General features: G+C 55.7%; 54 protein-coding genes and 1 pseudogene (1 of these 55 only partly in view). 23 read left to right on the top strand and 32 right to left on the bottom strand.

Going from position 1 to position 57,171, the window contains the following annotated elements:
• The 5 genes in view from phnL to phnP are tightly spaced (at most 9 nt apart) and all read left to right on the top strand, a layout consistent with a single transcriptional unit that may run on beyond the window.
• Positions 1–248: the 3' portion of a phosphonate C-P lyase system protein PhnL gene (phnL, locus tag JTA15_RS19320; RefSeq protein ID WP_020882817.1), read on the top strand. It extends 433 nt beyond the left edge of the window; only the last 248 of its 681 coding nucleotides appear in the window; the start codon falls outside the window, past its left edge; the stop codon is at positions 246–248.
• Positions 245–1,381 carry an alpha-D-ribose 1-methylphosphonate 5-triphosphate diphosphatase gene (phnM, locus tag JTA15_RS19315; protein WP_219372607.1) on the top strand — a complete coding sequence of 379 codons (1,137 nt, stop codon included), beginning with the start codon at positions 245–247 and terminating at the stop codon, positions 1,379–1,381. The genes phnL and phnM overlap by 4 nt, the downstream gene beginning before the upstream one ends.
• The gene (gene phnN / locus JTA15_RS19310; protein ID WP_040018699.1) at positions 1,378–1,929 is read left to right on the top strand and encodes a ribose 1,5-bisphosphokinase; all 552 of its coding nucleotides are present in this window, start codon (positions 1,378–1,380) and stop codon (positions 1,927–1,929) included. Before phnM ends, phnN begins: the two co-directional genes overlap by 4 nt.
• A complete protein-coding gene (gene phnO / locus JTA15_RS19305; RefSeq protein WP_219372606.1) occupies positions 1,922–2,356 on the top strand; it encodes an aminoalkylphosphonate N-acetyltransferase in 435 nt (144 codons plus the stop codon). The genes phnN and phnO overlap by 8 nt, the downstream gene beginning before the upstream one ends.
• 9 nt (positions 2,357–2,365) lie before the next feature.
• Positions 2,366–3,124, top strand: coding sequence for a phosphonate metabolism protein PhnP (gene phnP, locus JTA15_RS19300; protein WP_040018698.1), 759 nt, complete (start codon positions 2,366–2,368; stop codon positions 3,122–3,124).
• 54 nt (positions 3,125–3,178) lie between these two features.
• Here phnP and yjdP read toward each other — a convergent pair whose 3' ends face one another.
• Positions 3,179–3,502 carry a DDRRRQL repeat protein YjdP gene (gene yjdP, locus JTA15_RS19295; protein WP_014168254.1) on the bottom strand — a complete coding sequence of 108 codons (324 nt, stop codon included), beginning with the start codon at positions 3,500–3,502 and terminating at the stop codon, positions 3,179–3,181.
• A 69-nt stretch (positions 3,503–3,571) separates the two neighbouring features.
• Entirely contained in the window at positions 3,572–5,854 is a 2,283-nt protein-coding gene (locus JTA15_RS19290; protein ID WP_104440753.1) for an ATP-binding protein, read from the bottom strand.
• A gap of 181 nt (positions 5,855–6,035) precedes the next feature.
• On the opposite strand from JTA15_RS19290, the gene JTA15_RS19285 reads away from it, so the two are divergent.
• The 6 genes from JTA15_RS19285 (at position 6,036) to JTA15_RS19260 (ending at position 12,166) form a co-directional block, all read left to right on the top strand.
• Positions 6,036–7,556: a sugar ABC transporter ATP-binding protein gene (locus JTA15_RS19285; RefSeq protein WP_020882824.1), complete on the top strand. Its 1,521-nt coding sequence runs from the start codon at positions 6,036–6,038 to the stop codon at positions 7,554–7,556.
• On the top strand, positions 7,553–8,548 hold the full coding sequence (locus JTA15_RS19280; protein WP_219372605.1) for a ribose ABC transporter permease: 996 nt from the start codon (positions 7,553–7,555) through the stop codon (positions 8,546–8,548). The genes JTA15_RS19285 and JTA15_RS19280 overlap by 4 nt, the downstream gene beginning before the upstream one ends.
• Before the next feature lie 30 nt (positions 8,549–8,578).
• Entirely contained in the window at positions 8,579–9,520 is a 942-nt protein-coding gene (locus JTA15_RS19275; protein ID WP_014168243.1) for an ABC transporter substrate-binding protein, read from the top strand.
• Positions 9,521–9,604: 84 nt separating this feature from the next.
• Complete coding sequence (locus JTA15_RS19270; protein WP_219372604.1) at positions 9,605–10,291, top strand: D-lyxose/D-mannose family sugar isomerase; 687 nt, start codon at positions 9,605–9,607, stop codon at positions 10,289–10,291.
• A gap of 10 nt (positions 10,292–10,301) precedes the next feature.
• A complete protein-coding gene (locus JTA15_RS19265) occupies positions 10,302–11,162 on the top strand; it encodes a ketose 1,6-bisphosphate aldolase (protein ID WP_025206378.1) in 861 nt (286 codons plus the stop codon).
• Positions 11,159–12,166, top strand: coding sequence for a carbohydrate kinase family protein (locus JTA15_RS19260; protein ID WP_086462941.1), 1,008 nt, complete (start codon positions 11,159–11,161; stop codon positions 12,164–12,166). The genes JTA15_RS19265 and JTA15_RS19260 overlap by 4 nt, the downstream gene beginning before the upstream one ends.
• On the opposite strand, the gene JTA15_RS19255 is transcribed toward JTA15_RS19260, so the two are convergent.
• Positions 12,163–12,894, bottom strand: a complete 732-nt coding sequence (locus JTA15_RS19255) for a response regulator (RefSeq protein WP_014168239.1) — start codon at positions 12,892–12,894, stop codon at positions 12,163–12,165. The two genes, JTA15_RS19260 and JTA15_RS19255, sit on opposite strands and share 4 nt — an antisense overlap.
• Before the next feature lie 255 nt (positions 12,895–13,149).
• Between JTA15_RS19255 and fdhF the strand changes: the two genes are divergently transcribed.
• A complete protein-coding gene (gene fdhF / locus JTA15_RS19250) occupies positions 13,150–15,297 on the top strand; it encodes a formate dehydrogenase subunit alpha (protein WP_078774721.1) in 2,148 nt (715 codons plus the stop codon).
• A gap of 324 nt (positions 15,298–15,621) precedes the next feature.
• Positions 15,622–16,296 carry a tetratricopeptide repeat protein gene (locus JTA15_RS19245; RefSeq protein ID WP_014168236.1) on the top strand — a complete coding sequence of 225 codons (675 nt, stop codon included), beginning with the start codon at positions 15,622–15,624 and terminating at the stop codon, positions 16,294–16,296.
• A 73-nt stretch (positions 16,297–16,369) separates the two neighbouring features.
• Here the strand turns inward: JTA15_RS19245 and gltP are convergent, their stop codons facing one another.
• Positions 16,370–17,683: a glutamate/aspartate:proton symporter GltP gene (gltP, locus tag JTA15_RS19240; protein ID WP_013095082.1), complete on the bottom strand. Its 1,314-nt coding sequence runs from the start codon at positions 17,681–17,683 to the stop codon at positions 16,370–16,372.
• Positions 17,684–18,106: 423 nt separating this feature from the next.
• Here gltP and acs point away from each other — a divergent pair, with 423 nt between their 5' ends.
• The 3 genes from acs to actP all read left to right on the top strand — a co-directional run bounded on the left by acs (position 18,107) and on the right by actP (position 22,096).
• Positions 18,107–20,065, top strand: a complete 1,959-nt coding sequence (acs, locus tag JTA15_RS19235) for an acetate--CoA ligase (RefSeq protein ID WP_020882831.1) — start codon at positions 18,107–18,109, stop codon at positions 20,063–20,065.
• Between the two features lie 70 nt (positions 20,066–20,135).
• On the top strand, positions 20,136–20,450 hold the full coding sequence (locus JTA15_RS19230) for a DUF485 domain-containing protein (protein WP_014168233.1): 315 nt from the start codon (positions 20,136–20,138) through the stop codon (positions 20,448–20,450).
• On the top strand, positions 20,447–22,096 hold the full coding sequence (gene actP, locus JTA15_RS19225; RefSeq protein ID WP_047954924.1) for a cation/acetate symporter ActP: 1,650 nt from the start codon (positions 20,447–20,449) through the stop codon (positions 22,094–22,096). Before JTA15_RS19230 ends, actP begins: the two co-directional genes overlap by 4 nt.
• A 32-nt stretch (positions 22,097–22,128) precedes the next feature.
• Here actP and JTA15_RS19220 read toward each other — a convergent pair whose 3' ends face one another.
• Positions 22,129–22,818: an LrgB family protein gene (locus tag JTA15_RS19220; protein WP_023310063.1), complete on the bottom strand. Its 690-nt coding sequence runs from the start codon at positions 22,816–22,818 to the stop codon at positions 22,129–22,131.
• Positions 22,811–23,221: a CidA/LrgA family protein gene (locus tag JTA15_RS19215; RefSeq protein ID WP_020882833.1), complete on the bottom strand. Its 411-nt coding sequence runs from the start codon at positions 23,219–23,221 to the stop codon at positions 22,811–22,813. The genes JTA15_RS19220 and JTA15_RS19215 overlap by 8 nt, the downstream gene beginning before the upstream one ends.
• Before the next feature lie 102 nt (positions 23,222–23,323).
• Here JTA15_RS19215 and JTA15_RS19210 point away from each other — a divergent pair, with 102 nt between their 5' ends.
• Positions 23,324–24,205 carry a LysR family transcriptional regulator gene (locus tag JTA15_RS19210; RefSeq protein WP_025206385.1) on the top strand — a complete coding sequence of 294 codons (882 nt, stop codon included), beginning with the start codon at positions 23,324–23,326 and terminating at the stop codon, positions 24,203–24,205.
• A 48-nt stretch (positions 24,206–24,253) separates the two neighbouring features.
• Here JTA15_RS19210 and JTA15_RS19205 read toward each other — a convergent pair whose 3' ends face one another.
• The 4 genes from JTA15_RS19205 to soxR form a co-directional block, all read right to left on the bottom strand.
• Positions 24,254–25,900, bottom strand: a complete 1,647-nt coding sequence (locus tag JTA15_RS19205; RefSeq protein WP_014168228.1) for a Na+/H+ antiporter — start codon at positions 25,898–25,900, stop codon at positions 24,254–24,256.
• Positions 25,901–26,052: 152 nt separating this feature from the next.
• Positions 26,053–27,402, bottom strand: a complete 1,350-nt coding sequence (gene ghxP / locus JTA15_RS19200) for a guanine/hypoxanthine transporter GhxP (RefSeq protein ID WP_041162379.1) — start codon at positions 27,400–27,402, stop codon at positions 26,053–26,055.
• A 296-nt stretch (positions 27,403–27,698) separates the two neighbouring features.
• Positions 27,699–28,370: a glutathione S-transferase family protein gene (locus JTA15_RS19195; protein ID WP_063157163.1), complete on the bottom strand. Its 672-nt coding sequence runs from the start codon at positions 28,368–28,370 to the stop codon at positions 27,699–27,701.
• Positions 28,371–28,671: 301 nt separating this feature from the next.
• Complete coding sequence (soxR, locus tag JTA15_RS19190; protein WP_014168225.1) at positions 28,672–29,130, bottom strand: redox-sensitive transcriptional activator SoxR; 459 nt, start codon at positions 29,128–29,130, stop codon at positions 28,672–28,674.
• Between the two features lie 98 nt (positions 29,131–29,228).
• Between soxR and soxS the strand changes: the two genes are divergently transcribed.
• On the top strand, positions 29,229–29,555 hold the full coding sequence (gene soxS / locus JTA15_RS19185) for a superoxide response transcriptional regulator SoxS (RefSeq protein ID WP_013095071.1): 327 nt from the start codon (positions 29,229–29,231) through the stop codon (positions 29,553–29,555).
• 6 nt (positions 29,556–29,561) lie between these two features.
• On the opposite strand, the gene JTA15_RS19180 is transcribed toward soxS, so the two are convergent.
• Positions 29,562–31,127, bottom strand: a complete 1,566-nt coding sequence (locus JTA15_RS19180; RefSeq protein ID WP_219373271.1) for an EAL domain-containing protein — start codon at positions 31,125–31,127, stop codon at positions 29,562–29,564.
• A gap of 339 nt (positions 31,128–31,466) precedes the next feature.
• A complete protein-coding gene (locus tag JTA15_RS19175) occupies positions 31,467–32,867 on the bottom strand; it encodes a sensor domain-containing diguanylate cyclase (RefSeq protein ID WP_219372603.1) in 1,401 nt (466 codons plus the stop codon).
• Between the two features lie 489 nt (positions 32,868–33,356).
• On the opposite strand from JTA15_RS19175, the gene JTA15_RS19170 reads away from it, so the two are divergent.
• A complete protein-coding gene (locus JTA15_RS19170) occupies positions 33,357–33,638 on the top strand; it encodes a YjcB family protein (protein ID WP_020882839.1) in 282 nt (93 codons plus the stop codon).
• 63 nt (positions 33,639–33,701) lie between these two features.
• On the opposite strand, the gene ssb1 is transcribed toward JTA15_RS19170, so the two are convergent.
• Positions 33,702–34,229 carry a single-stranded DNA-binding protein SSB1 gene (gene ssb1, locus JTA15_RS19165; protein ID WP_020882840.1) on the bottom strand — a complete coding sequence of 176 codons (528 nt, stop codon included), beginning with the start codon at positions 34,227–34,229 and terminating at the stop codon, positions 33,702–33,704.
• A gap of 251 nt (positions 34,230–34,480) precedes the next feature.
• Here ssb1 and uvrA point away from each other — a divergent pair, with 251 nt between their 5' ends.
• Positions 34,481–37,303, top strand: coding sequence for an excinuclease ABC subunit UvrA (gene uvrA, locus JTA15_RS19160; RefSeq protein ID WP_014168220.1), 2,823 nt, complete (start codon positions 34,481–34,483; stop codon positions 37,301–37,303).
• A gap of 3 nt (positions 37,304–37,306) precedes the next feature.
• Here the strand turns inward: uvrA and JTA15_RS19155 are convergent, their stop codons facing one another.
• From JTA15_RS19155 to dnaB, 8 genes are all read right to left on the bottom strand, one after another.
• Positions 37,307–37,660, bottom strand: a complete 354-nt coding sequence (locus JTA15_RS19155) for an MmcQ/YjbR family DNA-binding protein (RefSeq protein WP_014168219.1) — start codon at positions 37,658–37,660, stop codon at positions 37,307–37,309.
• Between the two features lie 2 nt (positions 37,661–37,662).
• Positions 37,663–38,079, bottom strand: coding sequence for a secondary thiamine-phosphate synthase enzyme YjbQ (locus tag JTA15_RS19150; protein ID WP_014168218.1), 417 nt, complete (start codon positions 38,077–38,079; stop codon positions 37,663–37,665).
• Positions 38,080–38,192: 113 nt separating this feature from the next.
• On the bottom strand, positions 38,193–38,906 hold the full coding sequence (gene aphA / locus JTA15_RS19145) for an acid phosphatase AphA (protein WP_014168217.1): 714 nt from the start codon (positions 38,904–38,906) through the stop codon (positions 38,193–38,195).
• A 253-nt stretch (positions 38,907–39,159) separates the two neighbouring features.
• Entirely contained in the window at positions 39,160–40,353 is a 1,194-nt protein-coding gene (gene tyrB / locus JTA15_RS19140) for an aromatic amino acid transaminase (protein ID WP_086533133.1), read from the bottom strand.
• Positions 40,354–40,428: 75 nt separating this feature from the next.
• Positions 40,429–41,439 carry an AAA family ATPase gene (locus JTA15_RS19135; RefSeq protein ID WP_025206390.1) on the bottom strand — a complete coding sequence of 337 codons (1,011 nt, stop codon included), beginning with the start codon at positions 41,437–41,439 and terminating at the stop codon, positions 40,429–40,431.
• A complete protein-coding gene (pnuC, locus tag JTA15_RS19130; RefSeq protein ID WP_059306182.1) occupies positions 41,436–41,993 on the bottom strand; it encodes a nicotinamide riboside transporter PnuC in 558 nt (185 codons plus the stop codon). The genes JTA15_RS19135 and pnuC overlap by 4 nt, the downstream gene beginning before the upstream one ends.
• Positions 41,994–42,015: 22 nt before the next feature.
• Positions 42,016–43,095 carry an alanine racemase gene (gene alr / locus JTA15_RS19125; protein ID WP_014168212.1) on the bottom strand — a complete coding sequence of 360 codons (1,080 nt, stop codon included), beginning with the start codon at positions 43,093–43,095 and terminating at the stop codon, positions 42,016–42,018.
• 16 nt (positions 43,096–43,111) lie between these two features.
• Positions 43,112–44,524, bottom strand: a complete 1,413-nt coding sequence (dnaB, locus tag JTA15_RS19120; protein WP_008503375.1) for a replicative DNA helicase — start codon at positions 44,522–44,524, stop codon at positions 43,112–43,114.
• A gap of 66 nt (positions 44,525–44,590) precedes the next feature.
• Between dnaB and JTA15_RS19115 the strand changes: the two genes are divergently transcribed.
• The gene (locus JTA15_RS19115) at positions 44,591–45,574 is read left to right on the top strand and encodes a quinone oxidoreductase (protein WP_014168211.1); all 984 of its coding nucleotides are present in this window, start codon (positions 44,591–44,593) and stop codon (positions 45,572–45,574) included.
• 185 nt (positions 45,575–45,759) lie between these two features.
• On the opposite strand, the gene pspG is transcribed toward JTA15_RS19115, so the two are convergent.
• The 4 genes from pspG to JTA15_RS19095 all read right to left on the bottom strand — a co-directional run bounded on the left by pspG (position 45,760) and on the right by JTA15_RS19095 (position 49,186).
• Entirely contained in the window at positions 45,760–46,002 is a 243-nt protein-coding gene (gene pspG, locus JTA15_RS19110) for an envelope stress response protein PspG (RefSeq protein ID WP_020882842.1), read from the bottom strand.
• A 136-nt stretch (positions 46,003–46,138) separates the two neighbouring features.
• Entirely contained in the window at positions 46,139–47,134 is a 996-nt protein-coding gene (gene dusA / locus JTA15_RS19105; RefSeq protein ID WP_219372602.1) for a tRNA dihydrouridine(20/20a) synthase DusA, read from the bottom strand.
• A gap of 82 nt (positions 47,135–47,216) precedes the next feature.
• Positions 47,217–48,476: a conjugal transfer protein TraF gene (gene traF / locus JTA15_RS19100; RefSeq protein WP_153853120.1), complete on the bottom strand. Its 1,260-nt coding sequence runs from the start codon at positions 48,474–48,476 to the stop codon at positions 47,217–47,219.
• A 221-nt stretch (positions 48,477–48,697) separates the two neighbouring features.
• Entirely contained in the window at positions 48,698–49,186 is a 489-nt protein-coding gene (locus JTA15_RS19095; RefSeq protein WP_193163534.1) for a cupin domain-containing protein, read from the bottom strand.
• 115 nt (positions 49,187–49,301) lie between these two features.
• On the opposite strand from JTA15_RS19095, the gene zur reads away from it, so the two are divergent.
• Positions 49,302–49,814 (top strand): zinc uptake transcriptional repressor Zur, encoded by a 513-nt coding sequence (gene zur, locus JTA15_RS19090; protein ID WP_014168206.1) that lies wholly within the window; start codon positions 49,302–49,304, stop codon positions 49,812–49,814.
• A 48-nt stretch (positions 49,815–49,862) separates the two neighbouring features.
• On the opposite strand, the gene JTA15_RS19085 is transcribed toward zur, so the two are convergent.
• The 4 genes from JTA15_RS19085 to JTA15_RS19070 all read right to left on the bottom strand — a co-directional run bounded on the left by JTA15_RS19085 (position 49,863) and on the right by JTA15_RS19070 (position 52,678).
• Positions 49,863–50,072 carry a CsbD family protein gene (locus JTA15_RS19085; RefSeq protein ID WP_014168205.1) on the bottom strand — a complete coding sequence of 70 codons (210 nt, stop codon included), beginning with the start codon at positions 50,070–50,072 and terminating at the stop codon, positions 49,863–49,865.
• Between the two features lie 119 nt (positions 50,073–50,191).
• Positions 50,192–51,529: an MATE family efflux transporter DinF gene (gene dinF, locus JTA15_RS19080; protein WP_014168204.1), complete on the bottom strand. Its 1,338-nt coding sequence runs from the start codon at positions 51,527–51,529 to the stop codon at positions 50,192–50,194.
• A gap of 63 nt (positions 51,530–51,592) precedes the next feature.
• Positions 51,593–52,201, bottom strand: a complete 609-nt coding sequence (gene lexA / locus JTA15_RS19075) for a transcriptional repressor LexA (RefSeq protein ID WP_014168203.1) — start codon at positions 52,199–52,201, stop codon at positions 51,593–51,595.
• 108 nt (positions 52,202–52,309) lie between these two features.
• Positions 52,310–52,678, bottom strand: coding sequence for a diacylglycerol kinase (locus tag JTA15_RS19070; protein ID WP_219372601.1), 369 nt, complete (start codon positions 52,676–52,678; stop codon positions 52,310–52,312).
• A gap of 154 nt (positions 52,679–52,832) precedes the next feature.
• Here JTA15_RS19070 and plsB point away from each other — a divergent pair, with 154 nt between their 5' ends.
• Entirely contained in the window at positions 52,833–55,253 is a 2,421-nt protein-coding gene (gene plsB, locus JTA15_RS19065; RefSeq protein WP_020882845.1) for a glycerol-3-phosphate 1-O-acyltransferase PlsB, read from the top strand.
• 64 nt (positions 55,254–55,317) lie between these two features.
• Here plsB and ubiA read toward each other — a convergent pair whose 3' ends face one another.
• The 3 genes and pseudogenes from ubiA to JTA15_RS19050 all read right to left on the bottom strand — a co-directional run.
• Positions 55,318–56,187: a 4-hydroxybenzoate octaprenyltransferase gene (ubiA, locus tag JTA15_RS19060; protein WP_014168200.1), complete on the bottom strand. Its 870-nt coding sequence runs from the start codon at positions 56,185–56,187 to the stop codon at positions 55,318–55,320.
• A gap of 12 nt (positions 56,188–56,199) precedes the next feature.
• Positions 56,200–56,697, bottom strand: a complete 498-nt coding sequence (ubiC, locus tag JTA15_RS19055; RefSeq protein WP_014168199.1) for a chorismate lyase — start codon at positions 56,695–56,697, stop codon at positions 56,200–56,202.
• A gap of 180 nt (positions 56,698–56,877) precedes the next feature.
• A pseudogene (locus JTA15_RS19050) lies at positions 56,878–57,171 on the bottom strand (maltose operon protein MalM); the annotation flags it as partial.

The raw sequence follows: 57,171 nt of genomic DNA, 5'->3' as shown, positions 1-57,171 counted from the left end.
TTGCCCCATCGACCTTTTCCGGTGGCGAGCAGCAGCGGGTGAATATCGCCCGCGGGTTTATCGTCGACTACCCGATTTTACTGCTTGATGAACCCACTGCCTCGCTCGACAGCAAGAACAGCGCGGCGGTGGTTGAACTGATCGAACAGGCCAAAGCACGCGGCGCGGCGATCGTGGGGATCTTCCACGACGACACCGTTCGCTCCCGCGTCGCAGACAGGCTGCATCCGATGGGGACGCTCGCATGATCGTGAATAACGTAAAGCTGGTGCTGGAAAATGAAGTCGTTGATGGCTCGATTGAGATCCAGGCCGGAGAGATCCGCGCCTTTGCGGAAACCCAGAGCCGCGCCCCGGAAGCGATGGACGGTGAAGAGGGCTGGCTGCTGCCGGGCCTTATCGAACTGCACACCGATAATCTGGATAAATTCTTTACCCCGCGTCCGAAAGTCGACTGGCCAGCTCATTCCGCAATGAGCAGCCATGACGCGCTGATGGTCGCCAGCGGCATCACCACCGTGCTGGACGCCGTAGCGATTGGCGACGTGCGCGACGGCGGCGACCGTCTGGAAAACCTCGAGAAGATGATCAACGCCGTGGAAGAGACGCAAAAACGCGGCCTTAACCGCGCCGAGCATCGTTTGCACCTGCGGTGTGAACTCCCGCATCACACCACTCTGCCGCTGTTTGAAAAGCTGGTGGACCGCGAACCGGTCTCACTGGTCTCATTGATGGACCACTCGCCGGGGCAGCGTCAGTTCGCCAGAATAGAGAAATACCGCGAGTACTATCAGGGAAAATACGCGCTGACCAACGAGGAAATGGCGCGTTATGAAGAGGAACAGCGACAGCTTGCGGCGCAGTGGTCTCAACCAAACCGGCTCTCCATTGCCGCCATGTGTCGGGATCGCAACATTGCCTTAGCCAGCCATGATGATGCGACGCATGAACATGTGCGCGAATCACACCAGCTTGGCAGCGTAATCGCTGAATTTCCCACCACGTTTGAAGCAGCAGAAGCCTCCCGCACCCATGGCATGAACGTCCTGATGGGGGCGCCGAATATCGTTCGCGGCGGCTCACACTCCGGCAACGTGGCGGCAAGCGCGCTCGCGTCGCTAGGTCTGCTGGATATCCTCTCGTCCGACTACTACCCCGCCAGCCTGCTTGACGCCGCCTTCCGGGTCGCGGCTGACGAAAACAATCGCTTTACGCTGCCGCAGGCGATTCGTCTGGTAACGAAAAACCCGGCAACGGCACTTAATCTTCACGATCGTGGAGAGATAGCTGAAGGTAAACGGGCGGATCTGGTGCTGGTTCACCGTAAGGGCGAGCACATCCATATCGACCACGTCTGGCGTCAGGGAAAACGGGTGTTCTGATGGGAAGACTAATCTGGCTAATGGGGCCGTCAGGCTCTGGTAAGGACAGCCTGCTGTCCGCGTTACGGCAGCGGGAACATCCCCAGCTTCTGGTTGCGCACCGCTATATCACCCGTGCGGCGAATGCCGGGAGTGAGAACCATATCGCCCTGAGCGAGCCGGAATTTTTCACGCGCGCCGGGCAAAATCTGCTGGCGCTCAGCTGGCATGCCAACGGTTATTACTACGGGATAGGCATCGAGACAGACCTGTGGCTGCACGCCGGGTTCGACGTGCTGGTCAACGGCTCACGCGCACACCTTCAACAAGCGCGCGCCCGCTATGAAGCAGCGCTGTTGCCGGTCTGTCTGCAGGTCTCGCCTGATGTGCTGCGCAGCCGGTTGCAGAGCCGGGGTCGCGAAAACGCCAAAGAGATCGAGCAGCGGCTTGAACGTGCGGCGCGCTATACCCCATCGAACTGTCATATCCTCAATAACGACGGAAGTTTGCTACAGTCAGTCGATAACTTTTTAACGCTTATCCGTCAGAAGGAGAAACAGCATGCCTGACTGCCAGCTTCGCCCCGCCACTGCCGACGATGCGCAGATTGTTTACGCGCTGATTTGCGAACTCAAGCAGAGTGAGTTTGATCATCAGGCGTTCCACGCCGGGTATCTTGCCAATCTGCAGGACCACAATATGCGTTACCAACTGGCTGAATTAAACGGCCAGGTGGTGGGCATGATTGGCCCGCATATGCAGTTTCACCTGCACCACGCCAGATGGATTGGCGAGATCCAGGAGCTGGTGGTCATGCCGCAGGCTCGCGGTCTCAGGGTGGGCAGCCAGCTGTTGGCCTGGGCGGAGAACGTGGCGCGGCAGGCGGGCGCTGAACTGACAGAGCTATCCACCAGCGTGAAGCGCCTGGACGCTCACCGTTTTTATGCGCGTGAAGGGTATACGCAGAGCCATTTTCGTTTCACCAAACTGTTGTAGAGGCGCACGATGAGTCTGACGATTACGTTAACGGGAACCGGTAGCGCTCAGCTGGTGCCGGTGTTTGGCTGCGACTGCGCGGCGTGTCGCCGGGCGCGTCTGCAGGATAACCATCGTCGTCGCCCCTGTAGCGCGGTAGTCAAATTCAACGATGCGGTAACGCTGCTGGACGCCGGTATCCCGCACCTGATGGACGACTGGCCGGCAGGCAGCTTTCAGCAGTTTTTACTGACCCACTACCATATGGATCACGTCCAGGGGCTGTTCCCCCTGCGCTGGGGCGTCGGTGCCCCTGTTCCGGTGTACGGCCCACCAGACGAGGCGGGGTGTGACGACCTGTTTAAACACCCGGGGATTCTGGATTTCAGCCATACGGTAGAGCCGTTTGTGGTGTTTGAACTGCAGGGCCTGCGGGTCACACCGCTGCCGCTGAATCACTCGAAAATCACCTTTGGCTACCTGCTGGAGTCCGCCCACAGCCGTGTGGCCTGGCTTTCCGACACCGCCGGATTACCCGATAAAACGGTAAAATTCCTGCTCAATAACCGGCCGCAGGCGATGATCATCGACTGCAGCCACGAGCCGCGTGACGAAACGCCGCGCAACCATTGCGATCTGAATACGGTTATTGCCTTAAATGAGATCATCGGCTGTCCACAGGTGATCCTGACCCATATCAGTCATCAGTTCGACGTATGGATGATGGATAACCCGCTACCCGACGGGTTCGAGGCGGGATATGACGGAATGACGTTGTTGCTGGATTAGGTCACTCCCTCTCTGAATGAGAGGGCGAGGCGTATGGATGCTAAACCGCGCGTATCAGCGATCGTAATCGTCTTCTAACCGGCGCTCATCTTCTTCTAACTGACGTCTGTCATCATCCAGCTGGCGTTGACGCTCATCCAGACGGCGACGGCGATCCTCCAGTTGCCTGCGGCGATCGTCATACTGACGGCTGTCGGTCTGGCGGCTGCGATCGTAGCGATCGTCGTCATCATCGCTACTGCGACTGCTGCTGGGGTTATAGGCATCGTTGATCGCCTGCTGAATATTGCCAATGGCTTCATCAATAACATCGGCGTGAGCCAGTTGGCTGGTAAGTGACAGCAGACCAAATAACAGAGCGGTAGAGTAACGTTTCATAAGACCAGACTCGCAGGTGGACTGGCCTTACGGTAATGAACAACAGCTGGCTAGGGTAGCGGAGGAATCTCAAATTACCATCACCTTGCGCAACGCCTGCGCCAGCTGAACACGGGTAAAAGGCTTACGCAGTAACGCCACGTCCGGCAGTTGCGGGTTATGCGTCGGACGCAAATCCTGGCCGCTGATCAGCAACACCGGAAGCTGCGGATAATGGCTGCGCACATGGTTGATCACCTCGGCGCCGCTGAGGTTGCCGGGCAGCATTAAATCGCTAATAAACATGCCAATATCCGGTGACGCGTCCAGCATCTTCAGGGCCTGTTCGCCGTTGTCCGCTTCAAGCGTCAGATAGCCCAGCTGATGCAGCTGCTCGCACAGGGTCTGGCGGACATCGGCTTCATCTTCCAGCACCAGTACCAGGCGTTCATTTTCAACGGCAGCCGCGGCGGCCTGGGTCTCATCAGCAGAACGAACAGGCAGCGTCGAGCGTGGCAGATGCAGCCGCACGGTGGTCCCCTGCCCCGGCGCGCTTTCAATCTCCACGCGCCCACCGGACTGGCGTACAAAACCGTAGACCATCGACAGGCCTAATCCGCTACCGCTTCCGGTTTGCTTGGTCGTAAAGAACGGTTCGAAGACCCGGGATTTGACCTCCTGCGACATTCCACTTCCCCGGTCAATAACCTCCAGCGCCACCATATCCTGCCTGCGTCCGTCACTGCGGGTCACGCGCTGATTCCACGTGCGGATCTTAATAACCCCCGTCTGTCCCTCCATCGCATCGCGGGCGTTCATCACCAGGTTAATAATGGCGTTTTCCAGCTGGCTGACGTCTATCCACGCCGGCCACGCCGGTGATTGCGCTTCAATTTCCAGCGTCAGGGTGGCCGGCAGCGAGTGGTACATCAACTCCCGCAGGTTCTCGAGCAGCGGTTTCATCTCTACCGCGTGCGGGGTCAGGGATTGCTTGCGGGAAAACGCCAGCAGGCGCTGGGTCAGCACCGCACCACGCTCGGCGGCCTTGAGTGCCCGGGTGATACGCGGGGCGTCCTGTGAGTCAGGATCGGTGAGTTCCAGACTGCCAATGATCACCGCCAGCAGGTTGTTAAAGTCATGCGCCAGACCGCCCGTCAGCTGCCCGACGGCCTTCATCTTCTGGCTGTGCACCAACGCCTCTTCCAGCCCCTGACGCTCGATGCGGTCGATCTCCATCTGCGTGGTTTTTTCTTTCAGCAGGCGGGTGGTGTGGACAAGCGAGGCGGTGTTGCGGGCAAAAACGTTAAACGCTCGAGCCAGCTCACCCAGCTCATCACGACGCTGCAGCCCGGGGACGGAAACATCCTGCTCGCCGTGAGCAAGGCGCGACATCGCCCGGGAGATGGCCGTCAGGTTGGAGGCCAGATTACGGTAGATATACCAACAGGCGCACCCGGTGATGATCAGCGCCAGCACGGCGAACACACTGATAAATACGCTGATGGAGCGCAGCTCCTGGTGACTCTGGGCAGTGCGCAGCCGGGAGGCCTGCGCCACCTGTTCAACGTACTGATTGATGTCGCTGTTTAATATCGCCACCAGCGCCTTGATGTGGAACATATACCAGCTGATCGCCAGATCGCTCTCCTCCAGCTGCGTCGAGAGCGGAACAAGCTTGTGAAGCTCGGCATTAAAATCGGGCAGGATAGCGTTCACCACGGGCTGCGTCACGCTCCGGGGCAGCGTTGCCGTCACGGCATCCAGCTGTTGAACCGTGGCGCGCGGCGAGGGCGTTTCAATAGCGGCGATGATTAGCCTGTCCATTTCCATAAGCTGTTGCGCATCCGGGACGTTGCTGGCGTAACGGCGGTTGATGTCCTGCAGATGGCGTAAATAGCTCTGGCTTTGATAGAGCGCACTGAGAAGCGCATTACGCTCCAGATGACGCCGCTGCCCGCGCTCCAGCATGCCCGTCACGCTCTGCTGTAACTCATTACTTCTCTGAATAATTCGCGCCACCAGCGCGGGCTCCTGTTGCGCCAGTGGCGCATCGGCAAGCTGTTCCAGCGAGTGACGCAGCGCCATCTGCGTCTGCTTCAGGCGCTCGGCTTCGCCCTTGTATTCCAGCGCGCCTACAACTTGCGAGAGCCGCACCGCCGCCGTTGCCACATTGGCGGTATCGCGGGCGAGGTTCATGCTGCCGGTCATGTCATCCAGCGTCTGCTGCTGCACCTGTTCCTGGATCTGGCTGGCATGACGAAAGCCGAGCACCGCCACGCCGCTGACCATCAGCGTCACCGCCACCACCAGCAGATTAAAAATCAGCAGGCGACCACGGGCGCTGGCAAAGAAGGGCGGACGGTGTGATGGCATACGGTAAGCTCCAGTGCAATGTGATGCCCTCACCCTGGCCCTCTCCTGCTGAGAGGGAAAAAGCGGGGAATTGTGATGTAAGTTAACTATTCATAACTATGACAAATATGAACGGCTTCTGACATTTTGCATTTACCAACCTGTGATGAAGTGCGGATATCGACATTCAAGGAGATCCGCCATGAGCAGAACCCCGGTACTGGAGATGCGCAACATTGCCAAAACGTTTGGCCATTTCCACGCGCTCAAGGGTGTGGATTTGACGGTGTACCCCGGTGAGATCCACGCGCTGATGGGGGAAAACGGCGCAGGAAAGAGTACCCTGATGAAGATCCTCGCGGGGGCCTATACCGCCACCAGCGGTGAGATCCTGATTGACGGACAGCCGTTTCACATCAAAGGGCCAAAGGATGCGCTGGCCGCGGGTATCACCCTCATTTATCAGGAGATGCAGCTTGCCCCCAATCTGACCGTCGCTGAAAACATTTTCCTGGGCAGCGAGCTGTCGCGCGCGGGGCTGGTACAGCGCAAAGAGATGGCCGCACAGGCGCAGGCGGTGATTGACCGTCTGGGCGCGCACTTCAAGGCGACCGACCTGGTAATGAGGCTGACCATCGCCGAGCAGCAGCAGGTTGAAATTGCCCGCGCGCTGCACCGCAACAGCCGCATTCTGGTGATGGATGAACCCACCGCCGCCCTCTCCTCACGTGAAACCCATCGCCTGTTCGAGCTGATACTGCGTCTGCGAGAGGAAGGAATGGCAATTATCTATATCAGCCACCGCATGGCGGAAGTGTATGAACTCTCCGATCGCGTCAGCGTTCTGCGTGACGGGCAGTACGTCGGTAGCCTGACGCGCGACAAACTGAACGCCTCTGAGCTGGTGAAGATGATGGTCGGCCGTCCGCTAAGCGATCTGTTTAACAAAGAGCGCGATATCCCGCTCGGCAGCCCGCGTCTTAACGTGCATCACCTTACCGACGGCAAGAAAGTGCTCCCCTGCAGTCTGCAGGTGCGTTCCGGAGAAATTGTCGGGCTGGCAGGTCTGGTGGGCGCCGGACGTTCCGAACTGGCGCAGCTGATCTTCGGCGCGCGCAAAGCCACGGGCGGCATGATTGAGGTCGACGGCGAACCGGTGGTGATCCACTCCCCGCGTGCCGCCATCGACAACGGGATCGGTTTTCTCACCGAGAACCGCAAAGAACAAGGGCTGTTCCTCGAGCTGGCCGCACAGGAGAACATCACCATGGCGACGCTGGAGCGCGACGCCACCTTCGGCATGCTGAACCGCAAAAAAGCGCAGACCATTTCTGACGATGCGATCGCCCTGCTTAACATCCGCGTGCCGCATTCACAGGTCCGCGCGGGCGGCCTGTCCGGGGGCAACCAGCAAAAGCTGCTTATCTCCCGCTGGGTGGCCATCGGCCCACGCATTCTGATTCTGGACGAACCGACGCGCGGCGTCGACGTCGGGGCGAAAAGTGAAATCTACCGCATCATGAACCAGATGGCGCGCAAGGGCGTGGCGATCCTGATGATCTCCAGCGAGCTGCCGGAAATCGTCGGCATGAGCGACCGCGTCTATGTCATGCGTGAAGGCAGCATTGCAGGTGAACTTCACGGAGCAGAAATTTCTCAGGAAAACATCATGACGCTGGCGACCGGCGTGAACGACTCTCATCATCAGGCGGTGCAACTATGACAAATTCAACCCATCCGCAGCAGGTGGCGAAGTCCGCCTCTGCCAAAAAAATGCTGATGAGCGATCTGATGCAGACGGTCGGCATTTTGCCCATCTTGATCCTGATTGTGGCGGTATTTGGTTTTATCGCGCCTAACTTCTTTACCGAAAGTAATCTGCTCAATATCACCCGCCAGGCGTCGATCAACATCGTACTGGCCGCAGGGATGACCTTCATCATTCTGACCGGCGGGATCGACCTCTCCGTCGGCTCCATTCTGGGCACCACGGCCGTGGCGGCGATGGTGGTGTCGTTAATACCTGAGTTCGCCATGCTTTCTATTCCGGCAGCGCTCATGCTCGGCCTGGTGCTGGGTTTGTTCAACGGCGCGCTGGTGGCTTTTGCCGGGCTGCCGCCGTTTATCGTGACGCTCGGTACCTATACGGCCCTGCGCGGTGCGGCTTACCTGCTGGCGGACGGTACGACCGTCATTAACTCCAACATTAGCTTTGAGTGGATCGGCAATAACTATCTTGGACCCATTCCGTGGCTGGTGGTGATCGCGCTGGCGGTCATTGTGCTGTGCTGGTTTATTCTGCGTCGCACCACGCTTGGCGTTCACATTTATGCGGTTGGCGGCAACACGCAGGCGGCGCGTCTGACAGGCATTAAGGTCTGGCTGGTGCTGTTGTTTGTGTACGGCATGAGCGGGCTGCTCTCGGGCCTGGGCGGCGTGATGAGTGCCTCGCGTCTCTACAGCGCCAACGGCAACCTGGGCATGGGCTACGAGCTGGATGCGATTGCGGCGGTGATCCTCGGCGGCACCAGCTTTGTCGGCGGGATCGGCACGATCACCGGCACGCTGGTGGGGGCGCTGATCATCGCCACGCTTAACAACGGCATGACGCTGATGGGCGTCTCCTACTTCTGGCAACTGGTGATCAAAGGGGCGGTGATCATCATAGCGGTGCTGATCGACAAATACCGTACCCGACACCATCAAAGTGCATAACAACAATACCCTACAAGCGAGGAAGAGAAGATGCGTTTGAAACCGTTAGTGACCGCGCTCTGTGCTGGCGCGCTGCTTGCCGCAACGCCGTTTGCGCAGGCGAAAGATCTGAAGTCCATCGGCGTGACGGTGGGCGACCTGGCCAACCCATTCTTCGTGCAGATCACCAAAGGTGCCGAGCTGGAAGCGCGCAAACTGGCGGGGGATAACGTCAAAGTGACGCTGGTCTCCAGCGGTTACGATCTCGGCCAGCAGGTAGCGCAGATCGACAACTTTATTGCGGCCAAAGTGGACATGATCATCCTTAACGCTGCGGATTCCAAAGGGATCGGCCCGGCGGTTAAACGCGCGAAAGAGGCCGGGATCGTGGTTGTCGCGGTTGACGTCGCGGCGGAAGGGGCGGATGCCACCATCACCTCCGATAACACCCAGGCGGGGGAAATGGCCTGTAAATACATTACTGATCGCCTGAAAGGCAAAGGCAACGTGGTCATCATCAACGGGCCGCCAGTGTCCGCGGTGCAAAACCGCGTCGAAGGCTGCCAGACCGAGTTCAAAAAACATCCGGATATCAAGGTGCTCTCTGATAACCAGAACGCCAAAGGTAGCCGTGAAGGCGGTCTGGAAGTGATGACCTCACTGCTGGCGGCCAATCCGAAGATCGACGGCGTGTTCGCGATTAACGATCCGACGGCGATCGGTGCCGATCTGGCGGCAAAACAGGCCCAACGCAATGAATTCTTTATCGTTGGCGTAGACGGCAGCCCGGACGGCGAAGAAGCGCTTAAGCGTGAGAACTCCCTGTTTGTCGCGACGCCGGCTCAGGATCCGCAGGTAATGGCGGCAAAAGCGGTTGAGATCGGCTATGACATTCTGCAGGGCAAACCTGCGCCTAAAGAGCCTGTGCTGATCCCGGTGACGATGATCGATAAAAAGAACGTCGGATCCTATAAGGGGTGGACAGTGAAGTGAAGTAGTGCGGTTTGATGCCCTCACCCTGATCTTCTCTTCGCGGGAGAGTTGGGGTGAGGCCTGACATAGCGTCCTGGGGGCCCCATGAAACGCTCCGAAATCAATGAAATCCTTGGCCACACGCGGCAGTTCTTCTCCATGCACGATGTGCATCTCCCTCCCTTTGCCAGTTTTCCGCCGACGAAATGGCAGCAGCTTGATCCGGCCGCCTGGCAGGAAGTGTTTGATCTCAGGCTTGGCTGGGACGTAACGGCATTCGGCGGCGACCATTTTGCCGCACACGGGCTAACGCTCTTTACCCTGCGCAATGGCTCACCGAACGGCGTGCCCTATGAAAAGTGCTATGCCGAAAAAATCATGCACGTCCGGGATGGTCAGGTGACGCCCATGCATTTTCACTGGCGTAAACGGGAAGACATCATCAACCGTGGCGGCGGAAACCTGATCGTCGAGTTATGGAATGCCGATGCACATCAAGAACCTGAAAATACCGACGTGACCGTTACCCTCGACGGCTGTCTGCAAACCCACGCGCCCGGCAGTCAGTTACGCCTGCAACCCGGGGACAGCATCTGCCTCACCCCCGGCCTGTACCACAGTTTCTGGGGCGAACGCGGTTTTGGCGACGTACTGGTGGGGGAAGTGTCATCGGTGAATGACGATGAACACGATAACCATTTTTTACAGCCCATTGCCCGCTATAACAATATCGAAGAAGACGAACCGGCGGTGCTGGTGTTGTGCAACGAGTACAACCTGTTTCGGAAATAAGGAGTAAATAATGCCATTGATTTCTCTTGCCGACGGTCTTGAGCACGCCAGGAAACACCGCTACGCGCTCGGCGCGTTTAACGTTCTCGACTCCCATTTTTTGCGCGCGCTGTTTGCTGCCGCGAAACAGGAACGCTCGCCGTTTATCATTAATATTGCGGAAGTCCACTTTAAGTATGTCTCCCTGGAGTCGCTGGTCGAAGCAGTCAGGTTTGAAGCCGCCCGTCATGATATTCCGGTGGTGCTCAACCTCGATCACGGCCTGCATTTCGAGGCGGTGGTACGTGCGCTGCGCGTAGGCTTCAGCTCCGTGATGTTTGATGGCTCCACCCTGAGCTATGAAGAAAACATTCGCCAGACGCGGGAGGTGGTGAAGATGTGCCACGCGGTTGGCGTATCGGTAGAAGCGGAACTGGGTGCGGTAGGCGGTGACGAAGGTGGCGCGTTGTATGGCCATGCGGATGAAGCGTTGTTTACGGACCCGCTGCGGGCGCGCGAGTTTGTCGATGCCACCGGCATTGATGCGCTGGCGGTCGCCATTGGCAACGCGCACGGTAAATACAAAGGCGAGCCAAAACTCGATTTCCCTCGTCTGGACGCTATTCGCCAGCAGACCGGCCTGCCGTTGGTCTTACACGGCGGCTCCGGCATCAGCGATGCCGATTTTCGTCGCGCCATCGAACTGGGGATCCATAAAATCAACTTTTATACTGGCATGTCACAGGCCGCGCTTTCCGCCGTTGAGCAACGGATGGCAAAACGTCAGCCTCTGTACGATGAATTTGCAGAACTGTTGCTGGGTATAGAAGAGGCGATTACCGATACGGTCGCCGCGCAAATGCGCATCTTTGGCAGCGCGGGGCAGGCATAATGGAACGTAAAGGGATTATCGCCGCCGGCAATATGCTGGTGGATCACGTCCACCAGATTGTGCAATGGCCGGAGCGCGGCTGGCTGGCGGAGATTACCCACAGCGAACGTTCAACCGGCGGTGCGCCGCTGAACGTCCTGCTGACGCTGGCCAAAATGCACGTTGGCCTGCCGCTGCAGGCCGTCGGCCTGATTGGCGAAGATAGCGACGGCGATTACATCCTGGCGATGCTCGATCAGTATCACGTCAACCGCCAGCGGGTGCAGCGCACGACCTTTGCGCCAACCTCTATGTCGCAGGTTATGACCGACCCCAGCGGGCAGCGCACTTTTTTCCACTCCCCGGGCGCCAACCGTCTTCTGGATCTGCCCGCCTTCGACCGCCTCGACGGCGCAATGAAGATTTTCCATCTCGGCTACCTGTTACTGCTCGACAGCCTGGATATGCCCGATGACGAGTACGGCACCCGCAGCGCACGGCTGCTGGCCCAGATGCGCGATCAGGGGTATGAAACCTCGCTCGATCTGGTCTCGCGAAAGGGTGACCCGCGCTACCAGCCGCTGGTCCTCCCTGCCCTGCGCCATCTTGATTATCTGGTCATCAACGAACTGGAAGCCGGCGAGTTTAGCGGGCTGGAGATGCGCGACGAGAACGATGCTCCGCACATTGCCCATATCGCGGAAGCCGCCTCACAGCTTCTGGCGGCTGGCGTGCGTCAGCGGGTGGTGATCCACTGTCCGGAAGGGGCGTGGGGGTTAACACCGGACGATGAAGGGCGCTGGATCCCCTCCTGGTTGCTGGAGCGGGAAGAGATTATCGGCAGCGTCGGGGCGGGTGATGCCTTCTGCGCAGGCTTCTTATACGGCTGCCATGAAGCGTTGCCGCTGGTCGAGAGTATTTATCTGGCCCATGCCTGCGCGCGGGCAAGCCTGCTGGCTGCGAACGCCATTGATGGGGCAAAAACGCTGGCCGAGCTGCAGCTGTTTATTAAAGAGAATATTTAAGCCGCTTTCTCGCTGTGAGACACATCGGCAGCAAAGACGTAGCCCAGCCCACGGACGGTTTTAATGAGTGCGGGCTGATGCGGGTTGGCTTCTATTTTACGGCGCAGGCGCATGATCAACACATCGATTGTGCGGTCGAACACCTCGGCACTTTCGCTGTGCGTCAGCTCGAGCAGTTGTTCCCGGCTGAGCACCCGCCGGGCGTTCTGGGTGAGCGCCAGCAGCAGACCATATTCTCCCTGGGTCAACGGTACAGGGTTACGCTGCGGATCGCTGAGTTCACAGCGGGAAGTATCCAGCGTCCAGCCATTGAACGTCACGCCCGCCACGCGTGGCACCGGGGTATCTGCGGCCAGCGCCCCGGTCCGGCGAAGCACGGCTTTAACCCGGGCAACCACCACGCGCGGGTTAAACGGTTTGCCAATATAATCGTCGGCCCCCATCTCCAGCCCCACCACCACGTCTGACTCACTGCCCAGCCCGGTCAGCATCACCACCGGCAGCTCCGGACGTTGCTTTTGCAGGTGCAGTAATACCTGCAGGCCGTTGATATCCGGCAGCATCATATCCAGCAGGACAAGGGCGATGTGTGGCTCATGCTGAACCAGACTCAGCGCGTCCTGGCCGTTATGGCAGACGAGCACGCTAAAGACGTGCTCACTCAGCACATCCTGCAGCAGCTCGCAGACTGCGGTATCGTCATCAACCACCAGAATCGCCGGTTTCATCGCATGCTTCCATCAGGGGATTATGTTAAGTCTGAACTATTCTGCCGTCGGCTCCAGCCAATTTGACTTTTACATGACGGAATTACAACCCATGTCACATCCACTGCCCATTCGACACGTCAATTTTGACGATTGGCTGTTTTTCGTCAGGGTTTTGCCCCTCTGTTGGCCGTAAAGTCTGCTGATACCCACAATAAAAACATGGCATAGAAGCTGCATAGTGGGGCGTAAGCATTGATTAACTGGAGCAGACTGATGAAAAAAGTCGTCACGGTTTGCCCTTATTGTGCCTCGGGTTGCAAGATCAACCTGGTGGTCGATAACGGCAAAATCGTCCGGGCGGAGGCCGCCCAGGGGAAAACCAACCAGGGCACGCTGTGCCTGAAAGGCTACTACGGCTGGGATTTTATTAACGATACCCAAATCCTTACCCCACGCCTGAAAACCCCTATGATCCGCCGCGAGCGCGGTGGCAAGCTGGAAGCCGTCTCCTGGAGCGAGGCGCTGGATTATGTCGCCACGCGCCTGAGCGCCATCAAAGCCAAGTATGGCCCGGATGCGATCCAGACTACCGGCTCTTCACGCGGTACCGGTAATGAAACCAACTATGTAATGCAAAAATTCGCGCGCGCCGTTATTGGTACCAATAACGTCGACTGCTGCGCTCGCGTCTGACACGGCCCATCGGTTGCAGGTCTGCACCAGTCGGTCGGTAACGGCGCTATGAGTAACGCGATCAACGAGATAGATAACACCGATCTCGTGTTTATTTTTGGCTATAACCCGGCGGATTCTCACCCTATCGTCGCGAACCACGTGATTCGCGCCAAACAGAATGGGGCGAAAATCATCGTCTGCGATCCGCGCAAAATTGAAACGGCACGTATTGCGGATATGCACATTGCACTGAAAAACGGCTCGAATATCGCGCTGTTGAATGCGATGGGCCACGTCATTATTGAGGAGAATCTCTACGACCAGGCGTTCGTCGCGACCCGTACGGAAGGGTTTGACGAGTATCGGAAAATTGTCGAAGGCTACACGCCGGAGTCCGTCGAAGCGATAACCGGCGTAAGCGCGCAAGAGATCCGCCAGGCAGCGCGGATGTACGCCGGTGCGAAAACCGCGGCCATTTTGTGGGGCATGGGCGTCACCCAGTTCTATCAGGGCGTGGAAACCGTACGCTCCCTGACAAGCCTTGCGATGTTGACCGGAAATCTGGGCAAACCGCATGTGGGCGTGAACCCGGTACGTGGTCAGAATAACGTGCAGGGTGCGTGTGACATGGGCGCACTGCCGGATACCTATCCGGGCTATCAGTACGTTAAATTCCCGGAAAATCGTGAGAAATTCGCGAAGGCCTGGGGCGTTGAGAGCCTGCCGGAACATACCGGGTATCGCATCAGCGAGCTGCCGCACCGTGCGGCGCACGGTGAAGTGCGTGCCGCCTACATTATGGGTGAAGATCCGCTGCAGACCGACGCCGAGCTGTCAGCGGTGCGTAAAGGCTTTGAGGATCTCGAACTGGTGATTGTCCAGGACATCTTTATGACTAAAACCGCGGCGGCGGCGGATGTGATTTTACCGTCAACGTCATGGGGCGAGCATGAAGGTGTCTACACGGCGGCAGACCGCGGCTTCCAGCGCTTCTTCAAAGCGGTGGAGCCGAAGTGGGATCTGAAAACCGACTGGCAGATCATCAGCGAAATCGCCACCCGCATGGGTTATCCGATGCACTACAACAACACCCAGGAAATCTGGGACGAGTTGCGCAAACTGTGTCCGGACTTCACCGGTGCCACCTATGAGAAAATGGGTGAACTGGGGTATATCCAGTGGCCGTGCCGCGATGAGTCAGAGGCCGATCAGGGCACGTCGTATCTCTTTAAAGAGAAGTTCGACACCCCGAACGGACTGGCGCAGTTCTTCACCTGCGACTGGGTCGCGCCAATCGATAAACTCACCGATGAGTATCCGATGGTGCTCTCTACCGTGCGTGAAGTGGGCCACTACTCCTGTCGTTCGATGACCGGTAACTGCGCTGCGCTGGCGGCACTGGCGGATGAACCGGGCTATGCGCAGATCAACACCGCTGACGCAGAGCGTCTGGGTATTGAAGATGAAGCCCTGATCTGGGTGCACTCGCGTAAAGGACGCATCATTACCCGTGCGCAGGTCAGCGACCGACCTAACAAAGGGGCGGTCTATATGACCTACCAGTGGTGGATTGGTGCCTGCAACGAACTGGTGACGGAGAACTTAAGCCCGATAACCAAAACGCCGGAGTATAAGTACTGCGCCGTACGCGTGGAGCCGATTGCTGACCAGCACGCCGCGGAACAGTATGTGATTGACGAATATAGCAAGCTGAAAGCCAGACTGCGCGAAAGCGCGTTGGGTTAATGCCGTTAATTAATCGATGAATAAAAGGGGGTGACTTATTCACCCCTTTTTTATTTCTTAATAAGCTATTTATATTATCAATATATATTGTGCACACTGCCCCGCAGCAATAATGTCATTAGCACCGAAATAAATACCCGGCTTTGTATTTTAATTCAGTGAGAGAATCTCCCCTGCGAGCGTCTAATGCCCTCTTTCACAAGCATTATTGTGAGACGAAACGCGGCGGACACCGGGAAATGTTCATTCACCTTTACCGCGCCCGTTTTTTTCTTCTGCGACGACGATTATACTGCGCGGCGTGTACCCAGATGATAAGAATCCATGAAATCAATTTTTCTGATGTTGTTATTTTTTACGTCACTCGTCCACGCGGATGAGATTGGCAGCCAGTACAAGCAACAGGCGGAAGCGGGTGACGCCCGCGCCCAGTATTACCTTGCCGATACCTACTTCAGTTCCGGCGACAGCAAGCAGGCCGCGCAGTGGGCAGAGAAAGCAGCAAAAGGGGGCGATGTCGACGCCATGGCGTTGTTATCGCAAATCCAGTTTACACAGGGCGATTACGCGCAGGCCAAAGCGCTGGCGCAGCAGGCCACTATCGCCGGCAGTAAACGTGGCGCAATTATGCTGGCACGCGTGCTGGTCAACACCCAGGCAGGGAAAACTGACTACCCACAGGCCATCGCACTGCTGCAAACGGCAACCGAAGATATCGACAACGACTCCGCGGTGGATGCGCAAATGCTGCTGGGGATGATTTATGCCAACGGCGTTGAGGTGGCGCAGGACGACGTCAAAGCCGCGTCGTGGTTCAAACGCAGCTCCTCCCTTTCGCGTACGGGTTACGCGGAGTACTGGGCCGGAATGCTGTTCCAGCAGGGCGAGAAAGGCTTTATAACGCCGAATAAGCAGAAAGCGCTCTACTGGCTGAACCTGAGCTGTACCGAAGGGTTTGATACGGGATGTGAAGAATTTGACGCGTTGAGTGGGGAGTAAAGCCTCTTACACGGCCCTCTCTTTTGGCAGAGAGGGAATGCGAAAAGGCCGGGTTAACCCCGGCCTTTTTATTTTACTGGTCTGCGGTCTTATCAAAACGACCCAGCACTTCGCGTTCATACGCCAGCGCTTTTTTACGGTCGAATTTGTGCTCCCACTTAGCGATAACCAGCACCGCCAGGGCGTTACCCACCACGTTCAGCGCCGTACGCGCCATGTCGAGGATACGGTCGACACCGGCGATAAACGCCAGACCTTCCAGCGGGATCCCTACGCTGCCCAGGGTGGCCAGCAGGACGACAAAGGAGACGCCAGGTACGCCTGCGATGCCTTTTGAGGTCACCATGAGGGTCAGCACCAGCACGATCTCCTGCCACAGAGACAGGTCAATGCCGTACAGCTGAGCAATAAAGATAGCCGCAATACTCTGGTACAGCGTTGAGCCGTCCAGGTTAAAGGAGTAGCCGGTTGGCACCACAAAGCTGGTAATCGATGCCGGCGCGCCGTAGGCCTCCATCTTCTCGATAATACGCGGCAGTACGCTTTCAGAGCTTGCCGTGGAGTACGCCAGAATCAACTCATCTTTGAGAATACGGATCAGGATCCAGATGCTCAGTCCACACAGGCGCGCCACAATTCCCAGTACCACCAGCGCGAAGAACAGGATGGCGAAGTGAACCAGAATCACCAGCTTCGCCAGCGGCCACAGAGAGGCGAAACCGAAGTTCGCCACGGTTACCGCGATAAGTGCAAACACCCCAACCGGCGCGTAGCGCATCACCATGTGAGTCACTTTGAACATGGTTTCAGAAATTGAGCGGAACACGGTGACCAGCGGTTCACGGTGCGTGGCAGGCAGGGAGGAGAGACCCAGACCAAACAACACCGAGAAGAAGATGATCGGCAGCATCTCGCCCTTCGCCATGGAAGCCACGATGTTGGTCGGCACCAGCGAAAGGATGGTTCCCATCAGGCCATGCGCGTGGCTCTGTACTTCAGCGGTAGTGCTTTGATATTTCGAAATATCCACCGTCGCCAGCTGCGACATATCGATCCCGGATCCTGGCTGGAACACGTTCGCCAGTGTGATGCCCAGAATGATGGCAATCGTCGTGATCACTTCGAAATAAAGAATTGTCTTCGCGCCGATACGGCCTAACTGTTTTGCATCCCCCACACCGGCAATGCCGACGACCAGCGTTGAGATAACAATCGGTACGACAATCATCTTGATCAGATGAATAAAGATATCTCCTGCCGGGGAGAGCAGGTTCGCAATCAGCCACTCGCGGCTGTCGCTGTGATAATGCAGGTAACTACCCAGCAGGATACCCAGCACAAGGGCTAGCAAGATTTGCCAGGCCAGGCTGACTTTAACGTTTTTCATAGAAACTGACTTCCTCAATGAAGCGCCCTATTCACATAAACTGCATGAATATGGATACATACTGAAAGGGTATGAATTGTGTTGCGTTGGTTTATGGGATTTTTTAACGCGGCGTATGAGTATCATTTGCGCGGCATGTTGCGCAAGCCTTAAAGAACGGCACATTTCGCTGCAAAAAGCGGCCATGACGTGAGTTTGTCACAATTCCCATCAATAACTTTTTGTTATAAAAAGGCTTTTTTAATGGAAATTGTGAATAATCGGCACGGTGAATTATTTTCCTTCAAAGTTTCATTCGCTCATTTTTCATACTCTTCAAACAATGCGTGATCTGTAGCCCAAATAATAAACAAAGCTTGTAAAGCCCCTACTATTAACGTTTTTGCGACATATTATTAACATCTTACAAGGAGAAAAAAAGCCATGAGCCAAGTACATAAACACGACATTCCCGCAAACATTGCGGACCGTTGCCTGATAAACCCGGAGCAGTACCACGAGAAGTATCAGCAATCCGTCTCCAGCCCGGACGTCTTCTGGGGTGAGCAGGGCCATATTCTTGACTGGATTAAACCTTATCAGAAGGTGAAGAACACCTCCTTTGCGCCCGGCAACGTCTCCATTAAATGGTACGAAGACGGCACGCTGAACCTGGCAGCAAACTGTCTTGACCGCCACCTTGCCGAACGCGGTAATGAAACGGCCATTATCTGGGAGGGTGACGACGCCTCTCAAAGCAAACACATTACTTATAAAGAACTGCACCGCGACGTGTGCCGCTTTGCCAACGTTCTGCTGGAAAGGGGCATTAAAAAAGGCGACGTGGTGGCTATCTATATGCCAATGGTGCCTGAAGCGGCAGTAGCCATGCTGGCCTGCGCGCGCATCGGTGCGATTCACTCGGTGATTTTTGGCGGCTTCTCACCGGAAGCGGTAGCCGGACGTATTGTCGATTCCAGCTCGAAACTGGTGATCACGGCCGATGAAGGCGTGCGCGCTGGCCGTGGCATTCCCCTGAAGAAAAACGTCGATGAAGCGCTGAAAAATCCGAACGTGAAAACCGTCAGCAACGTCATCGTTCTCAAGCGTACCGGCGGCAAGATCGACTGGAATGAAGGACGCGACCTGTGGTGGAGCGATCTGATTGAAAAAGCCAGCGACCAGCATCAGCCGGAAGAGATGAACGCGGAAGACCCGCTGTTTATTCTTTACACCTCCGGCTCAACCGGCAAACCGAAAGGCGTGCTGCACACCACCGGCGGCTATCTGGTCTATGCCGCTACCACCTTCAAGTACGTATTCGACTACCATCCGGGCGACATTTACTGGTGTACTGCCGACGTAGGCTGGGTCACCGGTCACAGCTACCTGCTTTACGGCCCGCTGGCCTGTGGTGCCACTACGCTGATGTTTGAAGGCGTACCGAACTGGCCAACGCCGGCACGCATGTGTCAGGTGGTCGACAAACACAAGGTCAATATTCTCTATACCGCCCCAACGGCGATCCGCGCATTAATGGCGGAAGGCGATAAGGCCATTGAAGGCACTGACCGCTCTTCGCTGCGCATCCTCGGTTCCGTTGGCGAGCCCATCAACCCGGAAGCCTGGGAGTGGTACTGGAAGAAAATCGGCAACGAAAAATGTCCGGTAATGGACACCTGGTGGCAGACCGAAACCGGCGGCTTTATGATCACCCCTATGCCGGGTGCGACGCAGTTAAAAGCCGGTTCAGCAACTCAACCTTTCTTCGGCGTACAACCTGCGCTGGTGGATAACGAAGGTAATCCGCTGGACGGGGCCACCGAAGGCAATCTGGTGATCACCGATTCCTGGCCGGGCCAGGCGCGTACCCTGTTCGGCGACCACGAGCGCTTTGAGCAGACCTACTTCTCGACCTTTAAAAATATGTACTTTAGCGGTGACGGCGCCCGGCGTGACGAGGACGGTTATTACTGGATAACCGGGCGCGTGGACGACGTGCTGAACGTCTCCGGCCACCGTCTGGGTACCGCGGAGATTGAATCCGCGCTGGTATCTCATCCGAAGATCGCCGAAGCCGCCGTCGTTGGGATCCCACACAACATTAAAGGCCAGGCGATTTACGCCTACGTCACGCTGAATCATGGCGAAGAGCCGTCACCAGAGCTGTATGCCGAGGTGCGCAACTGGGTACGTAAAGAGATTGGCCCGCTTGCCACGCCGGACGTGCTGCACTGGACCGACTCTCTGCCGAAAACCCGCTCAGGCAAAATTATGCGCCGCATATTGCGCAAAATCGCAGCCGGTGACACCAGCAACCTCGGTGATACCTCAACGCTTGCCGATCCTGGCGTGGTGGAAAAACTGCTCGAAGAGAAGCAGTCCATCGCAATGCCATCGTAACGCGATCTCCCCTCTCCCCCCGGGAGAGGGAATAAAAAACCTCCCCTATAAATACTTCTGGAGACCTCTGATGAATAACGATATTTGTCAGCAGATAGAGAATAGTGCGCACTACAGGGAGCTCGTGGATAAACGGCAACGGTTTGCCTTCTTACTTTCCATCATCATGCTGATTATTTACGTCGGCTTTATTCTGCTGATTGCCTTTGCCCCACACTGGCTCGGTACGCCGCTGCACGCGGGCACCAGCGTCACGCGCGGAATTCCGATTGGGATTGGCGTGATAATCATTTCGTTTGTGCTGACCGGCGTGTACGTCTGGCGCGCCAATGGCGAATTCGATCGTCTTAACAGAGCAGTCCTGGCAGAGGTAAAAGCATCATGAAGAGAGTCCTGACGGCGCTTGCCGCCACACTTCCCTTTGCCGCCAACGCCGCTGATGCCATCACCGGTGAGGTACAGCGCCAGCCAACCAACTGGCAGGCGATTATCATGTTCCTGATTTTCGTGCTGCTGACGCTGTACATCACGTACTGGGCCTCGAAACGCGTGCGCTCCCGTAATGATTACTACACCGCAGGCGGCAACATTACCGGTTTTCAGAACGGACTGGCAATCGCAGGCGACTTTATGTCCGCCGCCTCCTTCCTCGGCATCTCCGCGCTGGTGTACACCTCCGGCTACGATGGTCTGATTTACTCCCTCGGCTTCCTCGTGGGCTGGCCGATTATTTTGTTCCTGATCGCAGAACGCTTGCGCAACCTGGGCCGCTATACCTTCGCAGACGTGGCCTCCTACCGGCTGAAGCAGGGGCCGATTCGTACCCTCTCCGCCTGTGGCTCGCTGGTGGTGGTCGCGCTGTATCTGATTGCGCAGATGGTCGGCGCGGGTAAATTGATCGAACTGTTGTTCGGCCTGAACTACCACATCGCGGTGGTGCTGGTGGGTGTGCTGATGGTGATGTACGTCCTGTTCGGCGGCATGCTGGCCACGACCTGGGTGCAAATCATCAAAGCGGTCCTGCTGCTGTTCGGCGCCAGCTTTATGGCCTTTATGGTCATGAAACACGTCGGGTTCAGCTTCAATAATCTGTTCACTGAAGCGATGGCGGTACACCCGAAAGGGGAAGCGATCATGAGCCCTGGGGGGCTGGTGAAAGACCCTATTTCTGCGCTTTCGCTCGGTCTGGGTCTGATGTTTGGTACGGCCGGCTTGCCACACATCCTGATGCGTTTCTTCACCGTGAGCGATGCGCGTGAAGCGCGCAAAAGCGTCTTCTACGCCACGGGCTTTATGGGTTACTTCTACATCCTGACCTTTATCATTGGTTTTGGCGCCATCATGCTGGTGGGGGCGAATCCGGCGTTTAAAGACGCGGCGGGCGGGCTGATTGGCGGTAACAACATGGCGGCAGTGCATCTGGCCGACGCGGTAGGCGGTAATCTGTTCCTTGGCTTTATCTCGGCCGTGGCCTTCGCCACCATCCTCGCGGTGGTTGCCGGGCTGACGCTGGCGGGCGCGTCTGCGGTATCGCACGACCTCTATGCCAACGTTATCCGCAAAGGAGCAAGCGAACGTGATGAGCTGAAAGTCTCGAAAATCACCGTGCTGGTGCTGGGCGTGGTCGCTATTCTGCTGGGGATTTTGTTCGAGAAGCAGAACATCGCCTTTATGGTGGGGCTGGCCTTCTCCATTGCGGCAAGCTGTAACTTCCCTATCATCCTGCTCTCCATGTACTGGTCAAAACTGACTACCCGTGGGGCGATGATTGGCGGCTGGCTGGGGCTTTTGACGGCAGTGATTCTGATGGTCCTTGGCCCGACGATTTGGGTACAGATCCTCGGTCACGAAAGCGCTATCTTCCCGTATGAATACCCGGCGCTGTTCTCCATTGCCGTGGCGTTTATTGGTATCTGGGTCTTCTCCGCGACCGATGACTCGCCGGAAGGTAACCTGGAGCGTGAGAAATTCCGCGCCCAGTTTATCCGCTCACAAACGGGTCTGGGCGTCGAGCAAGGCCGCGCGCACTAACCTCGTCTCCCCGGCCTTACCGGCCGGGGAAATCAGAACATCACCCACGCCACCAGCGGTGCAATCAGTACCATCACCACGCCCGAGAGCATCATCACCAGGCTTGCCACCACCCCTTCCTGCTGCCCGAGTTCATACGAACGTGCCGTTCCCGCACCGTGCGATGCCGCGCCAAATCCCGCCCCTTTCGCCATTCCTTCACGGATCGACAGCCGCAAAAAAAGCATGTCGCCAACCGCCATCCCGAAGACGCCCGTCACGACCACAAATAACGCGACCAGATCCGGCTGTCCGCCGAGCGGCTTGGCCGCGGCCAGCGCAAACGGGGTGGTGACCGAACGGACGGCCAGGCTGCGCTGAATTTCATCGGGCAGCGTAAACAGCCGTGCCAGCCAGACGGAACTGCAGACCGCCACCACCGTGGCCGTGATCACGCCAGCGCTGAGCGACATCCAGTGGCGTTTGATGATCGCCAGGTTGTCATACACCGGTACCGCAAAGGCAATGGTCGCAGGCCCCAGTAGCCACAGCAGCCAGTGGGATTCCCCAATGTAGTTCTGCCAGGAGATATGCCCGAAGACCAGCATCAGGACCAGCAGGATCGGCGTGAAGACCAGCGGCATCAGCGGCAGCGCGTGAAAACGGCGATACAGCCGTTTATTGGCAAAGTAGATCGCCAGGGTGGCAATCAGGCACAACACGCTTATCTGGAAGTTAGTCATGCTTTTGCCTGCTGATTTCAAACCGATACACTTTATCAACCACCCAGGCGGTGGCCCCCAGCACCATCAGCGTGCTCAGCGCAATGACCGCGAAGATGCGCCAGCCATCTACCCTCAGCAGTTGCGCATAGTTCACCACCGCGACCACGGCAGGCACAAAGAACAGCAGCATCTCCGCCAGCAGCCAGCGCGCGCCGGCACGTACCCAGTTGAGGGGGATAACGCGGCAGAGGATAAGCGTCAGCATCAGCACCATTCCGACCAGGTTGGCAGGCAACGGCAGATGCAACCAGTTGACAAGATATTCCGCGAAAACAAACAGTCCCGCATAAAGCAGTACCTGAACCGGTACCTGAAGTCGTTGCACAACGGCAGGCGTAACACGGCTTAACGCCATGGCCATGGGGGTTTTCCTCAAAAATGAGACGAGGCGCCAGTATAGTGAGCGCACGTAATGGACTGAAATGAATTAAAATCATCAAAGGTATAGTTCCGAGGAATAATCATGGACATAAGAACGCTGCGCTATTTTGTCGAAGTGGTTCGTCAGCAAAGTTTTACCCGCGCAGCGGAGAAGTTGTTTGTCACCCAACCCACCATCAGCAAGATGCTGAAAAACCTCGAAGATGAACTGAACTGCACCCTGCTTATCCGCGATGGACGCAAGCTGCTGCTGACCGATACCGGGCGGGTCGTCTTTGAACGCGGGCTGGCGATCCTGGCGGAGTTCCGCCAGCTGGAAGCGGAGCTTGGCGATATCAATCACCTGACAAAAGGGCTGCTGCGCCTCGGCATCCCGCCAATGGTTGGGATGATGATGGCCGGCCCCATCAGCCTGTTTCGCCAGCGTTATCCCGGCGTTGAGCTGAAAATTTCCGAGTTTGGCGGCTTAACGGTTCAACAGGCGGTCACCAACGGCGAGCTGGATGTCGCCATGACCGCCCTCCCCGTGGAAGAAGAGAGCGGTCTGGCGACGCTGCCGCTCTTTAGCCATCCGCTGTGCGTGCTGGTCCCCCGCTCTGGTGACTGGCTGAAGGTCGACACGGTGAAGCCCGAACGGCTCGGCGAACACCCGCTGCTGATTTACAACGAAGATTTCGCCCTCAGCCGCCAGCTGATGGCGCTGTTTAATCAACACAACGTGAAGCCGCGCATTGCGGTGCGCAGCGGGCAGTGGGATTTCCTGGCCGCGATGGTGCAGGCAGGCGTCGGCATTGCGATATTGCCGCAGCCGATTTGCGAACGGCTCGATAAAAACACCCTGCGCTGGATCCCGCTGGAAAGCGATTTGCACTGGCAGTTAGGGATGATTTGGCGCGAAGGGGTTTATTTATCGCACAGCGCGCAGGCGTGGCTGAAATGCTGTGAAGGATTTTGGGTTCCCTGACCCTCTCCGGGCGGAGAGGGTCAGGGTGAGGGCATCAGCCCGCACGGGCTACTGATTCTCTATCAGCAAGGCTTCCAGCAAATCCAGATCGTGCAGCAGTTTTTGCAGCGTCTCATTGCTGATTTGCCGCGTGGCGCGCAGGTGGTACAGCTCGGCACGCTCTGAGCGCAGTGCCGCCAGACGGAACCGGCGCTCCAGGTTCTCCTCCTGCAGCGAACTTTCCACATCGTTGCGGCCATCGGCACGACGACGCAGGTTACCAATCACGCGTGAGCTCACTTCGGTCAGCAGCTGGTTGTCGATGTTCTCTTCCGTGTCCGCCGCAAGACGTTCTTCCATCTTCTGAATGGCCACAATCGCCACTTCGGCGGTCGCCGCGCGGGCAATACGCTCCTCTTTATGCTGCTGAGTCGAGTCACCCGTCTCAATATGCTGCAGCAGAAGAGGCAGCATTATCACGCCGACAAACAGTGAGAACAGAATCACCCCTGCCGCCAGGAACACCAGTTCATAGCGCGCCGGGAAGACATCGCCCGTGGGCAGCAGCAGCGGAATGGACAGCACACCGGCAAGCGTAATCGCCCCGCGAACGCCAGCAAAAGAAGCAATCAGCAGCTCCCGCGTGGTCCACGAGCCGAACTCCATCGGTTTTTTCGTCAGGAAGCGCATGCTGAATTTTTTCATCGTCCACAGCCAGCCGAAACGCACCAGCATCAGCGCCATGTAGATCAGCACGATATCGGTGAACAACATCCACGTTTCGACGTTCGGGTCGGCCTCGGCCGCCACCAGCGAGGATTCCATGATGCCCGGCAACTGCAGGCCCAGGAGCAGGAACACCATACCGTTAAAGACAAATTCCAGCATCGCCCAGGTGCTGTTCGCACGCAGGCGCATGGCCAGCGGCGCGCGGCGCATTACGCCGGAGCGGGTGATGGTCATCCCTGCCGCCACCGCCGCCAGAATGCCCGACACGCCGATATGCTCGGCAATCAGGTAAGAGGCAAACGGCAGAAGGAACAGCAGCACAATCTGTGTCGCCGGTTCATCGCCGCCCCAGCGGCTGAGGAAGCGCAGCGAACGACCATACAGCCAGCTCACCACAAACCCGGCCAGGATACCGCCAATCGCCACCTTGAAGAATTCCAGGGTCGCGCCGCCTACGGTAAAGATCATCGTGCCCATCGCGACGGCCACGGCAAATTTCAGGGCAACCAGGCCAGAGGCGTCATTCATCAGCGCCTCACCCTGTAAAATCCCCATGATTTTCTTCGGAATACGGCCTTCACCGACAATGCCGGACAACGCCACGGCATCGGTTGGTGACAGCACCGCGGCCAGCGCAAAGGCCGGAATTAACGGAATGCCCGGTACCGCCCAGTAGATCAGGAAACCAATCCCGACCACCGTGACCACCACGAGCGCCAGCGCCAGACCTAATATCTCTCGCCCGTGTTCAAGGAATTCACGCGTGGGCGTTTTCCAGCCATCGGCAAACAGCAGCGGCGGAATAAACAGCACGAGGAACAGTTCGGGGTCGAACTCCACGTGCAGGCCAAACGTCGGCCACGCCAGCAGCGCGCCGATGGCAATTTGCATTAATGGCAGGGGGACCTGAAAGGGCAGTACGCGTGTGACTACCCCGGATAGCGAGACCACAAGAGTCATGATGAGTATTGTGAAGAAGATTTCCATGCGTTCCCTGTTTGCTGTGTTTCTTAAAAGCCAAACCTAAGGCGTCGTGCCTGTTATTCTATCTTCCCCAGAGTAACGCAAAAGACAACGGGATGAGTCCTGAAAATAAAAACGGGCGGCCTGAGCCACCCGTTTTCGCATCAATGGACAACTTAGATTGCCCAGCCGCCCGCGTAGAACGCCACCAGCGCGACGGCAATCACAACGGTGCCGATGTTCAGCTTGCGCCACTCGCCGGAGACCAGACGCCCAATCACCAGCGACGCGAAACCGATCATGATGCCGGTAACGATATTACAGGTCAGCACGATAAAGACCGCCGTGATGAGGCCTGACATCGCATCCACAAAATCAGCAAAATCGATTTTCGCCACGTTGCTCAGCATCAGCAGACCAACGTACATCAGCGCAGGTGCGGTCGCGTAGGCCGGCACCAGGTAGGAGAGTGGAGAGAGGAACAGGATCAGCAGGAACAGCACGCCAACGGTAATGGCCGTCAGGCCGGTTTTACCGCCTGCCGCCGTACCCGCAGCGGACTCGATATACACCGCAGCCGGAGCCGCGCCCACCAGACCCGAGAAGACGCTGCTCAGGGAGTCGGTGGTCAGCGCTTTGCCGCCATCGATAATCTGACCGTCTTTATCCAGCAGGTTCGCCTGCCCCGCGACGGCACGGATGGTACCCGTTGCATCAAACACCGCGGTCATCACCAGCGCCAGCACGCTTGGCAGGATCACCGGGTTCAACGCCCCCATGATATCCAGACTGCCAATCAGAGAGTTGCCTTTGTCATCGCTCAGCGACGGCATGGCGAAAATCCCGGAGAAGTGAACGTTAGGATCGAAAATCAGGCCAACAATGGACACCCCGATAATGGTCAGCAAAATGCCGCCCGGGACTTTCAGTTTTTCCAGACCAATAATCACCGCCAGACCGATCAGGGACATAATGACCGGGAAGCTCGCGAAGTGCCCCAACGCCACCGGCAGACCGTCCAGCGGGTTCTTGATCACCAGGCCGACGCCGTTTGCGGCAATCAGCAGCAGGAACAGCCCGATACCAATGCCGGTGCCATGCGCCACGCCGTGAGGCAGGTTGCGCAAAATCCAGCTACGGATGCCGGTGGCGGAGATAACGGTAAACAGTACACCCATCAGGAACACGGCACCGAGCGCAACCGGTACGCTGATGTGCTGACCCAGAACCAGGCTGAAAGCGGTAAAGGCGGTCAACGAGATTGCACAACCGATCGCCAGCGGCAGGTTCGCCCACAGGCCCATCACGATGGAGCCAACGCCCGCCACGAGACAGGTAGCAACAAAGACAGCAGCCGGCGGGAAGCCCGCTTTACCCAGCATACCCGGAACGACAATGACGGAGTAAACCATCGCCAGAAACGTGGTCAGACCGGCAACGATTTCCTGACGCACGGTGCTGCCGCGAGCCGAAATTTTAAAGATGGCGTCAAGCGAACCGCCAGTACGCGCAGATGGCGTAGACATAGAAAACATCCCCTGAGAGTTTTTATAGAAAGTCCGTAAGCGTGGTGGAGACGCCACTGCCAGCTAAACGTCAAATCCGTGTTTTGCATTTGCGACGAAAGGGGCGTCACAGAAAAAGCAAACGTTTAGCTCCGCGCTTACAAACGGGTGGTCAAATTAAGGCAAACGATTATCTAGCCTAATCCCCGCCCTTTTCAACTGAACTTTATCGTTTTTCGCTAAAATTCCCTTATGACGCTGAAGAAATAAACAGAGGATGCGCAAACGTTATCGTCTGTGCGCAATTTGTTTACATTTCACTCCCCACCCGGAATCGATAACGGGCCACCTTGCTCCAGCGTTTTTTGCCAGCCAGGGCTGCTCTCCACCTTTTTCTTCCAGGCCTGGGTATGCGGGAGGTTATCGATGCCACCGCGCGCCAGCAGGGCAAAAATCGGGAAGCTCATCTGAATATCCGCCATGCTGAGCGCGTCGCCAGCAAACCAGCTGTTTTCGGCAAGATGCGACTCAATAAAGCGTGCATGGGTTTCAAGCTGGCGGTTGAGATACGCTTTTTGCACTCCCTGCCCCAGCGCTTTACCCAACGTGCGGATACCAAATGGCACGGGCGGCTTACCGAGGCTACTGAAAACCAGCTTCATCAACAGCAGCGGCATTAGCGAACCTTCGGCATAGTGCAACCAGAAGCGGTATTGCACCTTATGCGCAGGATCCAGAGGTTTAAGCCGCGACTCAGGATCGTAGGTTTCCTGAAGATATTCGAGGATGGCCCCCGACTCGGCGAGGATCAGGCCGTTATCTTCAATAACCGGCGATTTGCCCAACGGGTGCACTTTTTTGAGCGACTCAGGCGCCAGCATGCTCTTTTCGCGCTGGTAATGAACAATCTCATAGGGCAGGGAAAGTTCTTCCAGCGCCCAGATCACACGGTGTGAGCGGGACTGGTTCAGGTGGTGTACCGTGAGCATTGTGTTCTCCTTTTATTCATACTTTTTAACTATAGAAAATCGAACAACACCGCGAAAAAAATTCGCCTAAAAACGGCCTGACCGACTGGCGAAAAGACGGGTCTTGCATAGAATTAAAGTGTCAGCACAATCCGGAACCTCCCCAACACGCTCGACATGAGGGGTGCTGATGTCGGGGGAAACCCTCCCGTGAACCAGCGGGATAGAGTGAAAGACAAAGACCGGGAAAAACTAAAGCGCCCTTTTGTGGCGCTTTAGTTCTTTATGAGGTGCGGTATGAGGTGCGGTTTTCTGCCGGATCTCAGTCTTCCTCCAGCAACCGCGCCCCTGTCCCCTGCTCACCCAGCCTGTCGCCCGGGTTACGCAACGGACAATCACTGCGCGACAAACAGCCGCAGCCAATACATCCGTCCAGTTCATCACGCAGCGCTACCAGCGTGTGAATGCGTCGATCCAGCTCTTCACGCCACTGAGAGGAAAGCTCTTTCCACTCTTTCGGGCTGAGAGAGTGCCCTTCCGGCAGCACGCCGAACGCATCGCCGATGGTGGCCAGGGGGATTCCGATTCGTTGGGCAATTTTGATAATCGCGACATAACGGAGCACGTCACGCGTGTAGCGTCGCTGGTTTCCGGCGTTTCGGATGCTTTTAATTAACCCTTTGCTTTCATAGAAGTGGAGCGCCGACACCGCAACACCGCTTCGCTTCGCCACTTCGCCGGGGGTTAACAACGCTTTAATTCGCGGCAATCTCTTTTCCATAAAACCTCTTTACCTCAAGTTAACTTGAGGAATTATACTCGCCCGCAGAGAAAACGACGAATCAACCAGGGCAGTTGTATCTACAGAGGGGCAACCTTATGTCGCATCAGCAAATTATTCAGACACTTATTGAATGGATTGATGAACATATCGACCAACCGTTGAACATTGATGTGGTCGCTAAAAAATCCGGCTATTCGAAATGGTATTTACAGAGAATGTTCCGTACCGTTATGCACCAAACGCTGGGTGAGTACATTCGTCAGCGCAGACTGCTGCTGGCGGCGCAGGCCTTACGCTCAACGCAGCGGCCCATTTTTGATATCGCGATGGATCTGGGATATGTGTCGCAACAAACCTTTTCCCGCGTGTTTCGCCGCGAGTTTGACCGCACACCGAGCGACTATCGCCACCAGTTGAATTAATGGCTCTCAATGCAAAGGTTGCTGCTGCCAGGTCATAAACTCCTGGGGCGGCATCGCTTTCGCGAAGTGCCATCCCTGACAGAACTGAACGCCACGTTTCAACAACCAGCTCACCTGTTCTGCCGTTTCCACCCCTTCCGCAATGGTTTTAAGCCGCAGGCTTTGTGCCATCTCAATAATATGCTCGGCGATAAGGTGGCTGGTGCTGTTGGTTGTTAGGGTGTCGATAAAGGATTTGTCGATTTTCAGAATATCGACATTCAGCGAATAAAGGTTGTGCAGGTTAGAGTAACCCGTTCCAAAATCATCAATCGCCACTTCGTAACCCGCCTGACGGAACGCCTGAATAACCGGAGTGGTTTTAGGGACATCAATAAAACCGCGCTCCGTGACTTCAATTTTAATTTGCTGCGCACGCACGGCGTAGTGTCGGGCCTTGTCCGAAATCATGGCGATCAGCCGTGAAGAGTGGAAATCCGTGGCCGACAGGTTAATCGAAATATAGAGATGCGGATGTGTTGCCAGGAATGTGCCCAGATCGCTGAATACCTCTTCGACAACATAATCCGTAATTCGCTCGCTCATGCCCTCTTTTTCCGCCAGCGGAATAAATTCAGCCGGGCTCATGACCGGTCCGTTAAAGCCAGGCCAGCGTAATAACGCCTCGGCTCCCACGCACTGGTTGTTCTTGATATCAATAATCGGCTGATAGTGAACACAAAGCTGGCGTTTATTGAGCGCTCGCTGCAGTAACCGCCCGGGAGAATTAAGTTCACGATGGGTGCGAGACCACACCAGCAAAATAATTATGCTGCAGATCATCCCCAGCGGTAGCGTCAACGTCGCCTGGTGATAAAGCATTTCATAAAAACGTTTATTCGACGTCGACACGATAGCGGCAATAGGCCGTTTTGGGGATTTGACGACCGTATAAAAACGGTTATCTTTTTGAAATACTGATTCCTTATCCCGAATCATCGAACTTAATAAAGTAACATTCGCGCGCTGACTGACGGAAAAGAATGCATTCGTTACCGTGTCGTATACCCCCCACGAAAGGGAATGATCTGTCGACATTACTTCGCTGTAGGAAAGCGGATTGACCACCACAACATAATTTCCGCGCTGCATATATGTCATTTTATAGCCAGTAAAAAATGGCGTATCGCGATAATAATAGATAGCAACGTCAGGTTTACGGGTGTAATTAGCCGTGGATATCAGATAAGGTTTGGCGGGTGTAAAAACGGTCGAACAAAGAAAATTCTGACCTTCTGCATAAATTAAATCCGCAACAAACAGACGACCCCGAACAACGTTCAACATATATTGGCGATGTTCTGGTGTACAACGCTCACCCTGATATTTTTCAGCCTCGTCGCGGGCCAGATCAACCTGTTGAATTACCAGCTCTGTTTTGTCTAACGCCAGTTCAGCAAAGGTGCGTAGTTGGGCGCTTGTTTCCGACACGGCTCTTATCTGGGCAAACCATAGCGCAAGCATCACCGGCAGCATAACTACCATGATGATCCCTACCACCCTGAGCATCTTGCGCCGCGCGCTACGATTCATTTCCCGCCCTATATCCCTGCATGTTGTACGCCTGTAGTAATGAAGGCCGGATGCTTTGTTTAACAGGTGATTACGTTGCATGAATCATGCGAAGTTAGCAACTGACTTTTAGTATTAAAAATCTTAATTTTCGTTATGACGATAATATTTTCCCGTAAGCTAAACTGTAAGTATTCGTTCCGTTTCAATTAAGGAAAATAATTATCCAGCGGGTACGGGAGGTTTGAAGATAACACAACAGAGGATCGTTGATTAAGCCAAACTTCTGGCAGTGTGAAAAAACAACAACGGCAACATGACATTTTATGCTATTTACTCGCGCGTATTTTGTTTTTTGATTTATAAATAATCAGCAGCCACCACCGTTTTCCCCCGACCCGTACGCTTGGCGTCATATAATGCTTTATCGGCACGCATCAGTAATCCTGAAGTATCGCGTTGGCCCTGGCAGACCTCCACCGCCCCGGCGCTGAATGACAGTACCAGCTTTTTATCTCCCACCACGAGCGGGTTGGTTTTGAGGGCAGTACGTAGCCTCGCCGAAAAAAGTGCGCCTGCGTTGCCGTCGGTTCGCGCCAGCAGGAGTAAAAACTCCTCGCCGCCCACACGGCCAAGCGCAGCGTTCTCGGGGCTTAACTCACGGATAGCCTGGCAAAAGTGGATAAGCGCCCGATCGCCCACCTGATGCCCCCACCGATCGTTGATCTGTTTGAAAAAATCCAGGTCAAACATGAGCACGCAAAAATGGCTGTCAGCATCCTGCCTGGCATTTGCCGCCAGCGCGGATTCCAGCTGCTGTAAAATGGTTGAACGGTTAAAACACCCGGTAAGATCGTCCGTGGTCGCTTTCACTTCCAGCTGCTGTTCGGCTTTTTTACGTTCGGTAATATCAAGCCCGATATTCAGGACTGAGCTGTCCGGCAGCAGAATGTTTGACCACAAAACCGTCAACGGCGTACCGTCTTTACGCAATGGATGCCACTCGTACATATCCTTTAGCGGCGAGACATTTACCGACTCCCTGACCCGTCGCCGCTCTTCCGGGTCGGGGTAAAACAGTGAGAGCGGATCGGCATGGGCGCTGATCTCCGCCATTGTCCAGCCAAACACTTTTTCACACTCAGCATTCCACAGCACGCAGCGGTTAAATTTATCGAATGAGTTCATTAAAACAGGCGCTCGTTCAAACAGGGTTTTATATTGGGTCACCACACGCTGCATTTCCTGCGCTGTTTTTTCACGAACGATAATTTCTGAAAAATAGTCTTTTAATTTTTCGACCAGTACCGCAACAATACTTTTCAGGATGGCCAGAGAATATAACGGCTCAGCAAACGCCAGAAAAAAATAGCCGCTGCCTTGTCCGTTATGGGTTGAAAGCTTGCATAACACCCCGCTTTGCAATTGCGAATAGCCAGGATGATGAGCGGAGAATAATGCGCGGCCGATATTCTCTTTCCAGTAGACGACCCGCCACGCGCGGTGATGCTTCTCCAGCAGGGTACCGGCAAGAAAATCGGCCACCTCAAATGAGTGACAGGTCACTTCACCGGCACAGACCACGCGCTGCAGCCCGTCAGTATCAACGCTAATCCAGGCCAGGCTTGCCCCGAAGGCCCGGTTGATCGTCTCAAGCATCTCGCCCAGCGAACAATGGGCGTGAAGCTGGGGCATCAGATCTGCCAGCGCATGCAACGCCCGCAGGCTGTCATTAACAATCTCACGTCGTTTTTCTTTCATTTTTTTCGCAGATTATTAAGCGTTAAACCGGACGCAACTTTCTTCAGATTCAAAAATCGGCGAGCCAGAGCAGGATGCTGAATATCAGCACAGCTGGAGTGCGAGACGTTGTGTGTAATTAAAAACGTACAAAGAGAAAAAAACCAATAAAATTCAAAAACCTGAATTATAGAATGCGAGTAAATTTATTTATCCACTCAAGCATAATCCAAAGGGTTGTTGCTGTAAACGTTCTACAGCACACCTCAATTTGCAGAGGTTTTGTTATCTCAATGAATTTATTACCTGGAAGCGATAAAAGGGGGTCATTAGCGTGCAAAGATATATTTTCCCCTCAATCCTCGTGCGACGCCTGGCTGTGATAATTCCTGCTTTTTTCACCCGTCTGAGGCTGGCGAATAAATCAGCAAATGTGATATAGTTCACACATATTGTGTAACGAGAAACACTGTTTCATTCAGTTCGTCTGCTTTGTTGAGGATGGGTTTTATGGCAACCATTACTACCAGCATGGTTCTCCTGCGCTGGCCTTTGTTAAGTGCGGTGCTGATGTTCCTGGCCAGCACGCTAAACATTCAGTTTCGTAAATCTGACTATGCTGGCCTTGCTGTCATCAGCACCCTGTTGGGGTTGGGCGCAGCATGCTGGTTCGCAACGGGCCTGCTTGGCATCACCCTGCTGGATCTCGCTGCCGTCTGGGAAAATATTAAAGTGGTCATGGTGGAAGCCATGAGCCATACCCCGCCAGACTGGCCGATGGTGATTACCTGATCCCTGAGATGAATAAAAAAACCCAGACCGAGGTCTGGGTTTTTTGTTTTAAACCGTCGGATATCAGAACGGAATATCGTCGTCGAAGTCCATTGGGGGTTCGTTAGACGGTGCTGGCGCGGACTGCTGCTGTGGGCGAGACTGCGCGCCACCGCTGAACTGGTTGCCGCCCTGTGGCTGCTGAGGCTGACCCCAACCGCCCTGCTGCTGCTGACCGCCACCTGCTGGTGCGCCACCGCCCTGACGGCCACCGAGCATCTGCATGGTGCCACCCACGTTGACCACAACTTCCGTGGTGTACTTCTCAGCGCCGGCTTGATCGGTCCATTTGCGGGTACGCAGTTGGCCTTCAATATAAACCTGAGAACCTTTACGCAGATACTCACCAGCCACTTCCGCCAGTTTGCCAAACAGCACAACGCGGTGCCATTCGGTCTGCTCTTTCATCTCACCGGTCGCTTTATCACGCCAGGATTCGGAAGTAGCCAGCGTAATGTTGGCAACTGCGCCACCACTCGGCATGTAGCGTACTTCCGGGTCCTGGCCCAGATTACCGACGAGAATCACCTTATTTACGCCTCTGCTGGCCATGTTCGTGTCTCCTGAATACGTTTCTTAATAGTGTAAACGCGCGAGTGTACCATTTCCACGCTGCAATTTGCATAGTTGCGTAGTCGGTTCCGAAATCTCTCGCGAGCTCGACATTGTTACACAGTGAATCAGAAAATGCATTCCAATACTGTATATTCAAACAGGTCATTTTGTGTCATAATTAGCCGTTTCTGACGGCCGTTTGTCCTTCAAACAAACCAGGCAATCCGTGTTCCAACCGGGAAAGGTGAATGGATAAGATCGAAGTTCGGGGCGCCCGCACCCACAATCTCAAGAATATCAACCTCATAATCCCTCGCGACAAACTCATCGTCGTGACCGGGCTTTCGGGGTCTGGCAAATCCTCACTGGCTTTCGACACTTTATATGCCGAAGGACAGCGTCGTTACGTGGAGTCACTCTCTGCATACGCACGTCAGTTCCTGTCACTGATGGAAAAACCGGATGTAGACCATATTGAAGGGTTATCACCTGCTATCTCCATTGAGCAGAAATCCACCTCGCATAACCCGCGTTCAACGGTTGGTACGATTACCGAAATTCATGACTACCTGCGTCTGCTGTATGCACGCGTGGGTGAACCGCGCTGCCCGGATCATGACGTCCCGCTGGCCGCGCAGACCGTAAGCCAGATGGTGGATAACGTGCTGTCGCAGCCGGAAGGCAAACGCCTGATGCTGCTGGCGCCCATCATTAAAGAGCGTAAGGGCGAGCACACCAAAACGCTGGAGAACCTGGCAAGCCAGGGCTATATCCGCGCCCGTATCGACGGCGAAGTGTGTGACCTGTCGGATCCGCCTAAGCTGGAGCTGCAGAAAAAGCACACCATCGAAGTGGTGATTGACCGTTTCAAAGTCCGTGACGATCTGGCGACCCGCCTGGCCGAATCCTTCGAAACCGCGCTGGAACTCTCTGGCGGTACGGCCGTGGTCTCCGATATGGACAACCCGAAAGCGGAAGAGCTGCTCTTCTCCGCCAACTTTGCCTGTCCGATTTGTGGTTACAGCATGCGCGAGCTGGAGCCGCGTCTGTTCTCGTTCAACAACCCGGCGGGCGCCTGTCCGACGTGTGACGGGCTGGGCGTACAGCAATATTTTGATCCGGACCGCGTGATCCAAAACCCGGAGCTGTCGCTGGCTGGCGGTGCGATCCGCGGATGGGATCGCCGCAACTTCTACTATTTCCAGATGCTGAAGTCGCTGGCAGAGCACTACAAATTCGACGTCGAAGCCCCGTGGGCCAGCCTGAACCCGAACGTGCACAAAGTGGTGCTGTTCGGTTCCGGCAAAGAGAACATCGAGTTCAAGTACATGAACGATCGCGGTGATACCTCCGTGCGCCGTCACCCGTTTGAAGGGGTGCTGCACAATATGGAGCGCCGCTACAAAGAGACCGAATCCAGCGCGGTTCGCGAGGAGCTGGCGAAGTTTATCAGCAACCGTTCCTGTGCGACCTGTGAAGGTACGCGTCTGCGCCGTGAAGCTCGCCATGTGTTTGTTGAAAACACGGCGCTGCCGACCATCTCAGACATGAGCATCGGTCACGCGATGGACTTCTTCAACAACCTGAAGCTCTCCGGCCAGCGCGCGAAAATCGCGGAAAAAGTGCTGAAAGAGATCGGCGATCGTCTGAAGTTCCTGGTGAACGTCGGCCTGAATTACCTGACGCTTTCCCGCTCCGCAGAGACCCTCTCCGGTGGCGAAGCTCAGCGTATCCGCCTCGCGAGCCAGATTGGCGCAGGCCTGGTCGGCGTGATGTATGTGCTGGATGAACCCTCAATCGGCCTGCACCAGCGTGACAACGAGCGTCTGCTCGGCACGCTTGTCCACCTGCGTAACCTCGGTAACACGGTGATTGTGGTTGAGCACGATGAAGACGCGATCCGCGCCGCTGACCACGTTATCGATATCGGCCCGGGCGCTGGCGTACACGGCGGCCAGGTGGTCGCGGAAGGAACGCTGAAAGATATTATGGCGGTGCCGGAGTCATTGACCGGCCAGTACATGAGCGGCAAGCGCAAGATTGAAGTGCCGAAACAGCGTGTACCGGCGAACCCGGAAAAAGTGCTGAAGCTGACCGGTGCTCGCGGCAACAACCTGAAAGATGTGACGCTGACGCTGCCGGTTGGGCTGTTTACCTGTATCACCGGCGTATCCGGTTCCGGTAAGTCGACGCTGATCAACGATACGCTGTTCCCGATTGCGCAGACGCAGTTGAACGGCGCGACGCTGGCCGAACCGGCGCCGTACCGTGACATCCAGGGGCTGGAGCATTTCGATAAAGTGATCGATATCGATCAGAGTCCAATCGGGCGGACTCCGCGTTCCAACCCTGCCACCTATACGGGCGTGTTCACACCCGTACGTGAACTGTTTGCAGGTGTGCCGGAAGCGCGTTCACGCGGGTATACGCCAGGACGTTTCAGCTTTAACGTGCGCGGCGGACGCTGTGAGGCGTGCCAGGGCGACGGGGTTATCAAGGTTGAGATGCACTTCCTGCCGGATATTTACGTGCCGTGCGACCAGTGCAAAGGCAAACGCTATAACCGCGAAACGCTGGAGATTAAGTACAAAGGCAAAACCATCCACGAAGTGCTGGATATGACCATCGAAGAGGCGCGTGAATTCTTTGACGCGGTCCCTGCGCTGGCGCGTAAGCTGCAGACGCTAATGGATGTGGGCCTGACCTATATTCGTCTGGGGCAGTCTGCCACCACGCTGTCTGGCGGTGAAGCACAGCGCGTGAAGCTGGCGCGTGAGCTCTCCAAACGCGGTACCGGCCAGACGCTGTACATTCTCGATGAGCCGACCACCGGTCTGCACTTTGCCGATATCCAGCAGCTGCTTGATGTTCTGCATCAGCTTCGCGATCAGGGCAACACAATTGTGGTCATTGAACACAACCTGGACGTGATTAAAACCGCGGACTGGATTGTCGATCTCGGCCCGGAAGGCGGCAGCGGCGGCGGTGAAATCCTCGTCTCCGGTACGCCAGAGACCGTGGCAGAGTGCGAAGCCTCGCACACCGCGCGCTTCCTCAAACCGTTGCTGTAATTGTCACACGGAGAGTTGCTGTCGGGTCGCTTCCGGCAGCAGCTCTACCGCCTGCTGATAAGACGCGTCCACCAGATAGTAAATTTGCGAACCCGGCAGTGAACCGTCGAGATAAACGGTACTCCAGTGCGCTTTGTTGAGATGCTTGCTTGGCCGGACGTCATGGTGCTGCTGGCGTAACAGCTCCGCCAGTTCCGGACTGGTTTTCAGCGACGCCGCCGGGCGACCCTCAACCTCTTTCACCATCGCAAACAGAATATCCCCCACTTTAATCTGCGTGGCTTTCCAGTCGCTGTGAACGCTTTGCTCCGCGCCAGGTTTACTCATGCAGTACTGAAGTAGCTCCGAAATTGTCATCTTTATTCCCCTTGTAGCGTTGCGATAATTTTACGCGAACCACCGTGAATACGATGTTCTCCCAGCCAGATCCCTTGCCACGTTCCCAGCAGTAACCGACCATTGTGCACCGGCAGCATCAGCGATACGCCCAGCAGAGAGGATTTGATATGCGACGGCATGTCATCTGCTCCCTCATAGTCGTGTTCATAAGGGGCGTTGTCCGGAACGGTTTTGAGAAAATGCTGCTCCATGTCAGACCGGACGGTGGGATCGCAATTTTCATTAAGCGTGAGAGAGGCTGACGTGTGCTGAAGCAGCAGATGCAGTAACCCCGTCCTGATGCGCGAGAGGTCGCGAATTTGCCCAATGACTTCATCAGTCACCAGATGAAATCCACGAGGTTTCGCGCTTAAGGTCAGGGTCTGTTGATACCACATGTGCTGCTCCGTTATGAAAGATGAATCTTTCTAAGTGTGCAGCAAGAAAGCGAAAGGTAAAACCCACAGCGGCGAGATTTGATTAAAAAAGAGGCAGCCTCGCCGCCCGGCGGTTAATACTCAGAATTAACAATCACTTCTTCGCCAAACTTTCCGGCCATGGGCAACGGTCGATACGTAGAGTTTGAGGCGCGTAACACCCTGATCCCTCTGGCTCCGACGTCATGCGCGGCGGTGATATCGTTATCTGAATCGCCATAGAAGACTTTGATGTTCTTCTGTTCCAGCCATTGGGTTTTGGTGTTTTGGCCGGGTTTGTCGCCGGCAAAAATAACCGGATTCATGCTGGAAGCCGGGATCTGAAAATCATCCTGCAGCGTTTTAGAGACGGTTTCGGTTTTGGTCTGGCTGCGTCCGGTCACAAAGTAAATGCTGTCACCGCGTTTAACGTGCATGGCGATAAGCGCGCGCGCCACCTCTTTAGGAATGCTGAACTCGTCCCAGCCGTTATTCATCTTTTCCCAGAACTCGGGGTTCTTCAGATACGCTTCGCTGTCCGGTGAGTAGGTTTTTTTGCCCCGCCAGAATCCCGGGCTGGAAAACAGGACCGTATCGTCGATATCAAAGCCTACAGCCATTGGCGGGCGCCCTAACAGGCTATTTTCGATTTGGGCTACGGATACCCAGTGAACAGGTGCCTGCTCGGCAAGCATGGCGGCTGTTGTGCCGGTGTAAAGTGGCGTCGGTGCGGAAGCGCGCGCCACGACGGCACTATTTAGCGAGAATAATAAGCAGGCGGCGCTGAGCGCCAGTGTGATCTTGCGCATGTTTTCCCCTGAATATTCAGTTTGTTATCGTTTTATTTTGAGTGAATGGTCAAAAAACTATCCGACCATAACCCCGGGGGGAGATGAAGGAAAGGAGTTTTTACTTATGAAGCTGAATAAAAAGAAGAAGATCACAAAGCGCGGATGAGGTCCGAAAGCCCGGTAGACGCAGCGCCACCGGGCAGGATATTTGTGCGTCATGATGCTCTCACTCGGCCCTCTCCCGCAGGGAGAGAGCATGGATAGTGAGTGCTTACATCACTGCCGCAAACGCCTGCGCAACACGATGAACGTTGCTGGCATTAAGCCCCGCCACGCACATACGGCCGCTGGAAATCAGGTAGACGCCGAACTCTTCACGCAGGCGATCGACCTGAGCCGCGCTGAGGCCGGTGTAGCTGAACATCCCACGCTGCTTAAGCAGATAGTCAAAATTATGCCCTGGGACGGCCTCTTTCAGCACGTCGACCAGCTCCTGACGCATCGTCAGGATGCGCTTGCGCATAGATTCCACTTCGGCGAGCCACGACGCTTTCAGCCGATCGTCACCCAGCACCGTGGCGACTACCTGCGCACCAAAGTTTGGCGGGCTGGAGTAAATGCGGCGCACGGTCGCCTTCAGCTGACCGAGCACGCGTCCGGCCGCTTCAGCGTCCTCACAGACCACTGACAGGCCGCCGACGCGCTCACCGTACAGGGAGAAGATTTTTGAGAACGAGTTGCTGACCAGCGCAGGCAGTCCGGCGCTGGCAACGGCGCGGATAGCGTAGGCATCTTCTTCCATGCCCGCGCCAAAGCCCTGATAGGCGATGTCGAGGAAGGGGATCAGGTTACGCGTCTTCAGCACGTCGATTACCGCATCCCACTGGGTATTAGTCAGGTCTGCACCGGTCGGGTTATGGCAGCACGGATGCAGCAGAACAATACTGCGCTCCGGCAGCGTATTCAGTTTTTCCAGCAGCGCGTCAACACGCACGCCGTTGGTTTCGCTGTCAAACCACGGATAGGTCTGCACCGTAAAGCCCGCGCCCTCAAAAATCGCCACGTGGTTTTCCCACGTCGGGTCACTGACCCACACGCCAGAATCCGGGAAGTATTTTTTCAGAAAGTCAGCGCCAACTTTTAATGCGCCCGAACCACCCAGCGTCTGGATGGTCGCCACCCGTTTTTGTGTCAGCACGGCGTGATCGGCACCAAACAGCAGCGGCGCAATGGTGTTGCGGTAGCTGTTTAACCCTTCCATTGGCAGATAGAGCGAGGCCCCGTGCGGGACGGCGTTAAGACGCACTTCCGCTTCTGCCACGGCTTGCAACTGAGGAATAATGCCCTCCTCGTTGTAATACAAACCAATACTGAGGTTGACTTTGTCGCTGCGAGGATCTTCTTTGAAACGCTCCATTAAGGAGAGAATGGGGTCGCCGGCATAGGCGTCAACTTTCTGAAACACGCGATGATTCTCCGGAATTCGATGAGGCAGGGATTTCAACAATAAACCGGATATGACAGAAGATCGAGAGCGATATCAGATCCGTTCCTGCAGATGTCGTCGAATCTGTTCAATGCGTTCAGCGAGCGAACCAGAAACAGGCAGATAGGGGATATTTCTGTCAGTTAACGCGCGGATGTACCATGCCTGTTGTCGCTGGCGGAATGCAGCCCCCTGACGGGTACCATCCTGAACAAAAGGAAACTCATCGCCACAGAGCACCACCAGAGAATATGCGCGCCCGGCTAATTCTTCTAGCTCGCGTGGCGCGCTGCCAAACTGGTCGAGCATATAAAACAGCGTGGTTAAGGGCGAGGTATCGCAAACCAGGAAGGGAGCCGTGCTGGCCATCGCTTCACGACGTACCTGCTCGCGGGCAATATGCAGCAGATCGTCGCATCCCAGCACGCCATTCTTCTCTTCCCAATATTCTCGGCCAAACTCGGCGACAAATGGGGCGTTGAGCGTCGTCGCCAGCGCGCGGGAAAGCGTGCTTTTTCCTGTCGATTCGCCCCCCAATAAACAAATCCGAAAGACAAAGCTACGGTAGACCTCCGGGGACATCATCGTGCGGTAGCGATGGACGTCAGAACGTATCAGGGTTCCCGAGGGCGCATCAGGCCCCTTCGGACGCTGGAGGCGGACATGCGTAACCTGCTTGCCAAAACGCTGGCTTAACACCGCCGCAAATCCGTCGCCGTAGTCTTCGGCGGTAAATACGGCCTGTGGCTGGCAGTGAAGTATTTTTTCACACAGCGTTGCCACGTAATGCCGGTGAAGATCGGCATCCGCATCATTATGCGGCAGTGGTTCAAGCGCATGGGTCGCGATGACCTCCGGCGTCAGCACAAGGTGATGACATTGCGGGAAGCGCGCGCTTAACCAGTGAAGGCGCTTGTCGGGGTCATAACCCGGAATTTCCGGACGCGAATAACTGATGATATAGACCGTCTCACACTGGGCCAGCGCAGCGTTTATCAGCGCTTCATGCCCCACGTGTAATGGCGCGAATTTGCCCACAACCAGACCGTCGCGATAAGGCTTCACTGGGCGCGAATCTCCTTACGCCACTGATATAAACCGTGCCAGGCATTAAACCAAAACACCAGATATAAACCCGCGGTCAAATGCAGATCTCTCATCGCATATAACGGTACCGCCAGCGTGTTTACAGCCAGCCAGACGTACCAGTTCTCCAGGCGTCGCCCCATTAACATAAACTGTGCAAGCACGCTAAATGTCAAAATAACGGAGTCCACCCAGGGGGCCCAGGCGTTAGTGTAGCGATGCAAGATCAGGCCATAACCCGCGGCCACCAGCAGGGCGCAGGCGAGCAGGATGAAGAAATGTCTGGGCCGGGTACGCCGAACGGGCAATACCTCCCCGCGATGACCTTTGAGCCAGTGCACCCAGCCGGTGATGCTGGTGATGATGAAAAAGAGCTGCAGGGTAACGTCTGCGTAAAGCTGAACCGAATAAAAGACCCAGCCATAAAGCCCACTGCCGATGATGCCTATCCACCACGTGTGAATACTGTTTCTGGCAGCCAGCCAGACCGAGAGGGCATAAGCCAGACAAGCGGCCATTTCGGATGGTGACATTACCCCTCCCTGGAAAGGTCTGTTAGTCGATGTACTTCATCGCAACCCTTGATGTCAGGCGCGTGATAAGTTCGTAAGCACTCACTTTTGTGATTTCAGCGATGCGTTCAACAGGCAAACCCTCACCCCACATCACCACGTCATCACCCGGTTTATCCTGTGCATCTGGTCCGAGGTCAATACAGATCATGTCCATCGCCACGCGGCCCACGATGTTCGCTTCACGGCCATTGACCAGCACCGGCGTGCCGGACGGCGCGGCACGGGGATAACCGTCGCCATAGCCCATCGCCACCACGCCAAGGCGTGTGTCGCGCTCGCTGGTCCAGGTTCCGCCGTAGCCCACGGGCTCACCCGCTTTGTGATCGCGCACAGCAATCAGGTTAGACACAAGGGACATCACCGGCTGGAAACCAAAATCCGGCCCCCAGGGTCTGTTCTCCAGCGGAGAGACGCCGTAAAGAATAATGCCTGGACGCGCCCAGTCGAAGTGCGACTGCGGCCACAGCAAAATACCGCCAGACGCGGCAATGGAGCGCATTCCTGGCTTGCCTTCGCAGAAAGTATTAAAAATATCCAGCTGCTGCTCGGTCGCGCCACACTCGGGCTCATCGGCACGGGCAAAGTGGCTCACGATATTCACCGGCTGACGGACGTTTTTGCACTGACACAGACGCTGATAAAACGCGTCCGCCTTTTCCGGGCGCACGCCCAGACGGTGCATGCCGGTATCGAGCTTCATCCAGACGGTGACAGGCTCACTCAGCTCGGCGGTTTCCAGCGCCGCGAGTTGTTCTTCGTTATGTACCGCGGTGTGCAGATGCTGGTCAGCAATGGTCGGCAGATCTGCCGCTTCAAAAAAGCCTTCCAGCAGCAAAATCGGTTGAGTGATCCCACCCGCGCGCAGGCGGATGGCTTCTTCAAGACGGGCGACGCCAAAGGCGTCGGCATCGGGGAGCGTTCGCGCGGTCTCAATAAGACCGTGTCCGTAAGCGTTCGCTTTCACGACTGCAACGAGTTTACTGGCGGGAGCCAGTTCACGCAGACGTTGCAGGTTGTGTCGCAGAGCGCGGCGGTTAATGACTACAGTTGCCGCTTGCATTTGAATTCCTTAGAAATTACTCATCATCATATTGAGGACCGGCGTAGTTGTCGAAACGCGACCACTGTCCGTTAAAGGTCAGACGTACCGTACCGATAGGGCCGTTACGTTGTTTACCAATAATAATTTCGGCGATCCCTTTCAGGTCGCTGTTCTCGTGATAAACCTCATCACGGTAGATAAACATGATTAAGTCGGCATCCTGCTCGATGGAGCCCGATTCACGCAGGTCGGAGTTGACCGGGCGCTTATCAGCACGTTGTTCCAGGGAGCGGTTAAGCTGTGACAGCGCCACCACGGGCACATGCAACTCTTTGGCTAACGCCTTGAGCGAGCGGGAAATCTCCGCGATTTCCAGCGTACGGTTGTCGGACAGCGACGGCACGCGCATCAGCTGAAGGTAGTCAATCATGATAAGGCCAATGCCGCCATGTTCACGGGCGATACGGCGCGCACGGGAGCGCACTTCCGTCGGCGTCAGGCCGGAGGAGTCATCGATATAAATATTCCGTTTTTCCAGCAGGATACCCATGGTGCCGGAGATACGCGCCCAGTCCTCATCGTCGAGCTGGCCGGTACGGATACGGGTCTGATCCACGCGCGACAGCGACGCCAGAGAACGCATCATGATCTGTTCTGATGGCATCTCAAGACTGAAGATAAGAACCGGCTTGTCCTGCAACATCGCCGCATTTTCGACGAGGTTCATCGCAAATGTCGTTTTACCCATGGAGGGACGCGCCGCGACGATAATCAAATCCGACGGCTGCAGACCCGCGGTTTTCTTATTGAGATCGTCATAGCCGGTGTTCACGCCGGTGACACCGTCGTGCGGCTGCTGGAACAGTTGCTCAATACGCGCGACGGTGGCATCAAGCACATCAGCAATATTCTTCGGGCCTTCGTCTTTGTTTGCCCGGCTTTCCGCGATTTTAAAGACGCGGGACTCGGCCAGATCAAGCAGGTCTTCGCTGGTACGCCCCTGCGGATCAAAACCGGCTTCGGCGATCTCATTCGCCACAGAGATCATCTCACGAACAACTGCACGTTCGCGCACGATATCGGCATAAGCGCTGATATTCGCCGCACTTGGCGTGTTTTTTGACAGTTCCGCCAGGTAAGCAAACCCACCCACGCTGTCCAGTTGCCCCTGACGCTCCAGCGATTCCGCGAGCGTGATAAGGTCAATCGGGCTGCCCGACTCCTGCAGACGTGCCATTTCGGTAAAGATATGACGGTGCGGACGGGTATAGAAATCCTCGGACACCACGCGCTCGGCGACGTCGTCCCAGCGTTCGTTATCCAGCATTAAACCGCCCAACACCGACTGTTCCGCTTCAATCGAGTGCGGCGGGACTTTTAATCCTGCGACCTGGAAATCACGCTCGCGAGGTTCAGTCTGTTTGTTGAAGGGTTTGTTTCCTGCCATAGTGAATGGAGTTACCGAGATAAAGAGTGGGTCGAAAGATTACCATATTTTTCTGACGGAGGGAGCATGGCAACGCGCATTGAATTCCAGAAACATGGTGGGCCAGAAGTGTTAAACGCGGTGGAGTTTACCCCCGCAGCGCCTGGTGAAAACGAAGTTCAGGTTGAAAACAAAGCCATCGGCATTAACTACATCGACACCTATATTCGCGGCGGTCTCTATCCGCCTCCCTCCATGCCAAGCGGACTGGGAACGGAAGCGGCAGGCGTCGTGCTCAAAGTGGGCAGCGCCGTTAAGCATATTAAAGAGGGCGATCGCGTGGTGTACGCGCAATCCGCGCTGGGTGCCTACAGTTCCGTGCACAACGTGCCGGCCGATAAAGCCGCCCTTCTGCCAAATGCCATCTCGTTTGAACAAGCGGCCGCCTCATTCCTGAAAGGGCTAACGGTCTATTATCTGCTGCGCAAAACCTATGAGATCAAACCTGACGAGCAGTTCCTGTTTCATGCCGCGGCGGGCGGCGTGGGGCTGATCGCCTGTCAGTGGGCCAAAGCGCTCGGTGCAAAACTTATTGGCACGGTGGGCAGTGCACAAAAAGCCCAGCGCGCGCTTCAGGCCGGCGCCTGGCAGGTGATTAACTACCGTGAAGAGAGCATTGCTGAGCGCCTCAAAGAGATAACCAACGGCAAAAAGGTGCGCGTTGTTTATGACTCGGTGGGTAAAGATACCTGGGAGGCGTCGCTGGATTGTCTGCAGCGTCGCGGGCTGATGGTGAGCTTCGGCAACGCCTCGGGCGCTGTGACCGGCATTAATCTTGGCATTCTCAATCAGAAAGGGTCGCTGTATGTGACTCGCCCTTCCCTGCAGGGGTATATCACTAACCGGGAAGAGCTGATCGAGGCCAGCAACGAGCTCTTTTCGCTGATCGCCAGCGGCGTGATTAAAGTGGATGTGGCGGAGGCGCAGAAATACGCGCTAACCGATGCCAGGCGTGCACATGAGGTGCTGGAGAGCAGAGCGACACAGGGTTCAAGTCTGTTAATTCCCTGACCCCTAAAAAGAAATTGGGCTTCCCGTGGGAAGCCCTTTCTTTTTTTTAGTTCGGCTGTATGTAGGGTACAGCTCGATGAATTCTTTAGCGGCAGTCATAGTGACAGATTCGATAAGTAAATCCTATTCTGTTCTAAGCAATGCTGCCGGAAAAGTTGCAGGTATGTGACGAACACCTCAATACCTTAGTAACGAAAACGGTTATTGCGCTGATAAGTGGGCAGTTTTGGTGATTTAATCGCCCGTATTACCCACACCACGGCAATGGCCAGCAGCAGCCACGGCAGGAGCTTCAGCGTCAGGGCAAATAATCCCCCGATAAACATGACCACCGTCGCCACGACGATAGCCGCCAGAATCCCGAGCAGGGAAATCCCCGTCATCATCAGCATGACAAAAAAGCCAATCACAAAAAGTAGTTCTAACATGGTGCTCTCCCACGCGTTCCCGAATGATACCGCGATCATTACAAGAATCATGCCAACCATAACCCGCTGTTCTTAAAGCAAAACGCCCCGCACGGGTGTGCGAGGCGTGGTGAATTTGACGATCTTTTAGCGAAAATTATCGCTTATCAGCGACCAGACATAGCGCGTGTTCCAGCACCTCGATATCTGCACCGGCTTTATGCGCGTTCTCGCTAAGGTAGCGACGCCACTGGCGTGCTCCCGGGATCCCCTGGAAAAGGCCCAGCATATGACGGGTGATATGACCAAGATACGTCCCGTTACTCAACTCACGCTCAATGTAGGGATACATAGCGCGTACCACGGCCACCGGGTCGGTATCTGCGCCTTCAACGCCAAAGATTTCCCTGTCGACCGTCGCCAGAATGCCTGGATTTTGATACGCCTCGCGCCCGACCATTACGCCATCCATATGCTCCAGGTGTGTTTTGGCCTCTTCCAGCGATTTAATGCCGCCGTTGATCGACATCGTGAGCTGCGGGAAGTCACGTTTTAGCTGGTACACGCGCGGGTAGTCCAGCGGCGGGATTTCACGGTTCTCTTTCGGGCTAAGTCCGGAGAGCCAGGCTTTACGCGCATGGATGATAAACATCTCGCACTCGCCTTTCCCGGAGACCGTATTGATAAAATCGCAGAGAAATTCGTAGCTGTCCTGGTCGTCAATGCCGATACGGGTCTTGACCGTCACCGGAATGGAAACCACATCACGCATCGCCTTGATGCAGTCTGCCACCAGCGATGCATTGCCCATCAGACACGCGCCGAACATGCCGTTCTGCACACGATCAGACGGACAGCCAACGTTAAGGTTAATCTCGTCATAGCCGCGCGCTTCTGCAAGCTTCGCACACTGCGCCAGCGCAGCGGGATCGCTACCGCCAAGCTGCAGCGCAACCGGATGCTCTTCTTCGCTGTAGGCCAGATAGTCGCCCTTTCCGTGAATAATTGCTCCGGTGGTCACCATTTCGGTGTACAGCAGCGTATGGCGGGAGAGCTGACGCAGGAAGTAGCGACAGTGTCTGTCCGTCCAGTCGAGCATCGGCGCAATGGAGAAACGGTGTGCAGGGAAAGCAGTCTGTAATTCTGACGACATGGCGAAGTTTTAAGCATCTGGTGAAAAGGGGGCGCTACTATAGCACAAAGAAAAGCCGGAGGCGCAGCGCCTCCGGTGCACTTTAGAAGGTCATGCTCAACTGGGCGCCTGCGCCCCAGGTCTCGTCTTCACCATACAGGCCCATCAGGTCGACATGGACCGTGTTAAACGGTGCAAAACCGACACCGCCTGTGAAGACATTGCTGTCATTACCTTTCATGTCAGCACGGAAACCCGCACGCACCGCCAGCCAGTTCAGCGGCGTCACTTCGGCGCCTACGCCAACATACTGAGAAGTGTCTTCGCTTTTGAAGCCTTTGGTTTCCGTCAGATCGCCATCGGCGGTTAACGTCACCAGATCGTTATGCCAGGCGGCACCCGCGGTAACCAGAGGGCGGATCTGGTAGGTGTCTTTATAGCTCACCACCTCCCCCGTGCGCCCGTTGCGGATGCGAATGTCTTTGGTGTCGATATCGCGTGACATCAGGTTTTGCCCGCTCACGCCGACCGTCCAGTGCTCACCAAAATCGGCCGCGATACCGGCATCAACGTTAAAGCCGGTGTCGTCAGTACGGTAGCGACTGTCGTTCCACTTGTTGCTGTCATAATCGTAAATGGAGGTGGTGTAGTTATAAACCCAGGTCTTTTGCAGTTTTGGAGTCACGCCAACAGACACCGGAACACCGCCAAGCTCGAACTGACGCGCCACCGCGATACCATAGTCGGAGACAATTGCCGCCCGGCCAGACGCCGTTGAGTTGAGGTTTTTCGTGATTTGATCGGTGCCGTTTAGCGCAGCGTCCAGTGCAACGCCGGCAGCCACCGCATCGCTGCGTTGAATACCGCGCAGGTAATCAATATCTTGCTGATCAATAGAAGAACTGACGCGTCCGTGGGCATAGCCTTTAGCCATAAAGGCCACGGAAAGGACATCGTTAGGAATACTGACGGCTATCCCCGCACCCGCCGTGGCGCGTGCCGTTTTGCCCTTAAGATAGTCCAGCTCATCGGCGAGATCTTTCGCCGCGCCCTGGAACTGGTTGATGGAACCTAACGGGTTGGTAATGATCTCAATCGGTGTAAGGTTATCAACCACGTCTTTGTAATGGTTGATTTTATCGTTGATGGTATCAATCTCATCCTGAAGATTGTCTTCATCGGTCACCTGCACGCCAGCGGACGGTAAAATGACCGTCACATCGTCGTCCGGTTTCGCCTTCGCCAGTAGCGCAGGGTTGATTAACGCCCCGCTGCCATAGTTTCCGGCTGCGACACCCGTACCCCCCATGGCGTCGCTACGTGATTCTGTCCAGGTATTGGCTGCTCCCGCCTGATTTGCCATAAACAAGGAGACAGCGATGCTAACCACCGAAAATTTAAAATATTTTTTCACAGTATGCTCGTCTTATAGTCTGTTATTAAATAACCCCTGTCTGTTATCTCCCAAACAGGAACGAACTATTGCTGTGAATAAGTGCAAAAAGACCCGCTATTTCCTTAAGTTAAATTCCCGCCAGGCCTGTAGTTATTTGTGACGGCCCTCAATATTTATAGAAGAGGAAATTATTTTTTCCCAGGTTTTCCATCGTGCGGTCCAAAAAACTGAGGAGGGTGGTCTACCCAGCGATCGTCGCGCGTGGCGGCGTACTCCGGATTAAGCGGGTAATAGATACGGTTATGCTTCTTGTTGGCCTCACCCACCACCAGGAGCCGTACCTCTTCGTCGGTGTTGTTGATGAAGGTATGACAGACCCCGGTTCCGGCGGGAAAGCCCACGCTGTCGCCAGGTTCAAGTTTCCATAAATATCCGTTAATCCAGGCTTCAGGGTAGCCTTCAAGCACGTAGATAAACTCTTCTTCGTCGCTTTCAGCATGAGGATAAGAGGTCCGTCGGCCTGGCGGTAAACGCTCATGGTGTATACCAATGCGTCCAAGACCGAGCTTACGCGCCAGCGGTGCGCCAATGGCAAAACGTTCACTACTGTCGGGATAGGTTGAGTCATCTGCGCCTTCTATGTCGCGCCAGTGTCGAATACAGTCAGGTCTTTTCATCGTTTATTCCCAGGATTGCGTTGCGTCAGGTATAGCACAGCCTGGCGGATCTCGGTGTTTTTAGCAGAACATGATAAAGTGGGGGTTTTCCAGCCTATAACATCCGGGGTGCTAAATGGATAAGTCCACAAAAGAGCTGTTAGCGCAGGCAGAAAAGCTGTGCGTGCAACGCAATGTGCGCCTGACTCCGCAGCGCCTTGAAGTATTACGTTTGATGAGCCTGCAGCAGGGCGCGATCAGCGCGTACGATCTGCTTGATCTGCTGCGCGAAAGCGAGCCACAGGCTAAACCGCCAACGGTGTACCGTGCGCTGGATTTCCTGCTGGAACAGGGCTTTGTGCATAAGGTTGAATCGACAAACAGCTATGTGCTGTGCCATCTGTTCGATCAGCCAACCCATACGTCGGCCATGTTTATCTGCGATCGCTGCGGCAGCGTGAAGGAAGAAGGTGCGGAAGGTGTTGAAGATATTATGCATACGCTGGCAGCCAAAATGGGCTTTGCGTTGCGTCATAACGTGATTGAAGCGCACGGCCTGTGCTCAGCCTGCGTAGAGGTAGAAGCCTGTCGTCACCAGGATGAGTGCCAGCACGACCATTCGGTACTGGTGAAGAAAAAGCCGCGTTAACGGCAAAAGAAAAGGCGGCCCGAAGCCGCCCTCAGGGGGAGTAAAGGATTACCAGCGATAATCGTTACGGGTTTCCCAGTCTTTCACTTCGTTTTCAGCACGATCTTTCTCGTAGCCGTAACGTTCCTGAATTTTACCCACCAGCTGATCGCGTTTACCTTCGATGATGGTCATATCATCATCCGTCAGCTTACCCCACTGTTCTTTCGCTTTACCTTTGAACTGCTTCCAGTTGCCGCCGATTTCGTCTTTATTCATAATCGTGTCCTCGTGTTAAGCGTCTGTAGGTTTCGTCCGCTTCGTTCTTTTCTGCTGGACGTGATTATTATTGTAGTTAAGGATCCGGCAGTTGTTTTTATATTCGGAATCTTTAACCGTCACGATATATCGTGGCGGGAAGGCAGCCAGGTGTTATTTCGCCAGTGACGATGCCAGATAAAGGCCAGCGACAGGCCACGTAACGCGAGGAAAACCGCCAGAGCCAGCCACAAACCGTGGTTGCCCAGATACGGCAGCGTCAGCAACGTCAGACCAAATCCCGCCGCAGCGACCGCCATGCTATTGCGCATCTCCGCACCTCGCGTCGCGCCAATAAACATGCCGTCCAGCAGATAACACCACACGCCCACCACCGGTAAGATTGCCTGCCAGAAGAGATAGTGACTCGCCAGCTCGCGCAGCGATGGGAGGGAGGTGAGTAAGGCAACGATCTGTTCACCCAGACAGGCGTAAATGAGTGCAAACGCCAGCGCCACCAGGCCTGACTGACGACAGGCGGCCCGCCACACCTCGCGGAGCTGGCCGCTTTCGCGTGCGCCATACGCTTGCCCGGAATGGGCTTCAACGGCATAGGCAAAGCCATCCAGCGCATACGCGGTAAAGGTGAGCAGCGTCATCAGGACCGCATTAACCGCGACGATCTCCGGCCCAAGTCGCGCCCCAAAGACCGTCAGCGCGCCAAAGCAGAGCTGAAGCAGCAACGAGCGCAGCATAATGTCGCGGTTAAGCGCCAGCAGCGTGCGGATATTACCGCGCCACGCGGTTTTGAGCATCGCAAGCGAGATACCGCGCAGGGCCAGCACGCGCCAGACCATCCACAGGCCGATGAAAAAGGTACCGTATTCTGCAATTGCCGTCGCCAGGGCGGCGCCCTGCACGTTCATATGCAGGCCCATGACCAGCCAGACATCAAGCACGATGTTGAGAAGATTACCTGCCACCAGCAGAATGACTGGCGCACGGGCATACTGCACGCCGAGTAACCAGCCAAGCAGAACCAGGTTCGCCAGTGATGCAGGCGCGCTGAGCCAGCGAATTTCAAGGAAGCGCCGCGCCTGCTCAAGTACCGCCTCGCTCCCGCCAACGACATGCAGCGCCAGATCAATCAGTGGCGTGCGCAACACCACGATCAGCGCACCCGCGCCCAGGGCAAGGATCAAAGGTTGTACCAGCGCACGCGCCAGACGCAACGGATCTTTTGCGCCGTACGCCTGAGCCGTAAGCCCGGTGGTACTCATGCGCAAAAAGAGCAGCAGCATAAAAAGGAAGCTGGTTGCCGTCGCGCCGATCGCGACGCCGCCCAGATAAACGGGGGAATCCAGATGACCAATAACAGCCGTGTCTACCAGTCCCAGCAGAGGGACGGTGATATTGGAAAAAATCATTGGCAGTGCAAGACGCCACAATGCCTTATCTGATGTCGTCAGCAGTGACATGAAAAATACCGGCAGTGGAGATTGAATCAGGCTACGGCAGGTCCGTAGCCTGTTATGACATGATTACAGCCATTCACCGTTGCGGATAACCCCAACAGCCAGCCCTTCAATAGAGAAGTTATGTTCGCGGAGATCCACCACAATCGGGGAGAACTCGTTGTTTTCAGGCAGTAACTGGACGGTGTTACCCTGCTTTTTCAGACGCTTAACGGTAACTTCATCGTCAATACGCGCGACCACAACTTGCCCGTTGCGCACGTCCTGGGTTTTATGAACTGCGAGCAGATCGCCGTCCAGAATACCGATATCTTTCATCGACATGCCGCTGACGCGCAGCAGGAAATCTGCGCTCGGTTTAAACATGCCTGGGTCAACCTGGTAGTGACCTTCAATATGCTGTTGTGCCAGCAAAGGTTCACCTGCCGCGACACGGCCCACCAGCGGAATGCCTGTCTCTTCTTCCACCAGCAGACGGATGCCACGCGAAGCGCCCGATACAATCTCAATGACGCCTTTACGCGCCAGCGCTTTCAGGTGTTCTTCGGCAGCATTCGGAGAACGGAAACCCAGACGCTGAGCGATCTCCGCACGCGTGGGTGGCATACCCGTCTGGCCGATATGATCCCGGATGAGATCAAACACCTCTTGCTGCCTGGTCGTTAACGCTTTCATTCCGCCCCCTGGGTGTATATACAGTTATGCTGTGAGTATATACAGTCAAAGGCGATTTTGGAACCAAAAACTGCACAAAAAACCAGGGACTTAATTATTTCTCGAGGCTTATCGGAAATGTGACCAAAGCAGCGTGACCCAGGTGATGACCGCAGTGATAATCGCCAGCAATACGGCAGCAGACCCCATGTCTTTCGCCCGGCCGGAGAGCTCATGGAAATCAGAGCCGATACGGTCCACCACGGCCTCAATAGCGCTATTGAGAATTTCCACTATCATCACCAACAGCACGGCGCCGATCAACAAAATGCGGGTAATCGCATCAACATCAAGGAAACAGGCGATAATCACCGCGATGATAGCGGCGACGCCCTCCTGGCGAAACGCGGCTTCATTGACCCACGCGGCACGGAAACCTTTCCATGAATAGCCGGCGGCTTTGATGATTCGGGTTAACCCAGTGGTATTATTGGCCATTAAAAGAACCTTTTAATTAAAATAGCGTCAGTAACAGTAGGCGCAGCGTGTTTCGCTGCTGCCTGAAGTATGACGGGTAACAACAGAAATTTTGCGCGCTTTCTGTTATCCTTGCGCCGCAATTGCATTATTAACCAGAGGCTTTACATCGTTTATGTCCGGCTGGCCACGAATTTACTACAAATTACTTAATTTACCATTAAGCGTCCTGGTAAAAAGCAAGTCTATCCCAGCGGAACCCGCGCTGGAATTGGGGCTCGATACGTCACGCCCAATTATGTACGTTTTGCCTTATAACTCGAAGGCAGACCTACTGACGCTTCGCGCCCAGTGTCTGGCGCATGATTTACCTGACCCGCTTGAACCCCTCGAAGTCGACGGCACTCTGCTGCCGCGCTATGTGTTCATTCACGGCGGGCCGCGCGTGTTTACCTATTACACGCCAAAGGAAGAGTCCATCAAGCTTTTCCACGACTATCTCGACCTGCACCGCAGCAATCCGGGTCTGGATGTGCAGATGGTGCCGGTATCGGTGATGTTTGGTCGCCGCCCGGGCAGAGAGAAAGGTGAAGAGAACCCACCGCTGCGCATGCTTAACGGCATTCAGAAATTCTTCGCGGTCTCCTGGCTGGGACGTGACAGCTTCGTGCGTTTCTCCCCGTCCGTTTCGCTGCGCCGTATGGCGGACGAACACGGCACCGACAAAATTATCGCGCAAAAACTGGCGCGCGTGGCGCGTATGCACTTCGCCCGTCAGCGTCTGGCTGCCGTCGGCCCGCGTCTTCCTGCACGTCAGGACCTGTTCAACAAGCTGCTGGCCTCCAAAGCGATTGCCAGAGCCGTTGAAGATGAAGCACGTAGCAAAAAGATTTCCCATGAGAAAGCACAGCAGAACGCTATTGCGCTGATGGAAGAGATTGCCGCGAACTTCTCTTACGAGATGATTCGTCTTTCCGATCGTATCCTGGGCTTTACGTGGAACCGTCTCTATCAGGGCATCAACGTTCATAACGCCGAGCGCGTACGCCAGCTGGCCCATGATGGCCATGAGATTGTCTATGTCCCCTGCCACCGCAGCCACATGGACTATCTGCTCCTCTCCTATGTGCTCTATCACCAGGGTCTGGTACCGCCGCACATCGCTGCCGGCATTAACCTGAACTTCTGGCCAGCCGGCCCGATTTTCCGCCGCCTGGGGGCGTTCTTTATCCGCCGTACCTTTAAGGGCAACAAGCTCTACTCCACCGTATTCCGTGAATATCTTGGCGAGCTGTTCAGCCGCGGTTATTCCGTTGAATACTTCGTGGAAGGGGGTCGCTCCCGTACCGGTCGTCTGCTCGATCCTAAAACCGGCACGCTGTCGATGACCATTCAGGCGATGCTGCGCGGGGGAACTCGCCCGATCACCCTGGTACCCATCTACATTGGCTACGAACACGTGATGGAAGTGGGCACCTACGCCAAAGAGCTGCGCGGTGCGACCAAAGAGAAAGAGAGCCTGCCGCAGATGCTGCGCGGCTTGAGCAAGTTACGCAACCTTGGCCAGGGCTACGTCAACTTTGGCGAGCCGATGCCGCTGATGACCTACCTGAACAACCATGTTCCGGAGTGGCGCGAGTCTATCGATCCTATCGAAGCAATACGCCCGGCCTGGCTGACGCCTACGGTCAACAGCATCGCCTCTGAGCTGATGGTGCGTATTAACAACGCCGGTGCGGCAAACGCCATGAACCTGTGCTGTACGGCGCTTCTGGCCTCTCGTCAGCGTTCACTGACCCGTGAACAGCTTACGGAGCAGCTGGATTGCTATCTCGACATGATGCGCAACGTGCCGTACTCGGTGGATTCGACCGTACCGGTAAGCACGGCAAGCGAGCTTATCGAGCATGCCCTGCAGATGAACAAGTTTGAAGTCGAAAAGGACACCATCGGCGACATCATCATTCTCCCGCGCGAGCAGGCGGTGCTGATGACTTACTATCGCAACAACATCGCGCATATGCTGATGCTGCCCTCGCTCATGGCGGCCATCATCACCCAGCATCGTCGCATCTCGCGTCAGGAGCTGTTGCGTCATGTTGAAACGCTCTATCCAATGCTGAAAGCGGAGCTGTTCCTGCGCTGGGACAAGGACGAACTGGCGACTGAGCTGGATAAACTGACCGAAGAGCTGCGTCGTCAGGGGCTGATTACCGTCACGAATGACGAGCTGCATATCAATCCGTCACGGTCCCGTACCCTGCAACTGCTGGCGGCGGGCGCGCGTGAAACGCTGCAGCGCTACGCCATCACCTTCTGGTTGCTGAGCGCGAATCCGTCCATTAACCGCGGTACGCTCGAGAAAGAGAGCCGGACGCTGGCACAGCGCCTGTCTGTTCTGCACGGGATTAACGCCCCGGAATTCTTCGACAAAGCGGTCTTCAGCTCTCTGGTGCTGACGCTGCGTGATGAAGGATTTATCAGTGATACGGGCGATGCCGAGCCGGAAGAGACGCTGAAGGTATACCAGATGCTGGCCGAACTGATCACGTCTGATGTGCGTTTAACGATTGAAAGTGCGACGCAAGGCGAGTGAAGCGTGCAGCGGTCTGATGACCTGCGATGAAAACAAAAACGGCAGCCTTCTGGCTGCCGTTTTTTTACGAAAAGTAGCTCATCGCCAGCCCTAAAAACAGCACCAGACCGACATAGTTGTTATTCATAAACGCCTTGAAGCAGGCTTCACGCTCCCGTTTCGCAATCAGCTTCTGCTGGTAGACAAACAGCATTCCCGCCACCAGCACGGCCCAGTAAAACGCCCAGTTGAGCCCGTTCAGGTAACCTATCGTCACCATTAACGCCAGCACCGCAACCTGCAGGATACCGATGATCAGCTTGTCATGACGTCCGAAGAGGATCGCCGTCGATTTAATGCCAATCTTCAGGTCATCGTCGCGGTCTACCATCGCGTATTGCGTGTCGTATGCCACGGCCCAGAGAATGTTCGCCAGGAACATCAGCCAGCAACTTAACGGGACGGACTCACTCACCGCCGCAAACGCCATCGGGATCGACCAGCCAAACGCCGCGCCCAGCACCACCTGAGGCAGGTGGGTGTAGCGCTTCATGAACGGATAAACCCAGGCCAGAGCCAGGGCCGCGACTGAAAGCAGAATGGTCATGGTGTTCAGGGTTAACACCAGCAGGAAAGAGAGCAGCACCAGTACGATAAACAGCGTACGGGCCTCTTTTTCGGTCACTTGCCCGCTGGGCAACGGACGATGGGCCGTACGTTTTACGTGCCCGTCGAATTTACGATCCGCATAGTCATTGACCACGCAGCCCGCCGCACGCATCAGCCAGACGCCTGCAATGAACACCCCCAGGATCCACAGCGGCGGTACCCCTGGTGTTGCTACCCATAGCGCCCAAAGGGTCGGCCACAGCAACAGCAGCGCGCCGATGGGTTTATCTGTACGCATCAAGCGGTGATAAGCCAACAGCTTATTCTGCGTCAGGCTCCACTCCATTTTTTCTTCCTCTTAGTACAACGGCGATGCCGGTAAAAAAAGCTCCGTCAGTATTAACGGTTTACCGCTCAGGCGAAGGCGGGAACGACGCCCCCACAGTTCGGCATCGCGACCAATCTCAATAAAATCCCGGGTAAGCTCGGACGACGTGAAAAGATAACGCCCCAGCGGCGTATTCCCCAGCCGTTGTAGCGCCAGCTCTGGCCCGGAAAGGGTGGACTCGGGAACGACCGTTCGTCCGGCAAGCCATGGCTCACCGTCTGCACAGAGTAAAATTTCGCGCAGCCAGTAGCGTTCTTCCTGCGGCAACAGGGGCAGCTCAGAGGCGATCTCAGCGCAAGAGACAAACCCTTCCTGAACCAGGGTCACCGTAACGGTTTTGCCCTGCTGCTCGAAACGTTTAGTCATGGAATCTTCCAGCAGCAGCCAGTCCAGTTGCTCCGGGTCAAGCGCAGGTATTTGGTCGAAATAGCGCAGCGCACGCAGTTGCGTTAGCGCGGGGTGTGACATGCCAGACTCTCCGATACATAACGTAATGGCATTGTATCGCAGAAAAGCGGATTGAGGGGGGCCAAACGTTATTTAACGATCACGATCGCAACAAGAGCGCAACAGCCCGTGTGACACCAAAAAAAGTGCGCCCACTCAGGCGCACTAAACTACTAACAAATCAGCACTGTGGGGAAACGGTTACCCCTTGCCTTTTACACTGCTGATAAAGGTGGAACGGGCAGTGGTTGAACCTAAACGTTCGGCTTCATCAAGCAGTTTCAGCGCTTTGTCGACATCGCCGCGCTTCACCGCCTGCTTAATGGCGTTATTGAAGTATTCTTCGGTGTCGTTCAGTACCGGCTCGGCTTTCTTCGCCGGAGCTGGGGCTGCGGTTGCAGCCGGAGCAACTGGTGCGGCATACACAGGCGCAGCAGTGTTCCCCACCGTGACCGGGCCTGTACCGGATGAACCAAACAGAGGGCCAACCAGTAC

It is taken from the genome of Enterobacter sp. BIDMC 29 (assembly GCF_019378755.1).
In the GTDB taxonomy this organism is placed as follows: domain Bacteria; phylum Pseudomonadota; class Gammaproteobacteria; order Enterobacterales; family Enterobacteriaceae; genus Enterobacter; species Enterobacter ludwigii.
This window is presented reverse-complemented; position numbering and strand designations above follow the sequence as displayed.

Excerpts from the sequence above, each read along its gene's own strand:
- phnM (WP_219372607.1), top strand. The coding sequence starts at position 245 with ATGATCGTGAATAACGTAAAGCTGGTGCTGGAAAATGAAGTCGTTGAT.
- phnO (WP_219372606.1), top strand. The coding sequence starts at position 1,922 with ATGCCTGACTGCCAGCTTCGCCCCGCCACTGCCGACGATGCGCAGATT.
- phnP (WP_040018698.1), top strand. The coding sequence starts at position 2,366 with ATGAGTCTGACGATTACGTTAACGGGAACCGGTAGCGCTCAGCTGGTG.
- yjdP (WP_014168254.1), bottom strand. The coding sequence starts at position 3,502 with ATGAAACGTTACTCTACCGCTCTGTTATTTGGTCTGCTGTCACTTACC.
- JTA15_RS19290 (WP_104440753.1), bottom strand. The coding sequence starts at position 5,854 with ATGCCATCACACCGTCCGCCCTTCTTTGCCAGCGCCCGTGGTCGCCTG.
- JTA15_RS19285 (WP_020882824.1), top strand. The coding sequence starts at position 6,036 with ATGAGCAGAACCCCGGTACTGGAGATGCGCAACATTGCCAAAACGTTT.
- JTA15_RS19280 (WP_219372605.1), top strand. The coding sequence starts at position 7,553 with ATGACAAATTCAACCCATCCGCAGCAGGTGGCGAAGTCCGCCTCTGCC.
- JTA15_RS19275 (WP_014168243.1), top strand. The coding sequence starts at position 8,579 with ATGCGTTTGAAACCGTTAGTGACCGCGCTCTGTGCTGGCGCGCTGCTT.
- JTA15_RS19270 (WP_219372604.1), top strand. The coding sequence starts at position 9,605 with ATGAAACGCTCCGAAATCAATGAAATCCTTGGCCACACGCGGCAGTTC.
- JTA15_RS19265 (WP_025206378.1), top strand. The coding sequence starts at position 10,302 with ATGCCATTGATTTCTCTTGCCGACGGTCTTGAGCACGCCAGGAAACAC.
- JTA15_RS19255 (WP_014168239.1), bottom strand. The coding sequence starts at position 12,894 with ATGAAACCGGCGATTCTGGTGGTTGATGACGATACCGCAGTCTGCGAG.
- JTA15_RS19245 (WP_014168236.1), top strand. The coding sequence starts at position 15,622 with ATGAAATCAATTTTTCTGATGTTGTTATTTTTTACGTCACTCGTCCAC.
- gltP (WP_013095082.1), bottom strand. The coding sequence starts at position 17,683 with ATGAAAAACGTTAAAGTCAGCCTGGCCTGGCAAATCTTGCTAGCCCTT.
- acs (WP_020882831.1), top strand. The coding sequence starts at position 18,107 with ATGAGCCAAGTACATAAACACGACATTCCCGCAAACATTGCGGACCGT.
- JTA15_RS19230 (WP_014168233.1), top strand. The coding sequence starts at position 20,136 with ATGAATAACGATATTTGTCAGCAGATAGAGAATAGTGCGCACTACAGG.
- actP (WP_047954924.1), top strand. The coding sequence starts at position 20,447 with ATGAAGAGAGTCCTGACGGCGCTTGCCGCCACACTTCCCTTTGCCGCC.
- JTA15_RS19220 (WP_023310063.1), bottom strand. The coding sequence starts at position 22,818 with ATGACTAACTTCCAGATAAGCGTGTTGTGCCTGATTGCCACCCTGGCG.
- JTA15_RS19215 (WP_020882833.1), bottom strand. The coding sequence starts at position 23,221 with ATGGCCATGGCGTTAAGCCGTGTTACGCCTGCCGTTGTGCAACGACTT.
- JTA15_RS19210 (WP_025206385.1), top strand. The coding sequence starts at position 23,324 with ATGGACATAAGAACGCTGCGCTATTTTGTCGAAGTGGTTCGTCAGCAA.
- JTA15_RS19205 (WP_014168228.1), bottom strand. The coding sequence starts at position 25,900 with ATGGAAATCTTCTTCACAATACTCATCATGACTCTTGTGGTCTCGCTA.
- ghxP (WP_041162379.1), bottom strand. The coding sequence starts at position 27,402 with ATGTCTACGCCATCTGCGCGTACTGGCGGTTCGCTTGACGCCATCTTT.
- JTA15_RS19195 (WP_063157163.1), bottom strand. The coding sequence starts at position 28,370 with ATGCTCACGGTACACCACCTGAACCAGTCCCGCTCACACCGTGTGATC.
- soxR (WP_014168225.1), bottom strand. The coding sequence starts at position 29,130 with ATGGAAAAGAGATTGCCGCGAATTAAAGCGTTGTTAACCCCCGGCGAA.
- soxS (WP_013095071.1), top strand. The coding sequence starts at position 29,229 with ATGTCGCATCAGCAAATTATTCAGACACTTATTGAATGGATTGATGAA.
- JTA15_RS19180 (WP_219373271.1), bottom strand. The coding sequence starts at position 31,127 with ATGAATCGTAGCGCGCGGCGCAAGATGCTCAGGGTGGTAGGGATCATC.
- JTA15_RS19175 (WP_219372603.1), bottom strand. The coding sequence starts at position 32,867 with ATGAAAGAAAAACGACGTGAGATTGTTAATGACAGCCTGCGGGCGTTG.
- JTA15_RS19170 (WP_020882839.1), top strand. The coding sequence starts at position 33,357 with ATGGCAACCATTACTACCAGCATGGTTCTCCTGCGCTGGCCTTTGTTA.
- ssb1 (WP_020882840.1), bottom strand. The coding sequence starts at position 34,229 with ATGGCCAGCAGAGGCGTAAATAAGGTGATTCTCGTCGGTAATCTGGGC.
- uvrA (WP_014168220.1), top strand. The coding sequence starts at position 34,481 with ATGGATAAGATCGAAGTTCGGGGCGCCCGCACCCACAATCTCAAGAAT.
- JTA15_RS19155 (WP_014168219.1), bottom strand. The coding sequence starts at position 37,660 with ATGACAATTTCGGAGCTACTTCAGTACTGCATGAGTAAACCTGGCGCG.
- JTA15_RS19150 (WP_014168218.1), bottom strand. The coding sequence starts at position 38,079 with ATGTGGTATCAACAGACCCTGACCTTAAGCGCGAAACCTCGTGGATTT.
- aphA (WP_014168217.1), bottom strand. The coding sequence starts at position 38,906 with ATGCGCAAGATCACACTGGCGCTCAGCGCCGCCTGCTTATTATTCTCG.
- pnuC (WP_059306182.1), bottom strand. The coding sequence starts at position 41,993 with ATGTCACCATCCGAAATGGCCGCTTGTCTGGCTTATGCCCTCTCGGTC.
- alr (WP_014168212.1), bottom strand. The coding sequence starts at position 43,095 with ATGCAAGCGGCAACTGTAGTCATTAACCGCCGCGCTCTGCGACACAAC.
- dnaB (WP_008503375.1), bottom strand. The coding sequence starts at position 44,524 with ATGGCAGGAAACAAACCCTTCAACAAACAGACTGAACCTCGCGAGCGT.
- JTA15_RS19115 (WP_014168211.1), top strand. The coding sequence starts at position 44,591 with ATGGCAACGCGCATTGAATTCCAGAAACATGGTGGGCCAGAAGTGTTA.
- pspG (WP_020882842.1), bottom strand. The coding sequence starts at position 46,002 with ATGTTAGAACTACTTTTTGTGATTGGCTTTTTTGTCATGCTGATGATG.
- dusA (WP_219372602.1), bottom strand. The coding sequence starts at position 47,134 with ATGTCGTCAGAATTACAGACTGCTTTCCCTGCACACCGTTTCTCCATT.
- traF (WP_153853120.1), bottom strand. The coding sequence starts at position 48,476 with ATGGCAAATCAGGCGGGAGCAGCCAATACCTGGACAGAATCACGTAGC.
- JTA15_RS19095 (WP_193163534.1), bottom strand. The coding sequence starts at position 49,186 with ATGAAAAGACCTGACTGTATTCGACACTGGCGCGACATAGAAGGCGCA.
- zur (WP_014168206.1), top strand. The coding sequence starts at position 49,302 with ATGGATAAGTCCACAAAAGAGCTGTTAGCGCAGGCAGAAAAGCTGTGC.
- JTA15_RS19085 (WP_014168205.1), bottom strand. The coding sequence starts at position 50,072 with ATGAATAAAGACGAAATCGGCGGCAACTGGAAGCAGTTCAAAGGTAAA.
- dinF (WP_014168204.1), bottom strand. The coding sequence starts at position 51,529 with ATGTCACTGCTGACGACATCAGATAAGGCATTGTGGCGTCTTGCACTG.
- lexA (WP_014168203.1), bottom strand. The coding sequence starts at position 52,201 with ATGAAAGCGTTAACGACCAGGCAGCAAGAGGTGTTTGATCTCATCCGG.
- JTA15_RS19070 (WP_219372601.1), bottom strand. The coding sequence starts at position 52,678 with ATGGCCAATAATACCACTGGGTTAACCCGAATCATCAAAGCCGCCGGC.
- plsB (WP_020882845.1), top strand. The coding sequence starts at position 52,833 with ATGTCCGGCTGGCCACGAATTTACTACAAATTACTTAATTTACCATTA.
- ubiA (WP_014168200.1), bottom strand. The coding sequence starts at position 56,187 with ATGGAGTGGAGCCTGACGCAGAATAAGCTGTTGGCTTATCACCGCTTG.
- ubiC (WP_014168199.1), bottom strand. The coding sequence starts at position 56,697 with ATGTCACACCCCGCGCTAACGCAACTGCGTGCGCTGCGCTATTTCGAC.